The following is a 57671-nucleotide window of genomic DNA, read 5'->3' on the forward strand; positions in this document are numbered from 1 at the left end:
AGTTAAAGTCGGTATCGGCCCTGGTTCAATCTGTACGACTCGTATTGTTACTGGCGTAGGTGTACCACAAGTTACCGCGATTGCTGATGCAGCATCGGTGGCTAATGAACACGGTATTCCAGTCATTGCTGATGGCGGTATTCGTTTCTCTGGCGATATCTGTAAAGCGATTGTGGCTGGCGCATCTTGCGTGATGGTTGGTTCTATGTTCGCTGGTACTGAAGAAGCACCAGGCGAAGTGATTCTTTATCAAGGCCGTTCTTACAAAGCTTACCGTGGTATGGGTTCTTTAGGCGCGATGTCTCAAGGTTCATCTGACCGTTACTTCCAAACTGACAATGCCGCTGACAAACTTGTTCCTGAAGGTATTGAAGGTCGTATCGCTTATAAAGGTCGCCTTAAAGAGATCGTTCACCAGCAAATGGGTGGCCTTCGTTCAAGCATGGGGCTTACAGGCTCTGCAACGATCGAAGATATGCGTACTAAAGCTGAATTTGTACGTATCTCAGGTGCGGGCTTAAACGAATCTCATGTACACGATGTACAGATTACTAAAGAAGCACCGAACTACCGTTTAGGTTAATTCAACGTTGGTAAGAATAATTCTTACGTAAACGTTTGCTTTTTTCCTTGAAGCATAGATGTGAGGCGAGTAAACTCGCCTCCGTTTTCAACACTTAGCTTATAAGATTGCCTAAAATGACGAAAAATATTCATGACCAGCGAATTCTAATCCTAGATTTCGGTTCTCAATATACTCAACTTGTCGCGCGCCGTATTCGTGAAATCGGTGTCTACTGTGAACTTTGGAGCTGGGATGTCGAAGAAGCGGATATCCGCGAGTTCAACCCAGACGGTATTATTCTTTCTGGTGGCCCTGAAAGCGTGACCGAAGCTAACTCACCGCGTGCGCCTCAATATGTGTTCGATTCAGGTGTGCCTGTATTTGGTATTTGCTACGGCATGCAAACCATGGCAGAGCAGCTTGGTGGCAAAGTAGCAGGCTCTGATGAGCGCGAGTTTGGCTATGCAGCAGTACAAGTAACTGGCGAGTCTGCACTGTTTAAAGATCTTGAAAGCACTCAAGATGTTTGGATGAGTCACGGTGACAAAGTTGTTGAAATCCCATCTGACTTTGTTAAAACCGCGCAAACAGATACTTGCCCTTACGCGGCAATGGCAAACGAAGACAAAAAATACTACGGTGTTCAATTCCACCCTGAAGTGACGCACACAAAAAATGGCCTAAAAATGTTGGAGAACTTTGTTCTTAACGTTTGTGGTTGTGAAGGGCTTTGGACTTCAGAATCTATCATTGAAGACGCTGTTGCTCGAATTAAAGAGCAAGTGGGCGATGATGAAGTCATCCTTGGCCTTTCTGGTGGTGTTGATTCATCGGTAGTAGCCATGCTAGCGCACCGCGCGATTGGTGATAAGCTGACCTGTGTATTCGTTGATAATGGTCTACTTCGTTTAAACGAAGCGGATCAAGTGATGGAGATGTTTGGTGACAAGTTCGGACTGAACATTATTCATGTTGAAGCTGAGCAGCGCTTTTTAGCCGCTTTAGAAGGCGAGAGCGATCCAGAAGCCAAGCGTAAGATCATTGGTCACGTATTCGTTGATATCTTCGATGAAGAGTCTAAGAAGCTATCGAATGCGAAATGGTTGGCGCAAGGTACCATCTATCCAGATGTTATCGAATCAGCGGCCTCTAAAACAGGTAAGGCACACGTGATCAAGTCTCACCATAACGTTGGCGGTTTGCCAGACGATATGGAAATGGGGCTAGTAGAACCGTTGCGTGAACTATTTAAAGATGAAGTGCGCAAGATCGGTCTTGAGCTTGGTCTTCCTTACAACATGCTTTATCGTCACCCATTCCCAGGTCCAGGTCTAGGTGTGCGTGTTCTTGGTGAAATTAAGAAAGAATACTGTGACTTGCTACGTCGCGCCGATGCGATCTTTATCGAAGAGCTGCACGCAGCAGACCTTTATAACAAAGTGTCTCAAGCCTTTACCGTATTCCTACCAGTACGTTCTGTTGGCGTAATGGGCGATGGTCGTAAATACGATTGGGTTGTGTCTTTACGTGCTGTAGAAACCATTGATTTTATGACAGCGCATTGGGCTCATCTTCCATACGACTTCTTAGGCAAGGTTTCTAACCGAATTATTAACGAAGTAAGCGGCATTTCACGTGTTGTTTACGATATTTCGGGTAAACCACCTGCAACAATTGAATGGGAATAATCATTCAACTGTAAGAAAAAAGCCAAGCCTAGGTACGGTTTTTTTGCCTAGTGTTTAGAGATTCCTTAGCCATTAGATTGAGAATAAGTTGAAAATAAAAAAGTGAGCAGTGTTTAGCTTATCAGCTAGTGATATTTTGATTATTTGGGAGGGCGTGGATTGTTGTGTAAAAGCAAACCATTAAATGAAGTTACGCGAGTTAATTCACAACAATACTGGCTGAAATGCGAGTGTGCCAAATGATAACTGCAAATTATCAATCTAAGATTGCAGATAAGAGATCTGCTGCTTATCACAGAAATAGATTAAAATTTTCCTATAACTTTTGTCACTAAATTTGAAACAGGGCTCTTTTACATGTCGAACAAACTCGCAAACCCAGCACCGTTAGGTCTAATGGGTTTTGGTATGACTACCATTCTTTTGAATATCCATAATGCTGGATTCTTTCCAATCGATTCAATGATTCTTGCGATGGGCATCTTTTATGGCGGTCTTAGCCAAGTTCTTGTGGGTATGATGTGCTTTAAGCGTGGTGATACTTTCGGTACGACAGCCTTTACTTCTTACGGGCTGTTTTGGTTAACACTGGTTGGTCTGATTGTTATGCCATATATGGGTCTACCAGCAAGTCCTGCGAGCTTTATGGGTTGGTACCTGTTGTTATGGGGTATCTTTACTGGTTTCATGTTCATTGGCTCTTTGTGCTACCCAGTGGCTAAGCAAGTTGTATTTGGTTCGCTAACTATTTTGTTCTTCTTGTTAGCGGCTCGTGATTTCACTGGTAGCGAGCTTATCGGTACTATTGCTGGTTTCGAAGGTATCTTCTGTGGTGCAAGCGCTATCTACTTTGCTATGGCGCAAGTCATCAACAATGAGTATGGCCGCACTGTAATGCCAATTGGTGAGAAAAAACCAGCTGAGTCAGTCGCGTCTGTACAAGATGCACCGACGCAAGAAATAGCAGCATAAATTCGAATTCATTCATTTCGGGAACGATGGATGATAAAAGGGGGTAGCGAATGCTACCCCCTTTTTCTTTTTAGTGTAGCGATAAGTTATCGCTATTCACGCATGTTCAAGACTGGGTTTGAGTCTTCACGTCTTTAGGGGCATCACTTTCTGACGTCGCAGCTTTGCCAGTACGTCGCTGATACTTTCCTTCCCAATAATGTGCCCCTTTAATGCCAAGAGCTACAGGATTGAACGTGTAATCTTTTACGCCCTTTTTCTGCTGAGATTCATAATCTTTGAGTGCCAGCAGCGCGGGTTTGCCCATAAAGAAAATGATCACAATGCCGACAATATTGAGCCAGGCCATTAGACCAACACCAATATCACCCATGGCCCAAGCAAGGTTGGCGGCCTTCACTGTACCGTAGAACACGGAAGCCATGATCACCATTTTCAACACAAACATCAGCCCACTTACTTTAAAGGTACGGCGAATGTAAGCAATGTTGGTTTCGGCAATGTAGTAATACGCCAAAATCGTTGTAAAGGCGAAGAAGAACAGTGCAAATGCAATGAACAACTTACCCACGCCCGGCATGGTGCTTTCAATCGCCAGTTGAGTAAACGCAGGGCCATTAGCGCCAACAGTTGCCGCTAGATTTTGCACCAGGAAGGCTTCTTCACCGCTACCGTGCACATTGTAAGCGTCAGTGATTAGGATCATAAATGCCGTGGCAGAACAGACGAGTAACGTATCAATGTAAATTGAGAACGCTTGTACTAGGCCTTGTTGAGCTGGGTGATCAACGTTAGCTGCTGCCGCAGCGTGTGGACCTGTACCTTGGCCCGCTTCGTTAGAGTAAACACCACGCTTTACACCCCAACCAATCGCGGCACCAAATCCAGCCATTGGTGTGAAGGCATCGCCAATGATCATACTAACAATGCCAGGTACTTCACCAATATTTAGAAGAATGATGACGAAGGCAATGATGATATAGGCCAGCGCCATAAATGGCACAACAATTTGAGTGAAGTTGGCAATACGCTTCACGCCACCAAAGATAATGAAACCAAGGATGATTGAAATGACCGTGCCGGTGAAAATTTTGGCGAAGCTAAAGGTACCGATAGCCGTTTCAATCATGAGGTACGTATGCCAAATGCGGTCTCAACGGCATTACCAATGCTGTTAGACTGAACGCCCGGAAGTAACACACCACACGCAAAAATAGTCGCAATCGCAAAAATCCATGCATACCACTTTTGACCCATCGCTTTTTCAATATAGTAGGCTGGCCCACCACGGAACTGGCCTTCATCTTCCTCTTTATAGATTTGAGCAAGGGTTGATTCAATATAAGCGGTAGCGGCACCAAAGAACGCCACCACCCACATCCAAAATACGGCACCAGGTCCACCAAAACCGATGGCTGCCGCAACACCTGCAATATTACCAGTACCCACTCGCCCAGACAGCGAAACAGCGAGTGCTTGGAATGATGAGATGCCCTTGTCAGAACTTTTTCCTGACAATAATAGTCGCCACATCTCAAAGAAATGGCGGATTTGTACGAAGCGGGTAAGCACTGAATAAAACAGGCCTGCACCAAGACATAAATAAATAAGAGCGGGACTCCAGATAATCCCGTTCAAAAGATCAACAAATGATTGCATAGTTCTTCCCTGTAAAGCTCGGGTGAATATTCTATGAAGTAAAGCCGTTAGCGTTACGATCTGAATATTCTTGTTATGAAATAGACTGTCTCAATCGTCCTTGCTTGTACGAAAAGCATGAGAAAATCTAAGTGCGAGTGTTTAATTTTATAAAGCAAGCGAGGTCATCCTAACGAATTGTGACCGCGTTGTTAACAGGAGATGTAAAATTTATGTTAACCCGTGACGGTCAGCACAAAATTTCACCAGAAGGGAGTAAAGATGCAGTTTGTTTGTATTTCTGTGTAATGGGCGAGATAAAGGTTGGCGTCATAAGAAGCCAACCTTTAGGGTTATACCGCGTCTAAACCTTGTTGCCAGAAGGCAATTTCCATCCGAGTGGCTGTTTTAAATACGTGTATTAATTCTTGTGCTCGCTGGCTATTGATGTCGATTTCTTCGAGCAGAGAATCTAGGCGTTGAATCGCTGTCGTCACCCCTGATTGAAACTCTTCGTTGGCGTACATTTCGATCCAACTGCGGTATGCATTACCCTCTAAGGTCGTCTCTGTATGTTTGATTCGTTCTGCACCAATCACAGCGTACCCAATGGAGCAAGGTGCGAGAGCGGCGTACAGGTCCACCAACTCGCCTGTCATACCTGCATCTAACACGTAGCGCGTGTAAGCCACCGTGCCAAAGTCTTCTTGTTCAGCTTCCATATCAGACTCACTGATCCCCCACTGATTACAATAAGTGACGTGATGAGCAATTTCACTGTTGAGTAGCGCCAGCACACTTGGTACGGCTTCGCGCATTTGGGCCAGAGTTTTCGCTTTATAAATCGCTAAAGCATAAGCTCGAGCGTATTGTTTTAAGAATAGGAAATCTTGTTTTAGGTAGTGTAAGTAAGCGGTTGGGTGAAGCGTACCGCTCGCAAGTTGTTGAACGAAATCATGCTGCGTGTACGCTTGCCATTCTTCTTGGCATGCGTGAATAAGATCTTGGTGATTCATTGAGTGTCCTACCATTATAGAGGTATTAATTGGTCGCATTGCTGTTAGGTACTACACAGAACTCAACGCTTTAATTAACGCGCTGAGTTCTAGCGTGACAGGAAAATTAAAGTACGGGAACAAAAGTCTCGGCTTTAGGTTGTGTGGGGATAATCTTGTGTTGATACATAAATTCTGAAAACGCGTCGTACTTCTTGATATCAATAGCAGATGGACGAAGCGCGAATCGCGGCAGCGTATCGCGCCATGCTCGTTTATTTAGCTCATTGTTTAGCGTGTCTGGCGCATAGGCGACAAACTCATTCCAAGAGTCTTGTGGGTGATTCACAATGTAGGTCGTGGCTTTTTCTATTGCACGGTTAAACTTAGCAAGCGCAGCTTTATCGTAGTTGTTGGCATTGGCGACAAATACCAACTCTTCGTAAGTCGGCACGCCATGTTCCTCAGGAAAGAACGCTTTGGCTTTAAATCCTTCAAGTTCGAGCTGATTGGTTTCAAAGTTGCGCAGTCCACCCCAGATTGCATCGACCTGGCCTGATGCTAGAGATGAGGATAGTGCCCAGCCGACGTTAATGATTTTCACGTCTTTGAAATCAACGCCTTGTGATTGCAACATGGTACCGATGGTCGCTTCTTCATTGCCAGCAATCGCAATGCCGATCTTTTTACCTTTTAGATCTGCAAGGGTGTTAATTTTGCCATTATCAATGACCATCATGGTATTTAACGGTGTCGCGATGAGTGTGGCACTGCGGATTAACGGCAGGCCTGCCGCAACATCAATGGTAAGACTGGTCTGGTAAGAGACGGCAATATCGACTTTATTGGCAGCAACAAGCTTTGCTGGTGTGCTAGGGTCGGCGGGCTCTTGGATATTGACCTTTAGCCCTTGTTCCTTGAAGTAGCCTTTTTCATTCGCGATCACAATCGGTCCGTGATTTGGGTTAACGAACCAGTCGAGCATCAAAGTCAGCTCTTTTTCAGTGGCTTGTGATGGTAAAGCTATCGCCATAGCAAGCAGAGCTGCAGAGCCTTTTTTAAACGTAGATATCATGAATCTTCCTTTTGATTATTATTTGTTGTCCCAAGGGATAAAGCGCTTTAGTAGTGTGTCAGTGATGAAATACAAAGACACCGATAAGGCCGCTAGAATAAAGAGTGCTGCAAACATTTCATCGATGAGCATTCGAGCATTGGTCTGTAGCATGAGGTAACCCAACCCTTCACTGGACCCCACCCATTCACCAGCCACCGCGCCAATTGGAGCGATAACTACCGCGACACGAATACCAGAAGCTAAGACAGGGAGAGAAGCGGGTAGGCGAACTCGCCATAGCTGTTGCCAGCGACTCGCTCCCATGGTTTGTGACAGGTCCAGATAGCCTGTTGGGGTCGAACGCAGTCCGTCGTAACAACATGTTGTGACGGGAAAAAAATAATGAGTGCCGCCATCACCACTTTTGATGCAATGCCATAGCCTAACCAAAGCATTAATATAGGTGCGAGCGCAAAAACAGGGATAGCTTGGCTGGCAATTAGAATCGGTAAAAGCCAGCGCTTGATGGGTTTAAAAAACAGCATTTGCAACGCAAAGAACAATCCCATACTCAGCCCTAGCAATAGACCAAGTAGAATTTCTTTTGCCGTGACCCAAGTATGTTTTAGCAAAATATCGTGTCGACTGATTAGCTTGGAGGCGACATCTTCTGGTGACGGAAGAATAAAGCTCGGCATATTGAATAACACGACAATCGCTTTCCAGATAGCCAAGATCACTAAGGCACTTATGAAGATGCGAGTTAACGAATCAACTGGCGCTGATTTAACGAATGATGACCGATTGCCAGTCGTCTCAGCATTAAATTGAGAAGAGGCGGTCAATTTATTGAGCAGTGTCATCGTCTACCTCCAATAGTTTCAAAATTTGCTGTTGGATAGAGGCAAACTGAGCATCAATGTCTCTAGGTACAGCATTGGGTGGGGGGACGATGGGATGCAATGTTGCAGGCGTGCCGTTCATCACCACAATTTGATGACCAAGCCTTAATGCTTCTTGTGGATCATGGGTGATTAATAGGATCGTTTTCTCAGCGAGAAGGGAGGCCGCTAAGTTTTGTAGCTTGTGCCGGGTAACGGCATCTAGTGCTGAAAAAGGTTCGTCCATTAAAACGACGGGTTTGTCTTGCATCAGTGTCCGAGCGAGCGCGATGCGTTGCTTCTGTCCTCCAGATAACTCGCTGACGGGTTGGTAGGCTTTATTTTTTAGGCCCACCTTATCGAGTAAATTTAGTGCTTGCTCAGTGATGGCATACGTGACTTTTTCGCCACGTAGCTTAGAGGCAAAGCAGACGTTATCGATGACATTGAGCCACGGCATCAATAGATCTTGCTGCGCCATATACGCGATTGACTGCTCTATCTCGATTTCCGGTGACGATGTGAGTTGTCCGCTAAAATGGACGTTGTCTTTTAGTAATCCAGCCACATAGCGAAGCAATGTACTCTTACCACAACCACTTGGACCTAAGATGGCGGTGCAAGTGCCGGATTTAAAATGCACGTTTAGGTTTGAGAAAATCGGTTGCTCGTCTCCGACGTAGGTAAGAGAAGCCTGACTCAATTTAATGTCTATCATGGCGGGCATCGGTATTAATTAAGCGCAAAGAAATGGTGAACAGGACCGTGACCGTGACCAATGGAAAGTTCATCGGCATGGGATATCGCTTGGGTGATGTAGTGTTTGGCGGATTGCACAGCATCAGGAAGGTCTTGACCTTGTGCAAGGAACGACGCAATGGCAGAGCTTAGTGTACAGCCTGTCCCATGCGTGTTCTTTGTGTGGATACGTGTGGTTTCAAAGCGAGATACCTCGGTACGAGTGATGAATAAATCGGTGCTAGTGGCTTCTGACTCTAAGTGTCCGCCTTTGAGCAATATCGTTGCAGTATTAAGGTTTCTAAGTGCTTCAATCATCTCGAGCATGTCGGCCTCGGTTTGCGGTATCTCGCAATTTAGCAAAGCCGCGCCTTCTGGCAGGTTTGGTGTGATGATGGTTGCCAGTGGAAGTAGCTCTGTTTTCAACGCATCAATGGCGCTGGACTCAAGCAGGAGATCACCACTTGTTGCGACCATCACTGGATCCAGCACAACATAAGGCGGTTGATATTGCTTAATTTTATTGGCGACGGATCGAATGATATCGGCGTCTGCGAGCATGCCAATTTTGACTGCCATGACATTAAGATCAGAAAAAACGGCGTCTAGCTGCGCTTCAACAAATGAAGGGGCGATACCCAAGATGCCTGAGACACCTTGTGTGTTTTGCGCGGTCAGCGCGGTAATGACTGAACAGGCGTAGCCACCAGTGGCGGAAATGGATTTAATGTCTGCTTGAATACCTGCACCACCTCCTGAGTCAGAGCCAGCGATAGTCAGAACAATAGGGGTCGTGTTCGAAGGGTTTGCCATTATAGTGCTCCTCGCCAACGTAGGAGCGAGCGCACGGCCACAGTTGCAGATTAACTGCATGGTGAGCAATGTCGATCAGTTCCCTACGTCAGTGTTAACTGAATCAGGTTCAACGGGTCTCACCTATGGTGATCTCAGCAGTAATGCTCCCCGACTAATGAGAAAGGACATTGTTATACAAGCGAGTATTTTTTTCCAGTAATAAAGCCTCACTCTCAAGCATGGATCAACATGTTGGCGTAGTTATTGGAAAAGACTCGATTTAAAAACAGGGTTGTTTTTAATTGGCTATGACTGGTTATTTTTTGTGCAGAGGATAAAGTTGCGGATGAAAAAACGTGCTGCAAGTTGCTTTTTTATGAGCTATCACTCGAGAGTTGCTTAATTTTTAATCATAAAATTATCTCTATTTCCAATACTAACCTCGATGCCGAGAAGGCCAACTTTTGGGCAGATTTTATTTTTTCAGGGAATAGAGAAGACAATAATGAATAGTATCGTATTAGGCGCTTCAGCCTTAGCGCTTGCCGTAAGCAGTGCTTCTTGGGCTGCGCCAGCGACACCTTCTATCGATCTCTGGGGGTCAAATAACCTTCAGTTTTCTAAGATTCAGTTAGCAATGGAGACCACGTCTGGTTACAACCAGATGGTGCAATATAACGAGCTTGCTGAGATTAAGATCACCTTTAATCAGTGGAGTGGCACGACGGGTGATACCTACAATGTGTACTTTGATGGTGTGAATGTTGCCACAGGCCCTATAACAGGCAGTCAAACGACGGCCACTTTCCCTTATGCCCAAGGTGGCCGATATCAAATGGCAATAGAAGCATGTGATGCTAGCGGTTGTAGTAAAAGTGCTGAGATGGAATTAGTGGTGGCAGATACGGACGGATCGCATTTAGCGCCACTTACCATGAACATCGATCCTAATAACCAATCATTTAATACTGACCCGAGTACCGTAGTTGGTACGTACTTTGTTGAGTGGGGAATTTATGGTCGAGGTTATACCGTTGACAATATTCCTGCTGATAATTTAACCCATATCTTATATGGCTTTATTCCGATTTGTGGTCCCAACGAGTCCGTAAAATCGGTAGGGGGAGTAGCTTTAACGCTCTGAAAACCGCTTGTAGTGGTGTGCCTGATTATGAAGTTGTCATTCATGACCCATGGGCGGCTTATCAGAAAAGCTTTGGTCAAGCGGGACACGATTACAACACTCCGATCAAAGGTAACTACGCGATGATGATGGCGCTCAAACAGCGCAATCCAGAGCTAAAAATTATTCCTTCAATTGGTGGCTGGACACTTTCTGATCCCTTCTACAGCTTCGACGATAAAGTGAATCGAGATACGTTTGTCGCGTCGGTAAAACGCTTTTTGAAAACGTGGAAGTTTTATGATGGTGTTGATATCGACTGGGAATACCCCGGTGGTGATGGCGCCGCGGCTGATTTAGGCGATCCACTTAAGGATGGCCCTGCCTATGTGGCACTCATGAGAGAGCTCAGAGCCATGCTGGATGAGCTTGAAGTGGAATATGGACGTGTTTATGAGCTGACGTCGGCCATTGGTGTTGGTCACGATAAAATTGAAGACGTGAATTACGCTGATGCGATTCCGTATATGGATTATATCTTCGCTATGACGTACGACTTTTACGGTGGTTGGAACAATGTTCCTGGTCATCAAGCTGCTCTTTATTGCGGTAACTTTATGACAGCAGGACAATGTGATGGCAGCGGAGTGGATCCCGAAGGTGTGCCCTATAAAGGCCCTGCTTATACCGCTGACAATGGTATTCAGTTGCTGTTAGCACAAGGTGTGCCAGCCAGTAAGCTAGTGCTGGGAGCTGCAATGTATGGTCGTGGTTGGGAAGGGGTGACGCCAGATACGCTTACCGATCCTTCGGACCCGATGACCGGAACAGCAACAGGAAAGCTGACCGGGACTACTGCACAAGGTGTTTGGGAAGCTGGCGTGATTGATTATAAAGGTATTAAGTCTTTCATGTTAGGCGCAAACAATACTGGAATTAATGGCTATGAGTACGGGTATGATGCACAGGCGGAAGCGGCCTATGTTTGGAACCAAACGACGGGAGAGTTGATCACGTTTGATGATGATCGCTCCGTGAAAGCCAAAGGCGCATATGTTCGCAGTCTAGGTCTCGCAGGTTTATTTTCCTGGGAGATAGATGCTGATAATGGCGATATTCTTAATGCTATGCATGAAGGGTTAGCTGGTGGAACACCAAGTAATCGCGCACCTGTTGCGAATGCTTAGGTGTTGATCAACAAGTTGAGGGGCTTGCGTATCGGTTTCGCTTAGTGGTGCAAACTCAACCGACAGCGATGGGAGTATTACCAGTTATGCTTGGGTTCAGACGTCGGGTAGCCCGCTAGTCTTAGCTAGGTGAAAATAGCGCGACACTCAATTTTGATGTTCCTGAAGTCACGCAGGTGACGAGTTATGGGTTTACATTAACGGTAACGGATAACGAAGGCGCTGTTAATTCTGATACCGTGACGGTGACCGTAACGCCTAAAAATTCGCCACCACTAAATACGGCGCCTATCGCTCAAATATCAGGGCCGACTACTGCCGCTGTGAATGATCAGGTTGTATTGGATGCATCGGGTTCAAGTGATGCTGACAACGACCCTTTAACGTATTCTTGGCAAGCTAGGCAGATCTTAACATCACGAGTCAAGATAGCACTCTAAGCTTTACCGCTCCCAGTGTAGCCGTTGATACTAACTATCAATTCACACTTAGTGTGAGTGATGGATCATTGACATCCACAGCCACTCATGTCGTTAAGGTGATAGCGGATAATGGCGGTGGTACTGCTTGTCCAAATACATGGGACTCTGGTGCGGTGTATAACGGTGGCGATCAAGTGGTCTACAACGGACAGAATTACCAAGCGAAATGGTGGACGCAAGGTGACGACCCTGAAAAGTCAGGTGAATGGGGTGTTTGGACATCTCTAGGGCTTTGTCAATAATGATGCGTTGATCATGTTTAGTAAATGATAATGCTATAGGAGACCGATTTGGTCTCCTTTCTTTTTATCAGTAGTGTTTAATTATGAGTAGTATTTAGTTCTTAGTAGCAGCTTAAGAGGTTTAATACTACGTCAAATAGGGGCTGTGATAGGAAGGGGTAGCGCGTTAAATCAAATAGAAAATTGCCTATTGGTCAATAGCATCTAGTATTTTTATAATGAACGAATAGAGATGATAACCAATGAAATTATCAATTATTGCAACTTGCTTCGCCATGCTTGTTTCTAGTTATAGCTATGCTAAAGATACTTTGATTTTTGGTATTGTTCCTCAGCAGTCGGCAAGTAAATTAGCATCACAATGGATTCCTTTGATGAATTACTTATCGGAAGAAACAGGGACGACGATTCAATTTGCTACAAAGCCCTCTATTCCTGAGTTTGAAGATCAACTTGCCAAAGGTGCATATGATATTTCATACATGAACCCGTATCACTATACGGTCTTTAGTAGGGATGACGGCTATGACGCGATAGCAAAAGCCAAAAATAAATTGATCAAAGGTATTGTTGTCGTTCGTAAAGACAGTGGGATTCAATCCATGGATGAGTTGGCTGGAAATAAACTGGCGTTTCCTGCTCCGGCCGCTTTTGCTGCCAGTGTTTTGAGCCGTGGTTATTTTAGTCAAAATGATATCGACATCACACCTGTGTATGTTCGTTCCCATGATTCTGTTTATTTGAATGTCGCGAAAGGGCTATTTCCTGCGGGGGGCGGGGTGAGACGAACATTTAAAGCCATGGATCCTCAGGTGACCGAGCAACTAAGAATTTTGTGGGAGAGTAAAGGTTACACCCCTCACGCCATTGCGGTGAATGCAACGATGCCTAAGGCGTTAAAAGAGAAATTACAGCAGGCGTTAATTAAGCTTGAACAGACGACCCCCGAATTGTTAGATCCACTTAAGATCCAAGGCTTCGTGGCCGCTCAAGATTCTGATTGGGATGATGTTCGAGAGTTGGCCCTGAATGTTGATCTCAGTACAAAGTGATTAATTAGAGATGAAATTTCGAACCAAAATGATTGTTGGAGTCGCTATAATTGAAGCGATTTTCCTCATGGTTTTGGTTTTCTATGCCATGAGCTTTTTGGCCGAATCGAATGCTGAATTGTTCCAGAATAAAATGGCTGGGACTCTGTCGTTACTTAAGCAAAGCTCTATTGATGCGTTACTGACGTACGATATTGCTAGATTAACAAGTATTGCCCGCGATGTATTGGTCGACCCCGATGTGGTTTATGTCAAAATGTACATTGGAAATACGGAAGTGGTCGCTGTTGGAGAGGTGTTGAGTACACACTCACATCAGCCTCAGGATTACTACTTTAGAACGCTCGATATTGATTTTGAAAGTAATTATATTGGCCGTCTTGAGTTAATGTTTGATGGACGACGAATCACAGAGGTTGTAAGAAGCTCTGGTATATATCTGGGCGGAATTGCCGTCATAGAAATTGTGTTTGTTGCCGTTGCCTCGTGGCTTTTTGGTTGGACACTGACAAAAGATCTTCACAAAATTACCCGCGCGAATCGAGAGATTGAGCGCAAGGGGCCTGGTCATAGAGTTGAGCATCATAACCAAGATGAAATAGGACAAGTGATTGATGCCTTTAATAGTATGTCCACTGCAATGCATAAGCAGTATGAAGAGCTACAACGATCTCAAGATCAAGCGTTAGCGGCAAATCAAGCCAAAGATGATTTTTTGGCATTAATCAGCCATGAAATACGCACTCCGCTAAACGGTATTCTTGGTATGTCTAAGTATATGGAGTCCGAGCTTACAGGAGAGTCAAAGAAAAACTGCAAAGTTATCAATGATTCCGGTGAGCACTTGATGTCCATCCTCAATGATATCTTGGACTTTTCAAAAATCGAACAAAATCAATTAGAGCTTAATCCCTCCCCGTTTAACATGCTCGCAACCGTTCGGTTGACACAAAGCTTTTATAAACCACTTTGTACGGAAAAGAATATTCAACTATCGGTCATAAATAACATCCCGAGTAATATAGAGTGGGATGGAGACGAGTCAAGGATCAAGCAAATAGTGTTTAATTTGATGGGGAACGCCATTAAGTTCACCAACAAGGGAGGCGTGACATGCCGGGTTACATGGAGTGAGTCGTTATCTAGGTTAATGATTGAAGTACAAGATACAGGGGCGGGGATTGCTGAAGATAAGGTCGATGTGATCCTAGATCCTTTTGTTCAAGCCGATAATACGATTACTCGAGATTATGGTGGAACTGGGTTAGGGCTTTCTATCGTGAGTAAATTAGTCGAAAAGATGCATGGGACGATAGAGGTAGCCAGTCAGTTGGGGGAGGGCAGTACGTTTACAGTGGTGCTCCCTTTAGCCTTTAAAGTGAATCAGTCGTCAGCCAGTTTACTGACTGGGCAAACCAATAAACTAGAAGATGTCAGTTGGCGTCCTCCGAACGGTAGTCGCGTGCTTCTTGTTGACGATAATAAAGTCAATTTGTTAGTTGGGAAAAAGTGGTGTGAAAAAATCGGCTTTATTGTTGATGTCGCGAACAATCACCATGAGGCAATGAACTGTTTAAGAACTCGTTCTTATTATTGCATGCTCATTGATAATCATATGCCGGAGGTTTCCGGGATTGAATTAATACAGAAAATGGTTATTGAACAAGATAACCTGATTATTTTTGGTTGGACAGCGGATCTTACAGCAGAAACCCACAAAGCGTTTATTCAAGTTGGTGCGAAAGGTGTTGTGGTTAAGCCGCTAAATGTACAAAACTTCACTCAAATTGTGATCAATACCTTAAAGACAATACCGCCACCATTAAAATAGGAGCTGGGGGATGTATGTCGTGTTTTTGGTACTGGAATGAGGCCAATGAGAATGGAAGGTGTATTCGATATGATCTGGCCGTTACCGTAAACTTGAAAAGATAAATAGCAGAGCTCCCTGTATTTAGGGAGCTCCATTTTTGATTATGCAGATTTCTCTGTGATCGCCAAACGGTATTGAACCATATCTTCAATGGTTAAGACGGGCATATTGTGTACCTTGCCAAACTCGACAATTTCAGGTGCCTTTGCCATTGTTCCATCTGGATTGGTGACTTCACACAATACGCCGAATGGTGATAGCCCTGCCATTTGCATCAGATCAATCGTGCCTTCAGTGTGACCGCGACGAGTAAGCACACCGCCTTTGCGAGCTCTTAGTGGGAACACATGTCCTGGTCTGGCAAGGTCTTCTGGTCTTGCTTGTTCAGCGCACGCCGTTTTAATGGTCATGACCCGATCTGCAGCTGAAACGCCAGTTGTTACACCCACTTTGGCTTCAATCGACACCGTGAAAGCGGTTTGGTTAGCGCTGTTATTATTGGTGACCATTGGCGGTAAGTCGAGTTGCTTTGCTTGCTCGTCATTGATGCATAGGCAAACAATGCCACTGCCTTCACGAATCATAAGTGCCATTTGTTGATTAGTTAGATGATCAACGGAACAAATGATATCGCCTTCATTTTCGCGATCTTCATCATCGAGTAGCAATACGCCACGACCTTCGCGTAACGCGGCAAGAGCAATTTCAACACGCTCTAGAGGTGTGCCAAATTCTGATAGTAGTGAGGTTTGGTTCTGATTCATGGTAATACTCCAAGTTTAAAATACCAGAATCAGGGCATTGGTATGGGGACCTTAAAGGATCCAAAAGATATCCGAGAGCGGCTGTCATGGTGGTTAAACGCCATACAGCCGCTCTCTATACCCACATGTGACGCGATGTAGCGCACACTTCTATCCGTATACACGAAAGCGTGTATAGAGAAGTGGTTGTGGGTATATTTATCCTCTCCCATCCGGACTATGACCGTCGGCTCTGGAGTTTAACCAGATCTGCTGACCCTAACTCCTAAGGGGTTAGGCGCTCGCGGGCTTATCAATTGAATGACTTACCGCTGCGGTGGGGAATTTCACCCCGCCCTGAGAATAAAATGAATGTCTTAACGACGACTAAATGGTAGCGATTTTTTACCAGCTTGAAAAGAAGTAAGGCGTTTATTGTTGAACTCAGCATGTTTTGCTTTTTATTTCGTGCGATCGCGACGATTTATTAATCACATGTCAAGCGAGCGTATTGGATGTTTCTCTGAAGTACGATAACCCTCAACTTTTTTGAAGGTTGAAGGTGAATTCTACAGCACTGGTGAGCTAAATTGCCCCGTCTGTCCTACACTGTTTTCCTAGCCATCTAGTCATTGCTGAATGACAAAACACATTAATAGGAAGAGATATATTTTTGGAACCTAGCATTGAATTAGCTATCTAAAAGCTAAGATAAGAGCGGCAGTATTGATGTCTTTTCACAGTATGCTGGCAGACCTGAATGTAAAGAGAATAGAATGGAATTTATGCTAGAAACCGAACGACTGATTTTAAGAGACTTTCAACTTGGTGATATTGAGGCTTGGCTTAACATAACGTCACATCCAAGATACCAAACATTTTACCCCAAAGAAGAGTGTTCGCCTGAATTTAACGCCCATTTACTCGAAATGTTTGTGGAGCAGTCACAGCAAATCCCTCGAACGAGGTTTCAGCTAGTTATTGAAGGAAAAGAAAGTCATCAGGTAATTGGTACTGCAGCCTTTCGCTTAGAAGCCAATAACCGAGCATCGATTGGTTTTGGTCTTGCGGTTGATCGACAAGGGCGAGGTATCGCCGTTGAAGCTATGTCGGCGCTAATCACGTTCGGTATTCAACATTTCCCTATCACCTCTATTTTTGCCGAAACCCGTAAGGGAAATGAAGCGGCTATAGCGGTTTGTCAGCGATTAGGACTAGAGACAGTCAACGCCCACTTGACTCAGGCTGATGAAATGGGTCTAGTACGTTTAGAGCTCACAATCAAAGAGCCAGAGTATTAACTGTCTCACGATTTCTTTTTCAGTAGCGCGATAATGAAAAGTATAAATAGACTTGCGGTTACGAGCCAAACGGACAGCCTATGTGCGCGATAGAGCTGCTCTATTTGTTGTAGATGATCGAACGCAAAATGCGTGAGTAAGCTAAATATCGCGACCCATATACTTGTCGCGATAGCGTTACCGATAAGAAATTCATGTCTAGGCATTTTGGCTATCCCACATGCGAGAGGCATAAATTGTTTCATGCCTTCCACAAAGCGACTAATAATCAAGCATGCAGGGCCATAGCGTTGAACGGTGTTTTGAAGTCGTTGCATTTTAGGGCCAGAGATATAGCCCTTTTTGTCCAGCCAACCTTCAAAGTGATAACCAATTAGATAACCGCAGGTGTTACCGATAAAACAGCTTAGCCAAGATACTGCGATAATCAGCGATAGATTCATCAGGTGCTGTGATGAAAGGATAGACGCCGCAATCATAAGTGATTGACCGGGCATAGGTATCCCCATTCCTTCAAGGAATATGCTAACGATTAAAGCTAGGTAGCCATAATGCTCTAGCAGAGGCTTCATCGTTAACAAAAGATCATTAATATGCTGCAATGGATAACCTCGATGGATTGCTATGGTTATTTGATAGATACTCTGCTTAGTTTAAACAGTCAATAAATGATAGGTGTTTCTAGCGGCAAAGGTGGTGAAAAATAATCCATAATAGTCGTTGTAATGTTATAAGTTCACCAGCCATATTAATGGGTTATCTTAATAGAATGCCTTTAGTTAGGCCGATTTTAGTTAGTCAGATTCTAGTTAGGTAGAAAAACGAAGGACAGGAAATGCAGGATAAGTGTAGGGTTGTATTACCGGGTAATAGAGAGCGTTCTCCCGCTCAAATGTTTGCAGAGATGGCAACGTGGTGCGAGCAGCACGAGGTTGAACATGATAGGTACGGTGAAGGAAAGCTAATTCAAGCATTCGAGCAAAAGATTGCCACTTTATTAGGCTTTGAAGCGGGTTTATTTGTTATCACCGGAACCATGGCTCAGCCGACAGCTCTTCAAATCGCGTGTGAGGAGCGTGAATGTCGTAACGTTGCAATGCATCCCTCTAGTCATATTTATCTACATGAAAATCAAGGCTATCAGCTACAAAATAGATTTAACGTATTCCCAGTAGGAAAGCCCTACCAACCATGGACAGTATCGGCTATTGCTTCCATTCCTGATCGTCTCGGGGCGGTGCTTTACGAGTTGCCAATGAGAGAGATTGGAGGGCAGTTACCTAACTTCAGTGAACTTGAAGAGATCAAGCGTTACTGCCAATCTCAGGATATTCATCTGCATATGGACGGTGCACGGCTATGGGAAGCGGCGGCATTTTATCAGAAATCCTATAATGACATCGCAATAGGGTTTAACTCAGTGTATGTGTCGCTTTACAAGGGGGTTGCTGGGCTTGGAGGCGCAATGTTAGTTGGTGATAAGGCGTTTATTGAAAAAGCAAGGGTTTGGATGCACAGACAGGGGGGAAGTGTCTATCACCGTACTCCTTATATTGTGGCTGCAGCTATGCAGTTTGAGCAAAAAATCAGTGCCTTGCCTAAGCTATTTGAGAGGACTCAGCAGGTATATACAATGCTGGAGCAATATCCACGGCTCACCGCTAATCCAACCCAACCTCAAGCTAACATGCTACACATACACCTTCCTCTTAGTCAGCAGCAAGCCTGTGAGCTACGTGACAAACTAGCAATCGAACTTGGTGTGTGGATTGGCAACCCGCAGCAAGGAATATTACCCAATCAGAGCTTTATAGAGTGGTACGTGGGTGACTAGGTTGCTTGAGATCTCCGATGATGAACTTCACCAATACCTCGCATTGATAGAGCAAGCATGTGTCGAAGTGAGTTGAAAGCCATATAGACCGCTGTCATAGGTAGGGTTGGCCTCATGTCATATACTGAAATACACGCAGTCCGTGTGGCTAATTCGCCGAATAAATTAAAGGCAATGTACTGAATTAGAGCGAGTTATAAAGATGCATGCTATTGTAAAAACTAGATTTAAAATTTCTGAAGAATAACTATGCCTTCTCACTTACCGAAATCTTTTAGCAAACCTTTTCTAAAGGTCTTTTACGTCTTAGAAGCGATACTCTTAGTCGCCATCACACTTGCTACTTTGTTCGCCATGATGGAAGAGTTTATGCACGTCTTTACGGAGAGACGGGTTCAATTGACAGATATACTGTTGATGTTCATCTATCTCGAAGTTCTAGCGATGGTTCAGCAGTTTGTAGTGAATGGAAAAATTCCAGTCCGCTACCCAATTTATATCGCGATGATGGCGATCGCGCGTTACATAACGTTAGGCATGAAGGAGCTAGACGCTGTGCTAATTGTCTGGCTATCTGCTGCTGCCTTTATTTTGGCTGCCGCAACCCTATTGATTCGAGTCGGGCACCATTACTGGCCTTACGTGGACATTAGAACAAAAGAGTCTGATGAGTAGAGTGAACCGTGGCTCAAGAGCTGTAATCGTAAGTGGTTGTTAGTACCATAGGTCAGTACTAACAACAAAATCTTTGTCGATATAAAGACAAAAAGGGCGATAACTCAAAGAGTTATCGCCCTTTCCAAACGTTTGGTGGAGCTGGCGGGAGTTGAACCCGCGTCCAGAAATCATTCATCATTGGTACTACATGCTTAGTCGATCTTTAAATTCACCAAGTACCTGCGAACCGACACGCTAGTAAATGACTATCCTGAATTAAATTTCGAACTTCATCTCTCAGGCGGGAGAATCCGATCTAGCTAGTTTGGGTTTGACTCTTTGTTGTTCCCCGTCTTACAAGCGGAAGCTAGGGCAAAGAGGCTCTCAGCAGGTTATTAAGCTGCTAGTGCGTAGTTTTCGTCGTTTGCGACTATTTTTTTGCGGCTTTTTACGTGGCCAACCGCCCCACGGCATGCACCTCAGACTTCAAAATTCCTGTCGAATCCTAAATCAGCCCCAAGTGTTATTTTTCATAGTACCAGAAAAGCTAAGCGTGTCTAGTAGTTGAAAGTTCAAGTGGTTAAGATTAGCGCAAGTTACTCTTCATAACGCGTGCTTTGTCTCTTGCCCAGTCTTTTTCTTTTAAATCTTCGCGTTTATCGTGCAGTTTTTTACCTTTAGCAACACCGACTTTGAGTTTCGCCCAAGAACGAGACCAATACAAAGAGAGCGCGACTAACGTCATACCTTCGCGATTCACACGACCAATAAGGTTGTCGAGTTCTCGGCGGCGCATAAGTAATTTACGCACACGTGTGGGTTCGGCGACTATATGAGTAGAGGCTTGATTTAGCGGGAGTATAGACATACCACTGATATAGGCTTGGCCATCGCGGATAAAAATGTAGCTTTCGACGATGTTAGCTTTGCCCTGACGAAGTGATTTGACTTCCCAGCCCTGTAGCTCAATACCAGCTTCGATATCATCTTCAATGTGATATTCGTGGCGAGCCTTTTTGTTTTGCGCGATAGTGTTACTACCCGCTTTATTCTTTGAGTTCTTTTTTACCATAGTGGCGCCATTATAAGGTGAGTCTGGAGTTTTAGGAAAGGCTTTTGTTTTCGATAGCTAAATGTATCATGAGTCGTTAGTGCTTTGATATATTTGTTGGGTTGAGTTGTCAACTTGAGCTAACTCGTAGAACTCAGTAGAATCACCATTAGCTTTTTATTGTGAGATGTTTTTTATGCAACATGTGACGCGTTCGGCATTAGTAATGTTCAGTGCTGACCAGATGTTTAACTTGGTGAATGATGTTGCCAGTTATCCTGACTTTCTGCCTGGTTGTTCTGGTTCTCGTGTAATAGAGTCTTCTGGTATGGAAATGGTGGCATCGGTTGATGTGTCGAAAGCAGGCATTAGCAAAACATTCACAACAGCGAATACGCTGGTACAAGGCCGTGAAATACTGATGGAATTGGTTGACGGCCCATTCAAAATGTTGAAAGGGGTCTGGTCTTTTATTCCGCTTGATGAGCAAGCATGTAAAGTTGAGCTCAAGCTTGAGTTTGAGTTTTCGAGTAAGATGATTGAGCTCGCGTTCGGCAAGATTTTCCATGACGTAACCAGCAATATGGTGAACTCATTTACCAAGCGTGCCAAAGAGGTGTACTAGCATGAACGTTGATCAACCGCTCATTCACGTTGAAGTCGTTTATGCCTTACCCGATGAGCAGCGTGTTTTTACGATTGTGGTTAACCATGAGCTCACCGTTGAAGAAATTATCGAGAAATCTGGCGTATTAGACATTTACCCTGATATTGATCTTAAGGTTAATAAGGTCGGGGTGTTTAGCCGTAACGTTAAGCTTGATGCAACGGTAAGAGATAAAGATAGAATAGAGATCTATCGTCCATTGCTGGCTGATCCAAAAGAAATCCGCCGCAAGCGAGCTGAGCAGGCTAAAGCTGCCAAGTCTGCATGATGAACTGGTCAACGAATCGATAATAAAAAAGCTCGCATTGCGAGCTTTTTTATTAATTTAGGCTTTCGAAAAACTGGTCGCTGGCTTCGTAGTCGCCAGAAATGTTCGTCAATGTGCCAGTAGCATCAAAATCGACAACAAGATTACGCTGAACAGCGTCATCATGTCCTTTCGTTGCGTGGTAGATGTAGTACCACGTATTCGGGTAACCATTTTCGATAAGCATCGGTGAGCCAAGAACAAAGCGAACCTGTTCTCTTGTCATGCCAAAGCGTAGCTGATCAACGGCATTTTGTTCGACAAAATTCCCCTGATTAATATCAATACGGTAGACGATTTTTTCTATTACCGAGCAGCCTGTCAGTAATGTTAAGGCGAGTGGTATTGCTGCCAACCACTTTTTTAATTGCATAGCGTCAATTTACAACTTTGATTTTTTAAACTGCAGAGATAATAAACAAGGATGAAGCAGATGTAAAAACATGTCTGCTTCATTATGTAAAAAGAGCGCTGATTTATGAGTTAGATTACAATCCTTGTTGAAATCTATTGGTTTAGGGAACTAACCCTCTAAGCCGCAATCAATAGTTCTTTGGCGTTTGCTAGCGTCGACTCGGTAATTTGGCTACCACCAAGTAGGCGAGCCAGTTCACTAATTCGTTCGTTTTCGTTTAGCGCGTACATACTGGTTTCAGTTTTATTGCCTTTAGTATTTTTTGTGACAAACAGTTGGTGGTGTCCATGACTAAGCAACTTGAGGCAAATGGGTGACACACAGGACTTGTGTTGATTCCCCTAGTTTTCTAAGCATCTGTCCAACAACCGCCGCAGTTGGACCACTAATACCTACATCCACTTCATCAAAAATAAGGCTTGGTGTATCTACTTTCTGCGCCGTAATGACCTGAATGGCTAATGATATTCGTGATAGCTCACCACCAGATGCGACTTTAGCGATAGGCTGCATCGGTTGACCCGGGTTAGTTGAGACTAAGAAGATTGCTGTATCCATTCCTGTTGGTGAGGGGTGCTCTGGCTGAAAGCTCACATCAATAGCAAACTTGGCTTTATCCATGCTGAGCTCGTGCATACTTTGCGAAATCAGCTTGTTTAGTTCTTTAGCGTAACGACCGCGAGATTTGTTGAGTTTCTCGCATATGCGGACATAGTGTTCAAAAAGGGCGCTGACGTCTTGTTCCTTCGCAGATATTGTTTCATCAGAACAGTCGAGCTGCTCAATTTGATTGAGCAAACTTTGATGATGTTGATAAAGCTCCTCAGGTAGCACGTGATGCTTGCGAGCGAGCGACATGATTTTAGAAAAGCGTGATTCTACATACGCCATGCGTTGCGGGTCCACGTCGACTTTATCAAGGTAGTCACGTAGTTCAGCGTTCACCTCTTCAATTTGGATCATTGCTTCTTCAAGCATTGTCGGTAAAGGTGTAAGCGTAGTATCAAGCTCTGACAGCTGAATGAGTTTGCTGCTGGCACTTTGCAGTAGTGCGAGAGCATTGACATCATCACCCTCGTAAATAATATCAATGGCTTGCTGGCATGAAATCGCAAGTTCGCCGCTGTTTGCTAAGCGCTTGTGCTCTTGTTCAAGTTCTGGAAATTCTAGCTCTTCAATCGCGAGTTCGTTGAGTTCCTTAATTTGATACTCAAGCAGCTGCAATTGAGCTTGGTTATTGGCACTGTTTTCTTTTAGTTTTCTCAATGCAATATCGGCGCTTCGCCAAGTTTGATAACTATTACGGACTTGTTTTTGTAGGGTGGTATGACTAAGCATATTGGTCCAGTAATGAAAGTTGATAGTCGCCTTTCATTAGTTGGTGGTGAGCGTGCTGCCCGTGAATGTTGATAAGCGTTTGTCCCAAAGATTTAAGTTGGGATAACGGCACAGGGCTACCATTAATGAAGGCGCGAGAGCGACCTTCTTTGGTAATGCTTCGTCGCAAGATGCATTCGGTACCATCATAGAGATCGTTGTCTTCTAACCAGCGGGTGGCATGGACATTATTATCAATCATGAAGGCGGCGGTGACTTCGGTTTTATCTTCGCCGTTGCGAACCGCACCTGCGTCTGAACGTCCGCCCAAACAGAGGCTCAGTGCATCAATCGCGATGGATTTACCTGCACCAGTTTCTCCGGTAATGGTGGTCATTCCCGTACTGAGTTCTAACTGCAGAGATTTTACGATAGCAAAATTATTAACACTTAGATGAGACAGCATTTTCTTTACCTGTTTATATCAACATTACTGTATATAAGCTCAGTATATACTGTTTCTTTATACAGTAAAGGTACTGTCTGAATTTTTTATGTGATCAATCGCGGGTTGCTGAAAATACGATCAAAAAAGCCAGCAATACATTGCTGGCTCAATCAATGGGTAGTCAAACCTATGATTTAGAAGAGTTTGCTCGACCAACCCAGCTTGTTTCTCAGAACATGATAGTAGCTGTAATCTTTAGGGTGGATCAGTTTCAAAACGTTAGGGCTTTGGAAAATATGTATTTCATCGCCTGGTGACACAGGCAGTGAAATTTGCCCATCACAACTGACCTCTTGAGTGCCCCGGTTATCTGGCGAAACAATGAGTTTGATTCGGCAATTACCGTCGACCACGAGTGGGCGGCTTGAAAGTGTATGAGGGAACATTGGCACCAAAGATATGGCATTCAGTTTTGCTGAAAGGATTGGCCCGCCGCCGGATAATGAATAAGCGGTTGATCCAGTTGGTGTCGCCACGATCAAGCCATCTGATCGCTGACTAAATGCAAACGTGTCGTCGATATAGACTTCAAACTCAATCATATGGGCGACTTGACCTGGGTGAAGTACCGCTTCATTAAGGGCGGCGTTGTGACTTTTGATTTGCCCATGGCGGTGAATTTCAGTTTCAAGCAAGAAACGCTTTTCTTCGATGTACTCCCCTTGCAACACGGCTTCTAACGCTTGCTCGAAGCCTTCAGGGTTGAGATCGGTGAGAAACCCTAAGTTACCACGGTTGACGCCGATGACGGCCACATCAAAGCGTGATAGCACTCTTGCGGCGCCAAGCATATTGCCATCACCACCAACGACGATAGCGAGGTCAGCTTCTCGACCAATACGAACTAGGCTAAAAAAATGCTGTCTGGGAATATCGACAAGAATATCAATCAATCGGTCATCAATAAGGACGTTATAGCCTTTTGATGTAAGCCAATGAAACAATTCTTTATGAGTCTGAATTGCTTTCTGTGCTCGGGGTTTACCTATGATGGCGATCACCTTAAAGGTGTTTTTCATATCACTTCCAAACTTTTAGTGCTTGAATCAAAAATCTTCATCCCCATAATATACCCAAAGTGTTTATATATGCAGTGTTTGGTATGAAATTAATCCAAGTTTCTCACTTGGCTACCATGCATTGACGTGAATCGAGTATTGCGGAGAGACCATGAGCAACGAAGAAAACAAAGTAAATCAAGAAGAACTGCATACGCAAGACGTAGAAATGCAAGATGCAGACGTGGTTGGTTCTGACGCTGATGTTGAGTGGAATGAAGAATCAGAACAAGATATTCAAGAAGCTAAGATTGCTCAACTAGAAGCAGCATTGTTGTCTAGCGAAGCTAAAATTAAAGAGCAGCAAGATTCTGTACTGCGCGCCAAAGCTGAAATGGAAAACATGCGCCGTCGTACTGAGCAAGAAATTGATAAAGCACGTAAATTCGCTTTAAACAAATTCTCGGAAGAGTTATTGCCAGTAATCGATAACCTAGAGCGTGCGATTGCCGCTGCAGATGCTGAAAATGAGGTGGTAAAACCAATCGTTGAAGGAGTCGAGATGACTCATAAAACACTGGTTGATGCGGTCGCTAAGTTTGGCTTAAAGGAAATTAACCCTGAAGGCGAGACGTTTAACCCAGAACTTCACCAAGCGATGTCTATTCAAGAAAGCGCGGATCATGAAGCAAATACTGTGATGTTCGTCATGCAAAAAGGTTATGAGCTTAATGGTCGAGTGATCAGACCTGCCATGGTTATGGTGTCGAAATAACAAGTAGGGACGCAAATCATTAAGACGAGCGTAAAACTCTATTAGTTTATGTATATCAAAGAAATGAAGCCTATTTGGCTTCATTTTTTTTTGTTGTAAATATCAATAACCATGTATCAATTAGGTTTTTGTATTGTTTCATTGAGGTAACAAAATGTAAAATTAATGCTTTATTTTGAACTTCAGATCTGTAAGATGCCCTGAGTTTTCTATTAATAAGAAAGCAAATAACTATAAAAACACAGGGAATCAACACAACATTCTGGAGTCTATGAATGAATAAACCTCTATCCCAAAAGATCTTTATTGGTCTATTTACCGGTCTACTGATCGGTACGGCAATTCAATACTTGTTCGCTGGTGTTAGTCTTTTTGACCAATACTTACTTGGTCTCGCGGAAGGCGTTGGCGGTATGTTTGTATCGTTAATTAAACTTCTAGTGGTACCACTGGTTTATGTGTCAATTGTTTGCGGTATTGTGGAACTAAAAGACATCAAATCCTTTGGCCGTTTAGGCGGTAAAACTTTTGCGCTTTATATTCTAAATACGGTAATAGCAATCACGTTTGCACTAACGGTTGGTATGATTGTTCAGCCTGGTGCGGGAGCAAACCTTGGTGGAACCGTTGCCGCTACGGTTGAGATAACATCAACGACCACGCCTGATATCTTCTCTTTGATTACCAATATCGTACCAAGCAACCCTTTCCAAGCATTTGCTAATGGCGACATGCTACAGATTATCTTTATGGCTATTTTGACAGGTCTAGCCATCCAAGCTCTGGATAAGAAAGGTGGTCCAGCGATTCGTGCCTTTAAGATGGGTAACGATATCATGATGAAGCTGATTGGCTTGGTGATGAGCTTAGCGCCTTATGGTGTATTTGCACTGATGATTCAGCTTGGTGCAACTCTAGATGCCAGTACATTGGCGTCGGTTGCTGGTTATGTTGCGTTAGTTGTCGGTATCCTTATTCTATGGATATTCATTGTTTATCCAATCATGGTTGGTGCAACAACAAAAGTATCGCCTGCCCAGTTTATGCGTGCAACTCGTGAACAAGTCCTGTTCTCGCTATCTACGGCAAGTTCAAACGCGACTATCCCGGTAACAATGCGAACACTGACAGATAAAATTGGTGTTTCTAAGTCGGTGGCGGGTTTTGGTGTGCCGTTAGGCGCGACCATGAACATGGCTGGCGTTTCCATTTACATCGCGATTGCGACTATCTTTATTGCTAACGCATTTGGTCAGCCTATCCAAATGGCAGACCTAGTCACAATGGGCTTCACTATCTTGTTGCTATCCATTGGCGCAGGTGGTGTACCTGGTGGTGGTGTCGTGATGATTGGTGTTCTACTTCATCAACTTGGTTTACCACCAGAAGGCCTTGCGATTGTTGCTGCTGTTGACCGCATCAATGATATGTTTTGTACCAGCTCGAATGTAGTGGGTGATACGGCGGTGAATACTATCGTAGCGCACTCTGAAGGTGAGCTTGACTCGGAAGCAGTCAATGAAGCTGCACCCGTTCAAAGCCAAGCATAAGCGCGTAAATAAGAATAACGCCTTAGATAAATACAACGTCGCGAAAGACGTCGCAGGAAAAGCGAGTTAAAAAACGGAGCCTTTGTGCTCCGTTTTCGTTTAAATATGAAAAAAAGCGATTTTTTTTGTCCTCTTCCCTTGAAAAGCGCGTTGCTGCCCTTATCTATGGTTCATACAGAAAACAAACCTTTTTTGAGTTAGTTTTCCAACTGGCTCTAAGGCCCCGACTCGGGGCAATAGAAAGCGTAATAATAGAATTTATTCGGAGATAGTCTGATGGGTAAGATCATTGGTATTGATTTAGGTACTACTAACTCATGTGTTGCTGTTCTAGATGGCGACAAACCACGTATACTTGAAAACGCGGAAGGTGAACGCACAACCGCATCGGTTATTGCTTATACAGACGGTGAAACTCTTGTAGGTCAACCTGCAAAACGTCAAGCAGTAACTAACCCAGAAAACACGCTATTTGCGATTAAGCGTCTGATCGGTCGTCGTTTTGAAGATGAAGAAGTTCAGCGTGATATCGAAATCATGCCTTACAAAATCGTTAAGGCTGACAACGGTGATGCATGGGTTGAAGCGAAAGGCCAACAAATGGCTGCACCTCAAGTATCTGCTGAAATCCTGAAAAAAATGAAGAAAACAGCAGAAGACTTCCTAGGTGAAGAAGTGACTGGCGCAGTAATCACTGTTCCTGCTTACTTTAACGATGCACAACGTCAAGCAACAAAAGATGCGGGTCGTATCGCAGGTCTTGAAGTTAAACGTATCATCAACGAACCGACTGCAGCTGCTCTTGCTTACGGTCTAGATAAAAAAGGCGGCGATCGCACTATCGCAGTTTATGACCTTGGTGGCGGTACATTTGATATCTCTATCATCGAAATCGATGAAGTTGAAGGCGAGAAAACATTTGAAGTACTAGCAACTAACGGTGACACACACCTTGGTGGTGAAGATTTCGATAACCGTCTAATCAACTACCTAGTTGATGAATTCAAAAAAGAGCAAGGTATTAACCTTAAAACTGACCCTCTAGCAATGCAACGTGTTAAAGAAGCAGCAGAGAAAGCGAAAATTGAACTTTCTTCTACTTCTCAAACTGACGTAAACCTACCGTACGTAACGGCAGATGCAACGGGTCCTAAGCACATGAACGTTAAAGTGACTCGTGCGAAACTAGAATCTCTAGTTGAAGACCTAGTACAACGTTCTCTTGAGCCACTAAAAGTTGCTCTTGCGGATGCTGACCTATCAGTAAGCGACATCAACGACGTTATTCTAGTTGGTGGTCAAACTCGTATGCCTATGGTTCAAGCTAAGGTAACTGAGTTCTTCGGTAAAGAGCCACGTAAAGACGTAAACCCTGATGAAGCAGTAGCAATGGGTGCTGCAGTTCAAGGTGGTGTTCTTGCGGGTGACGTGAAAGATGTACTTCTTCTAGATGTAACGCCTCTTTCTCTAGGTATCGAGACAATGGGCGGCGTAATGACGAAGCTTGTTGAGAAGAACACAACGATTCCAACGAAAGCGAACCAAGTTTTCTCTACAGCAGAAGACAACCAAAACGCGGTAACTATCCACGTTTTACAAGGTGAGCGTAAGCAGGCGACTTACAACAAGTCTCTAGGTCAATTCAACCTAGAAGGTATCCAAGCAGCACCACGTGGTACACCGCAAATCGAAGTAACTTTCGACCTTGATGCGGATGGTATCCTACACGTATCTGCGAAAGATAAGTCAACTGGCAAAGAGCAAAAAATCACGATCCAAGCGTCTGGTGGCCTAAGCGACGAAGATATCGAAGCAATGGTTCAAGAAGCGGAAGCAAACAAAGAAGCGGACAAGAAGTTCGAAGAATTGGCTGCGGCACGTAACCAAGCTGACCAAATGATTCACGGTACTCGTAAGCAAGTGGAAGAAGCAGGCGAAGCCCTTCCAGCTGAAGAGAAAGAGAAGATTGAAGCAGCAATCGTTGAGCTAGAAACAGCTCGTAAAGGCGATGACAAAGAAGCGATTGACACGAAAGTTCAAGCGCTAATGGCTGCGGCACAAAAACTAATGGAAATGGCTCAACAACAAGCACAAGGTGCTGATGCAGAAGCTGGTGAACAGCCTAAGCAAGAAGACGACGTTGTTGATGCTGAGTTCGAAGAAGTAAAAGACGAGAAAAAATAATTCTTGTTGCTAGGAGTTCAGCCTCCCTGTTTGAGATGTGTATTTTGCAACGCAAAGGATGCATCTTTATGCCGAGGCAGATCCTCTTAGTGTAAAGAATTCGATTATTTGGATTCTTGAAAAGTGATTTATGCGGGCGTTTAGGGTAACCTTCACGCCCGCATGTATGTGAATATTGTCATTCTAGATAAGGAAGTCACAATAACCTGCAGGACCCAGGACCCAGGACCCAGGACCCAGGACCCAGGACCCAGGACCCAGGACCCAGGACCCAGGACCCAAATTTTTATCTAGAATGATACAACCCAAAAACAGCGCTGGGCTGTTTGTCGAAGTAATTGGTACCAAGCAATATGTCAAAACGTGATTTTTACGAAGTATTAGGTGTAGGTCGTGATGCGTCTGAGCGCGATATAAAGAAAACCTACAAACGTCTTGCAATGAAGTATCACCCGGATAGAAACCAAGGTGATGAATCGGCTGCGGATAAGTTTAAAGAAGTAAAAGAAGCGTACGAAATCCTAACCGATCCTCAAAAGAAAGCAGCGTACGATCAATATGGTCATGCAGCTTTCGAACAAGGCGGCATGGGTGGCGGCGGATTCGGCGGCGGTGCTGGTGATTTCGGTGACATCTTCGGTGATGTATTTGGTGATATTTTCGGTGGTGGACGCCGCGGTCAATCACGCGCTCAGCGTGGTTCAGATCTGCGTTACAACATGGAGCTTTCTCTAGAAGAAGCGGTACGTGGTGTATCAAAAGAAATTGAAGTTCCTACATTGGTTGAGTGTGAGCCGTGTGAGGGGAGTGGCGCGAAAAAAGGCTCATCGCCTCAAACGTGTGGCACCTGTCATGGTCACGGTCAAGTTCAGATGCGCCAAGGCTTCTTTGCCGTACAACAAACCTGTCCAACGTGTAATGGTCAAGGCAAAATCATCAAAGACCCTTGTAACAGCTGCCATGGTCAAGGTCGTGTTCAAAAGTCTAAAACACTGAATGTGAAAATCCCTGCTGGTGTGGATACGGGTGACCGTATTCGTTTATCTGGTGAAGGCGAAGCGGGTGAGCAAGGCGCACCTGCGGGCGATCTTTATGTACAAGTTCATGTTAAAGAGCACCATATCTTTGAGCGTGAAGGCAACAATTTGTACTGTGAAGTGCCCGTGAGCTTTGCTCAAGCTGCATTAGGTGGTGAAGTGGAAGTTCCAACGTTGGACGGACGCGTTAACCTAAAAGTGCCAGAAGAGACGCAAACAAGTCGCATGTTCCGTATGCGCGGTAAAGGCGTGAAGGGCGTTCGTGGCGGTGGTGTTGGTGACTTAATCGTTAAGTTAGTGATAGAAACGCCAGTGAAACTCAGTGCGCGTCAAAAAGAGTTATTACGCGAATTTGAAGATACTTGTGGTGGCGAAGCTGCAAACAAGCATCAGCCGAAATCAGAAGGTTTCTTCAATGGTGTTAAAAAATTCTTCGATGATCTAACCAGTTAACCTTTACTGTTAGCGCATTATGGAAGCTCGCCTTGTGGCGAGCTTTTTTGTTTCAGTCATACTATGTTATTTTCCCAAGCTTGTGTTCGCGGGGGGGGGGGTCTGGCTAGCGCTATTTCCAACAAGCATTTGGTTTGGTTACGCCTTTGGAATTCAAACTCATTTTCCTATCGCTATCTAAACAGTTATCCTTACTTTGATTACTGAAGGGTTGGGCTATTGCTGTAATGGTGTAGGCAGCGGTCGCGCTACTGGTTACAGTAAATTGGTATCGAGTGGTATCAGACTCACACACCACACATTTTCCTCCAGATAGGATGTGCTCAAAGTTATAACCAGCATTGTAGTGTCGTTCAAGTTCCAGTTGCATTTCTAGCATGTCACCCAGCGCAATCATCCGATACGCTTCGCGCGTTTGCTGTGTATACGTCGGGTATGCGACAGCGCTTACTACCCCAAGTATGACTAAAGCGATAAGAATTTCGATCAGGGTCAAGCCTATTTGAAAGTGGTTACTTACTTTACATCTCATTCTTTTAACTCTGCCCAATGCTCTGATTTTTTTGATATTTATAGTGTTCGTGACTGCTAGGATTTCTGCAATACCTATCCGATTGTTGTGATAGGTTTCATTGGGATTTGGGAAATGGTTCGCGGATTCACTCTACTAGAGCTCATGATTAGCGTGTTCGTTATGATGATACTCATGCTGAGCGTCGCCCCTAGCTTTTCAGGACTGTCGAAGGAAGTGAAGGTAGAGAGAGCGGCGGCAGAAATCTACGGGATGTTAATGCAAACCAAGGCCGAAGCCATTATGCGAAATGAACCTCTTTGGAGTCATTTTAATCATCTCCCTCAAGGTGCCGAGGATGGAAGCTGGAATATTTTGGTGACCAATTCACCCTCCTTATCGGGTACGACCTTCATGGCGCTTAGCGGCCAGCCATATCAAAACGTTCATCTCCACCTTAACCACAATAGTAAACAAATCAAATTTGATAATTTGATTAAGTGTTGTTTTATCAACTGGGACGATCACGATTAGCCCGTATTCACAACAAAATTCAGGTATCAGAATTAAAACCTCGGCGGCGTCGGGTCGCATTGTGGTTTGTCAATTTGGTGATGCTGAATATGGCGTAGGGGACTGTTCAGTATGAGTCTTTCTCGAGAGAGAGGTGGGTCATTAGTCGAGATGCTAGTGGCGTCGACGATCGGCATTGTCGCGATAGGCTCCATTGGGTCGGTGTATCTTATGGTTCAACAGCATACCTCCGAACGTGCTCAGACTATGTTGTTGAGTCAAGCACTGGCGACAACAGCAAGACGGTTACAAAATGATCTTATTCGGGCAGGCTATAGCGAACTGGGAAGTTCTAGCACCCCTTCTGGCGCGGCGAATACGATTTATATAAACAGTGACGGAAGCCAAATCCAGTATGCCTATTGGGATGATCATCGAGGTGATAGTGGAGAGTATGAAAATACCTCATGGCGCTACTCCCAATCGTCGCAGTCTCTGCGAATTTGCCGAAAACGCGCCGTGGCCATATTTGACATCAATTATTTTAGTGGCAGCAATTGTACGTCGCTGTTGGAAGATGATTTGATTGCGGTGACGTCCTTTTCCGTAGAGGCGTTTAATGTCTCTAGTTCCAGTATTAGTAAACAATATATTCATTTATCGATGGCCGCTCAGCTCGCTGGAAATCCAATGATTAGAGCGGATATTGAGCGCCGTTTCTTGATAAGGAATGGCCAATGATAAGCACTAGAACATCATTTTCAGGCATCTCCGCGCAAGGCGGGGTAGTCACACTTCTCACCACATGCTTACTTTTGATCGTTGCTTTAGTTGTGACGCTTGGTGGATACAAAAGCACATTTTATGAAATTAAGCGGACACAAAATGAGGTTGCTTCAAGACAGGCGCATTGGAAAGCGGAAGGAGCGGTTGAATGCGGTGTGGCTCAGTACATGATAGGTAGAACAATACCGCCCTTAGTCACTGCTTGTGATTCTACCTTCAACGTCGTACCGGAAATAATTCTCGATCCAGCGAATAATGAGGTGATGATTATTGCGACGGTCCAGCAGCGTAGAGTGAGCCGACGCTTTATGCGTGCAGGAGGAAACTTGCAATCTGGAGCAATCCAAAGCAGTAGTAGCTTTGTCGTGAATAGTTCAATCAATATATCGACGCCAGACCCAGGATTAGAGCTCGATGACGATTGGGATTGTACGGCGGTAAGATTTGCTGGTTCGTTCAACTCAGCTTCCTCTATTGTCAATAGTGGTGTGATACATGGTATGAGCCCTTATGCTGGGTTTGAGCATAAGAATAAGGATTGTGTTGAAAAGACGGTTGTTAGTGTGCCTTGTTCCTCAGATTCTGAACCAATTTGTTTACGTAGTGATTTTAAGCAAGATGAACAACTTAATGTTTTTAAAGATTTTTTTGGTGTTGACCCACAGTATCATAATTTAGTCAGAGATAATGGTGAGTTTACGGTGGTTGATTTAAGCCTTGGCTTAGAAGGTAGTAACGCTACAAACTGCGGCACAAAAATTATTGAGCAACTTGAAAGTGGAAACTTCGCTATTTGGGTTGAGGGGTCATGCGCGATTAGTGGTGATGAGTTGGATTCTCTTAACAAACTTTTAAACCCTGGAGATTCGAATAGAAAATCTCTGTCTCTTGTTGTTCATGAGGGGTTAATGTCTTTGGGAGGGGCGGCGGAGATACAAGGTGTTGTATTTCATTTCAATTATGATTTTATTCCTACTCAAGAGGCATGGAAAGACTTAAATATCGCCGATGGAGCTGTAGATCATTTCCCCACAAAATATGGTTCTGCAGCATATTATCAAGGCGGTGCTTTTAGTATCAAAGGAGGTGTTTTTTTGACTACCCAAGTAAGGAGCATTTGTCTCTTTTTAGGGATTCACTGTCGTTTCATTACAATAGGGATGTGGTGCAACACACACAAAATACAGTTTCTGTTTTCTCCTGGAAAAAGGGTTCATGGCGTGACTTCTAAACAACAAGGTTTTAGCCTGATTGAAGTCATGATCGCTTTTTGCTTGATAGGTGTTGGCGCATTAGGGTTAGTGAAAATGCAGACCTACATCGAGCAGAAATCTGATTATGCCGCCCAAGGCATTCAGGCGTTGGGGCTTGCCGAAGCACGTTTAGAGTGGTTTAGTACCCGAGGCGCAGATCCCGCATCGTCCACCATGGATGTGGCCGATTTTGTCACGGATCTTGTGGATGGTGAAGATTTGACTCATTCGCCATTTGTTGTTGAATGGACGGTGTCGGCCGTTCCTTTTTCGAGCAGTATCAAAGCTGTCGAAGTCGTCGTCAGTTGGCCCGATCGATTTGGGCAGACACAGACGCTCTCCTTACAAAGTCAATTCTCCAATTACAGTGAATTTGATTGATACTCAGCTAAGGTCAACGGGTCATCAATTAACATGGTTACCGCACTTCTTTTACTTGAACTATCCCCCCTACCGCTCATCACTTTAATGAATAAAGGTGTGTGACGCATTGCCCGTCCGATGTGATGGATTTATACACTATGCTTATATAATCGGGCACTTTGCGTGCTAGTTAGTGGAATGTTTTGGATATGTGTACTTCTATGTTGTTTTTCTGTTACTTGTTCGGGTGTTTTTTGCAAAATAAGTCTACAAAAATGGAAATACTTCCAAATTATCTACTAATTTAATTTTTTTTACATAAAATAGTCGCGAAGAAAAATGACACAGTGAAGCTGCTTTAAAGTTCACGCACCACAACATCACAATGGAGTTACCATGAGTAACCAGACTATCAATCAAGCGCCAACGCCAAAGCCGAGTGGCATGGATCGCTTTTTAAACGCAATTGAGAAGGCAGGAAACAAGATCCCAGATCCTGCTATTCTATTTTTCTGGGCATTAGTTATTGTTTGGGTCGCATCTGCCGTTCTATCGAATGTTAGCTTTGATCTTATTAACCCTCGTACTGGCGGTGCATTAGAGGTCAATAACTTGCTAACGGGTGAGGCGCTTGCCAGCTTCTTAGCAAACATGGTAACCACGTTTACTGGCTTCGCTCCTCTTGGCATCGTATTGGTTGCGATGTTAGGTGTTGGTGTTGCAGACTCTTCTGGCTTTATCCAAACTGGCTTGAAGAAAATGCTTAACTTCACGCCAGCGAAATTGCTAACGCCAATGCTTATTTTGGTTGCGATTGTTTCTCATACGGCAGCTGACGCGGGTTATGTGTTGGTTATCCCGCTTGGTGGTATCATTTTCCACGCAGCAGGTCGTCACCCTCTCGCAGGTATTGCCGCAGCATTTGCTGGTGTATCGGGCGGTTTCTCTGCAAACTTCATCCCATCTGGTATCGACCCACTGTTGGCTGGCTTCACACAAACGGCTGCTCAAGTACTAGACCAAGACTATGTGATTAACCCACTTTCGAATATTTTCTTTACTGGTTTATCTTCTGTTTTGGTTATCGCGATTGGTTGGTGGGTGACTGAGAAAGTCATCGAGCCACGTCTTGCAAACCTTCCTGTCGATGAAGATGCAGAAGAAGCACCAGATCTTGGTTCTTTTACTGCTGTTGAGTCTAAAGCATTCCGTGCGGCTGGTTGGGCAATGATGGCGGGTATCGCCTTACTTGTTTTCGCACTTTTGCCAGAAGATTCAGCACTACGCTCTCCTGAAGGTGAAATTACCGCATTCTCTGCGCCGATCATGCAATCCATCGTACCGTTAATCTTCATCCTGTTTATTATTCCAGGTATTGTTTACGGTCGTGTGGCGGGTACGTTTAAAGATAGCAATGACATCATTAAAGCGATGTCTCACACCATGTCTACCATGGGTGCGTACATTGTGATGTCGTTCTTCTGTGCACAATTCTTGTCAGCGTTTGCTCAGTCAAATATCGGTACTATGCTAGCGCTTTACGGTGCGGAAGGTCTGAAAGCCATGAACCTACCAGGTCAAGCGACCATCGTAGGTATGATTTTGTTGACGGCTTCAGTTAACTTACTTGTCGGTTCTGCATCGGCTAAGTGGGCGTTGATTGGTCCAATCTTGGTTCCAATGCTAATGGCAGTAGGCATCTCTCCTGAACTGTCTCAAGCGGCATACCGTGTTGGCGATTCAGTATCGAACATCATTTCGCCATTGATGGTCTTCTTCCCATTGGTTGTGGTTTACTGTCAACGTTATGTGAAATCAACGGGCATCGGTACATTGGCTTCTCTAATGATGCCATTCTCTATCGCGATGCTAATTGGCTGGACATTATTCTTGCTCGCTTATTGGGCGCTGGGTATCCCACTAGGTATTCAAGCACCGTACACGTACACCATGTAAGTTATCGCTAACTTAATCAGGTACAAAGTACTGAAAAGCCCGCCAGGATTGAACTGGCGGGCTTTTTTTATCTGAGAATGAGCGAATCAATCGGGGGTTACGCTGTTAAGAACTGAGCGTGGAAGCGTAAGTGGTTCTCAATAAAACTCTGTATAAAGAAATAACTGTGATCATAACCTGGTTGCATTCTAAGCGTCATATCACTGCCAGAGGCTTTGGCTGCCGCGACCAGTAATTCTGGCTTAAGCTGCTCTTGTAAAAAGCCGTCGTCTTCGCCTTGATCAACCAGAATCGGTAAGGTGGCTTTATTGTGTTTGAGAAGCTCAACGCTGTCATAGGCCTTCCAATCTTCAATATTATTACCAAGGTAGTGGCTAAATGCTTTTTGTCCCCAAGGACAGTTAATAGGGTTGGTTATTGGGCTAAAAGCTGAAATCGAACGGTACTGTTCGCTATTTTTTAGACCAATAGTGAGTGCACCATGCCCGCCCATGCTGTGGCCAGATATCGACTTGGCTGGTGTGACAGGGAAATGCTGTTCGATTAACGCTTGGTAGTTCGTCAACAATATAGCTATACATGTGGTAATGCTTATCCCAAGGAGCTTGGGTGGCATTGAGATAGAATCCTGCGCCAAGGCCTAAGTCATACGCTCCTTCTGCGTCATCAGCTACCCCTTCGCCTCGCGGGCTAGTATCGGGAGCAACAATCGCAACGCCAAGCTCCGCAGCGACTTTAAACGCCCCTGCTTTTTGCATGAAATTTTCGTCGCTGCAGGTTAAGCCAGACAGCCAATAAATGACAGGCACGGGATTCTCTTTGCTCGCTTGTGGTGGAAGGTAAACGGCAAATTTCATCGCGCAGTTTAGAACGTTAGATTGATGCGTATATTGCTTGTGCCAACCACCAAATACTTTTGCTTGGCTGCTATTTTCGATAGTCATGTTTACTTCCTTACTAAAGGTCAATAAGACGCGGCGACTTAAGGGGCATTATTACCAGTAAGACTAGCCTAAATGGCGCCGTTTGTTTTGATAGGTATAGTATATTTATTTCTAATGAGATGATAATTAGGACTATTTGAAATAAACTATTACGGTACTGTAACAATAGGCGACGTGGGTCGTTGAGAATAGAGTAAAGGGTAGAGCAATGGCAGATTGGGAAGGCGTCAATGAGTTTGTTGCGGTGGTGGAAAGCCAAAGTTTTACGGTGCTGCAAATAGACTTAATACCTCGGTTGCAAATATCAGCCGACGAGTCAACGCACTTGAGCAGCGACTCGGGGTGAAGCTGTTAGTCAGAACAACGAGAAAAGTCTCGGTTACGGAGGCAGGAGAAAGTTATTTTCGCCACTGTAAACCATTGCTTGAAGGACTAATGTCGGCCGAATTGGCGGTGACTCAGCTGCAAGTCGCACCGAAAGGATTGATTAAGGTCACCGCCCCAGTGACATTTGGTGAGCAAGCGTTAGCGCCAATTCTTCATCAATTTTTAAAAGCACACCCCCAGATTGAGTTGGATGTGATGCTTTCTAATCAAAAAATAGACTTAGTGCAAGAAGGGTTCGATTTAGCTATTCGTTTAGGGCAATTAGATGATTCTTCGATGATGGCGAGAAAGTTACTGGATCGGCAGGTTTTTGTTTGCTGTAGTCCAGAGTATCTCTCGACCTATGGCGAGCCTCATACCTTATCTGAGCTAAAAAGGCATCAGTGTTTACGAGGGTCTGTTCGCCACTGGCGTTTTAGCGATGGAGGCAGTGAAAGGGTGATTAATATTAACGGCAGACTACAGTGTAATAGTGGCTATGCGTTGGTGGATGCGGCACTAAAGGGGTTAGGGATCGTGCAGCTTCCAGATTATTATGTGCAGCCTTATCTGGAGTCTGGTGAATTGGTGGAATTGCTGAGTGACTATCGTGGCAATCGAGAGGGTATTTGGGCGCTCTATCCGCAAAATAGAATGCTGACGTCCAAAGTAAGAACGTTGATAGATTATCTTGTAGAGGCCTTTAGTCAATATGGAAAGTAATGACAATTCCGTGCCTTGTGCTGAAGAATATAGCGAGGAAGATCGCCAGTTTATGCGACGTGCGATTGCACTTGCTCATGAAGCTGAGCGTGAGGGTGAGGTTCCCGTTGGAGCGGTGTTAGTGAAAGATGGTGAAATTATCGCTGAAGGCTGGAATCGCTCGATTGGGCTGCATGATGCAACGGCGCATGCTGAAATTCAAGTATTGAGAGCGGCCGGGAAAAGACTTGAGAACTACCGACTACTTGATACCACGCTTTATGTCACCTTGGAACCGTGCCCAATGTGCGCGGGTGCTTTATTGCATAGTCGAGTGAAACGAATTGTCTACGGTGCACCCGATCTTAAAGCGGGAGCGGCTGGGACAGTACTTAATTTATTCGAGAGTCAGGCGTCTTATCATTACGCTGATGTTGAGCATGGTTTGCTCGCCAACGAGTGTCGTGAACAGTTACAGGCGTTTTTTAAGCGTCGAAGAAAAGAGATAAAGGAAGCGAAAAAGGCGCGGCGTTTACAGCAAGATAAAGGGGAAACAAACACCTGAGAGACAGGTGTTTGTCAGTCAGGGTGTTTCAGCGGTCGTTAAGGCGCAATCAATTGCATGAAAGCACGATTTCGCCAAATGATTTTCTTTTTATTGTTCGCTAACTTTCGCTTTCTGCGATTCGCAGACACGGTTTTACTTAAGTTTCTTGATTGTATTCGTCTCTTAGCAAGCATGAAACGATCTCCTATCACTAATAATTCGGTGCTCAACAAGGTATCGGATTAATGGGATACCTTCAAAGGGCGATGTTAAGGGGGATGTAGCACGGCGCAGACAATATCACTAATTCAGCGCGATAGCGCTATGTTAATTGATAATTACAATGGGCAGAGGTGTTCTTGGTTAGCGAGTATTGGTTAGCGTGTATGGTTTAACGTGCATGGTTTAACGTGTATTGTGTAGCTGTCGTGAGTCTTTAACCCTTTCTCATAATGTAGAACAAATTGAGTTGAGTTCAAGAATACGCAAATACGAATTCTTGAACTCATGCTACCTGTGCGGTAAGCGGGCGGTGTATTAGCCTACTCTAACTAAGGGTTCGTGTCTGCAGCGGCCTCTGAGGTTGCTATCGCTTCGCTGACAGCAGGTTGAAGGGTTCCTACAGCGGCAGAGCTGACCGCGACGGGTGTGATGACAGTGAGCCCGTCTGTACTATTGTCTAGTTCCGCTTCAGCGGCGATTTGTTTATCAACATGGCCGATGATGCTTTGATAGTAGCGACGTATATTCTCTACGTAGTTTTGCGCTTCATCGCCACGCGCATAGCCATATCGTGTCTGACTGTAGTATTTCTTTTGGCGCAGCAGGGGTAAGCGGTCTTTCACATCCGCCCAAGCATCTGGGTTACCACCTTGTCGCTTAGTTAAGCGTCTTGCGTCCATCATATGGCCGAACCCGAGGTTATAAGAAGCCAGCGCAAACCAAATCTTCTCATGCTCAGTAATTGAGTCAGGCACTCGACCGACAATATAGCGAAGGTACTGCACCCCGCCTCGTACGGATTGTTCAGGGTCAAGACGATTGGTCACATTGACAATTTTAGCGGTTGGTAGCGTCAACATCATCATGCCACGAACCCCTGTCGGTGATTTAGCGACCGGGTTCCAGTGCGATTCTTGATACGCGAGGGCTGCGATTAAGCGCCAATCGAATTCTTGAGAATACTGTTTAAACAACGGTGACCATTTAGGCAGTTTGCTGTCGAGGGCTCGAATAAAAGCGCGAGTATCAACGTAATCAAAAGTGCCAATATGACCGATGTATTTTTCTTCTAAGTTAGCGAGCTCACCACTTTGTTTTAGACTACCAAAAAACTCGATCAATAATGCGTATAAGCTTTCGTCGTCAGATTTTCTCATGTACCAAGAAATAGGTTGATCCTCGGTCATCTCGAAAGCTAGGGCGAGGTCAGGGTAGATGCGTTGCGAGAGCGATAACTCAACAGAGTCTGCCATAGTGAAGAGCAGTTCACCTTCAGAGACTTGCTTGAGTAGATCGTTGACATCCGCGTTAGCATCAACCTTAAAGCGAAATTCGGCATTGTCTTTGGCGACGTGATTTAAGGTACGCTCGAAATGAGAGTCTTGCACCACAGCAAACACATCTTCGCCATCGGCTTTTTCGATTAATTCAGCTTGATTGGCTAATAGTTGCTCAAGATTTCTTGGTCGCCATTGGCCTTTCTTATACACCACTTGTTGACTCACGTAGTAATAAGCGGGACCAGCACGAAACTGCTCGATACGCTGCGGTGATTGGCTTAACCCGGCAGATATAATATCAATCTCACCTTTTTCTAGCGCAGGAAAGAGGCTTGAAAGGCGGTAGGCGGGTTTCATCTCCAACTTAACACCAAGCTCGTCTGCGAACTGGCGGGCTAATTCATAATCCAATCCGGTTGGGCCGTCTGGACCAATGTAGTAAGAGAGTTGGTTGTTCAGCGTTCCTACACGCAGCACGCCTCGTTCCTGGATGCTTTCCAATTCGCTTTTGGGATCAGAGTCTATTTGGCACCCGAAGAGACCTAACGATAAGGTCAGCAACGTTGTTAGTTTTAGCCAACGAACAGAATAATTATTTCGCATTAATTTAATTATCTCACGAGAACGATGTTGCCTTTATACCAAAGCTAGAACTTCTGGCAAAGCAACATCATAGAAAGTCTCGTTTACTGTCACTTTATCGCCTTTGTTCGTTGTATTTTTGCAATTAAGAAAAAAATGACGAAAACGTTTGCGCAAGTGGTTACGTCACAAAAAAATACACTATAATACGCCGGAATCAAGGGGGCAGAAATTGGCATATGTTCATTTTTTAAATGTAACTTGTTGAATTTATTCCAATATCACCTCAAATCAATTGCATAAGAGACCTAAGCACATGAGAATTTTGCGTGGCTCCCCAGCTCTTTCTGAGTTTCGTGTTAACAAGCTAGTAGAGCTTTGTCGTGAATTAAGCCTACCTGTCACAGGTATTTACGCTGAGTTTGCCCACTTTGCCGACCTGACATCAGACTTAGATGCGTCTGAAGTCGAAAAATTGGAGAAGTTGCTGACTTACGGTCCAACAATCGAAGAACATGAACCAACGGGTACACTATTACTAGTTACGCCTCGTCCGGGTACTATCTCGCCATGGTCGTCTAAATCGACAGATATTGCGCATAACTGTGGTCTGAATAAAGTCACACGTTTAGAGCGTGGTACCGCTTTTTATGTTGAATCATCAAGCGAATTAACTGAGCTTCAATTAGTAGAGCTGAAAGCGATCCTTCATGACCGCATGATGGAAGTCGTGTTCAATGACTTTGATTCTGCAGCGGCGCTTTTCACTGTGGCAGAACCAGCACCTTATGCTGAGGTTGACCTGCTTAGTGGTGGTCGTAAAGCGCTTGAAGAAGCAAACGTTACCCTAGGTCTTGCCCTTGCTGAAGATGAGATTGATTACCTTCTTGAAAGCTTTACAGAAAAGCTAGGTCGCAATCCAACAGACATAGAGCTTATGATGTTTGCACAAGCAAACTCAGAACACTGTCGTCACAAAATTTTTAACGCTGACTGGACTATTGATGGCGTTAAGCAAGAAAAATCATTGTTTAAGATGATTAAGAACACGTTTGAAACGACACCAGAACACGTGTTATCTGCTTATAAAGATAATGCAGCAGTTATGACTGGTTCAACTGTTGGTCGTTTCTTCCCAGATCCAGACACGCGCCAATATAACTATCATCAAGAGAAAACGCACATCTTGATGAAGGTTGAGACGCACAACCACCCAACGGCTATTTCTCCTTGGCCGGGCGCATCAACCGGTTCTGGCGGTGAAATCCGCGATGAAGGCGCAACGGGTATCGGTGGTAAGCCTAAAGCAGGCCTTGTCGCTTTCTCTGTCTCTAACCTTAAGATCCCGAACTTCGTTCAACCTTGGGAAACGGACTTTGGTAAGCCAAGCCGTATCGTTACTGCTCTGGATATTATGCTTGAAGGTCCTCTTGGTGGTGCGGCGTTTAACAACGAATTTGGTCGTCCAAACCTATTAGGTTACTTCCGTACTTACGAAGAGAAAGTTAACTCTCATGCTGGTGAAGAGGTACGTGGTTACCACAAGCCAATTATGTTAGCTGGTGGTTTAGGTAACATTCGTGATGAGCACGTTCAGAAGAAAGAGATCCCTGTAGGTGCAAGCCTAATCGTTCTCGGTGGTCCTGCAATGAACATCGGCCTTGGCGGTGGTGCTGCATCTTCAATGGACTCTGGTTCTTCTTCTGAAGATCTCGATTTTGCTTCTGTACAACGTGAAAACCCAGAGATGGAGCGTCGTTGTCAGGAAGTGATTGACCGTTGTTGGCAGCTTGGTGATGCGAACCCAATCGCCTTCATTCATGATGTGGGCGCGGGTGGTATTTCAAACGCACTTCCTGAGTTAGTGGACGATGGTGAGCGTGGCGGTATCTTTAACCTACGTGACGTACCAAACGATGAGCCGGGCATGAGTCCTCTTGAAATCTGGTGTAACGAATCTCAAGAGCGTTACGTAATGGCAGTTGCTGACAAAGACATGGCAACGTTTGACGCGATTTGTAAGCGTGAACGCGCACCATATGCCGTTGTAGGTAAGGCAACAGAAGAGCGTGAACTTAAACTAGAAGATTCACACTTCGATAACACGCCAATTGATATGCCAATGGACATCTTGCTAGGTAAAACACCTAAGATGCACCGTGACGCGAAAACGTTGAAAGCGAACAACCCGGCGATTGATCGCTCTGGTATCGAGATGAACGAAGCGGTTGACCGTGTTCTTCGTCTACCAACGGTTGCAGAAAAAACATTCCTTATCACCATCGGTGACCGCTCGGTAACAGGCCTAGTTGCTCGTGACCAAATGGTAGGCCCTTGGCAGGTTCCTGTTGCTAACTGCGCAGTAACAGCAGCAAGCTACGACACTTACCACGGTGAGGCTATGTCTCTAGGTGAGCGTACGCCAGTTGCTCTACTCGATTTCGGTGCATCGGCTCGTCTAGCTGTTGGTGAAGCAATCACTAACATCGCAGCGACAAATATCGGCGATATTAAGCACATTAAACTGTCGGCTAACTGGATGTCTCCAGCTGGTCACCCAGGTGAAGATGCCTGGTCTTTATGAAGCGGTAAAAGCGGTAGGTGAAGAGCTTTGTCCTGCACTTGGCTTAACGATTCCAGTTGGTAAAGACTCAATGTCGATGAAGACCAAGTGGGAAGAGAACGGCGAGCAGAAAGAAGTCACTTCTCCGCTATCTCTCGTTATTACAGCGTTTGCTCGTGTTGAAGATGTTCGTAAGACCATTACTCCGCAGCTACGCACTGACAAAGGTAACACGTCACTGGTGCTTATCGACCTAGGCAACGGCAAAAACCGCATGGGTGCGACAGCACTTGCTCAGGTATACAAGCAGCTTGGTGATAAGCCAGCAGATGTAGACAACGCAGCACAGCTAAAAGGTTTCTACGAAGGTGTTCAAGCACTAATCGCGAACGACCAAGTTGTGGCTTACCACGATAAAGGCGATGGTGGTTTATTCGTTACGCTAGCAGAAATGGCGTTCGCAGGTCACTGTGGTGTGAATGCGAATATCGAAGCATTAGGTGACGATACGCTTGCTGCGCTATTTAACGAAGAGTTAGGTGCGGTCATCCAAGTGCGCAACGATGACCTAAACGCTGTACTTGCTACACTGGCAGAAAATGGTCTAGAAGCGTGTTCACACGTCATTGGTTCGGTTGAAGCCTCTGATGAGCTAGTGATTAAGTCTGGTGAATCGGTAGTGATTGAACGTAACCGTACTGAACTACGTACTATCTGGGCTGAAACCACGCATAAGATGCAATCACTTCGTGATAACTCTGCGTGTGCCGATCAAGAGCATGAAGCGAAGAAAGATAACTCAGACCCAGGTCTAAACGTTAGCTTGAGCTACGATGTTAATGAAGATATCGCAGCGCCATATATTGCGACAGGCGCGAAACCTAAGATGGCGATTTTGCGTGAGCAAGGCGTTAACTCTCACGTTGAAATGGCAGCGGCATTTGACCGTGCAGGCTTTGAAGCAACCGATATTCACATGAGCGATATCCTAACGGGTCAAGCGGTTCTAGAAGAGTACAACGGCCTTGTGGCTTGTGGTGGCTTCTCTTACGGTGACGTACTAGGTGCTGGTGAAGGTTGGGCTAAGTCAGTACTGTTTAACGACTCTACACGTGACCAATTTGAAAACTTCTTCAAGCGTGAAGATACCTTCTCTCTAGGTGTGTGTAACGGTTGTCAGATGCTGTCTAACCTACGTGAATTGATTCCGGGTGCAGAGTACTGGCCTCGTTTCGTGCGTAACGAATCTGAGCGCTTTGAAGCTCGTTTCAGCTTAGTAGAAGTTCAGAAGTCTGATTCTGTATTCTTCAACGGCATGGAAGGTTCTCGTATGCCTATCGCGGTTTCTCACGGTGAAGGCCGCGTAGAAGTGCGTGATAACGAGCACCTAAACGCGATTGAAAATTCAGGTACAGTGGCGCTACGTTACGTTGATAACAACGGTAATCCGACGCAGCAATACCCGAATAACCCGAATGGTTCACCAAACGCTATCACCTAGGTCTCACGACAACGGATGGCCGTGTAACCATTATGATGCCTCACCCAGAGCGAGTATTCCGTACGGTTGCTAACTCTTGGGCTCCAGAGACTTGGGGTGAAAACGGTGCTTGGATGCGTATGTTCCAAAACGCGCGCAAGAATATCGGTTAATCGCTAGGTTAATGACATAGTCAATTGGAAAGGTCGTCAGTGTAAGCGCTGGCGACCTTTTTTATTGCCAGTTGTTTTCTTGCTAGCTGTTTTATGGCGATTATTAGTCATTTAGTACGATAAAAAAATCCGTCGTTGTTGCTAAAAATAGTGGAGCGTAATTGAACTAATTGTGTTCTAATACCGCGCTGGCTTAGGGATGGCTGACAAAGTAATGATAATTATGTTGGAACATCCCTTAACAAAACCCTTAGGAATCATCTAAATGTCTGAAAATAAAAAATTTGCTATCCGTCTAACGGAAAAGCGCAATGGTTGGTCTGCAGAAATTACTCGCCAAGTAACCTCTCGTAGAACGGTAGTATCTAAGCGTGAGATGGGTTTTGAAAGCGAAGAATTAGCACAAGCTTGGGCAGAGAAAGAGCTACAAGGCTTTATTGCAAGCCAGGCTGAACGTAATGCTCGTAAATCTGAAGCTCGTAAAGAGAAAGAAGCCAAAGAGCACGCGAAAGAAGCTCTAAAAGCAGTAAAAGCTGCCGCTCGCCAAGATAGCGCTGAGCAAGAAGACGAAGAGTAATCATTTTAGTACTGTTGACGAGTTTTGATTCGTTGATAGGTACCAATAAAAAACCGCTGTATTATCAGCGGTTTTTTTGTGCGCGTTTTTCATGGGTCGTGCATCCACCCTTAAGGCCGTTGTTATCTTCGACTTAAAATACTTGCTCTTCGAGTTTGCTGACCAGTTCTGGTGGAAGCTGAAGTTGTTTTGCCAGTTCTTGTAAGTACGCTTTTTCCATAAAGTTTTGTTCATCCACGACAAGTAAACTCGCAAGATAAATTTCCGCTCCTTGCTCTGGTGAGTGTGAAAGCTGCGCAATATAGCTAGGATCAAGCGGTTTTGCGATTTCAGCTTGAACGAATGCCTGAAGATGAGCGTCGGCATGCATTCGTTGTAGCGCTTGGTCAATTTTACTCATTTCTGCTTCATCAATATGACCATCGGCTTTGGCTGCCCCAATCATGGCTTTGAGAACGATTTCTTCATGATTGGTATTGGCAAATTCATTGATGGTTGCCCCTTGTGAATCTGAGGCATTCTTTTTATCCCAATCGTTGTAAATCTTAAATGCCAGAGCGCCAAGAGCGGCTGCGCTGCCAACGCCTAGTGCTGTTTTGCCCATTTTTTTGGTTTTCTTCGATCCCATGAGCATACCAAGTAAGCCGCCGCCGACGGCCCCTGCACCTAATGCACCCATGGTTTTCTTGTCACTGAGAGCAGAGCTAAGGTTCGATGATGACTGAGAGGCTTTTTGGGTCGCTTTACTCACAACATCTGATTTGAGTGCTTGATTAAGTAGTGATTTCAGATCCATCGTATTCTCCAAAATATATGAGTAGAGTTTAGGTTTTTGAGCGATTCGTGCTTAAGATCTAATGCGATTGGCACGTCATATCTATGATGGTAATAGAGTGAATCTGAACTGAAGATGAAGTTGGTTTGTTTATTGGCATTAAAAAGGCAGCCAATAGGCTGCCTTTTATGACCGAGGTCGTTTCATTTACGATGATCAGTTGCGCTGATCAATTGCGGTATAGCGTTACGCTAATTGCGCTTTAACATGCTCAACGATGTCTGAGATAGCAATTGGTGCTTTCTCGCCATTGCGACGGTTCTTATATTCGAAGTTGCCTTCGTCCATGCTGCGGTCACCAATAACGATGGTGTGTGGAATACCGATAAGCTCGATATCTTTAAACATCACACCAGGACGCTCTTTACGATCATCAAACAGGACTTCGATCCCCATAGCCGTTAATTCAGCGTATAGCTTCTCAGCCGCTTCCTTCACACGCTCTGATTTATGCATGTTCATTGGCACAATCGCCACTTGGAAAGGGGCAAGGGCGTCTGGCCATACGATACCGAATTTATCGTGGTTTTGCTCGATAGCGGAGGCAACAACACGTGATACACCAATGCCGTAACAACCCATCTCTAGTGTTACGCTCTTACCGTCAGGACCAAGAACGTTACAGTTCATTTTCTCTGAGTAGTTAGTGCCCAGTTGGAAAATATGGCCCACTTCGATACCACGCTTAAGTTGGATAGTGCCTTGACCACATGGGCTAAGGTCGCCTTCAACAACGTTACGTAGGTCTTCAACTTGAGCAAGCTCAACGTCACGGCCCCAATTGATGCCGAAGTAATGCTTACCGTCTACGTTTGCGCCAGCGCCGAAGTCGCTCATTACTGCAACAGAGCGGTCAACGATGAATGGTAGCTCTAAGCCAACAGGGCCAAGTGAACCCGGACCAGCACCAACCAGTGCACGAATTGCAGCTTCATCAGCCATTTCTAGTGGAGAAGCAACCTGTGGGAGGTTTTCTGCTTTCACTTCGTTAAGTTCATGATCACCACGGATGATAAGAGCAATGATATCGGCATCTACTTCATCAGAAGCTTTAACGAACAGAGTCTTAACTGTCTTCTCGATGGCTAGACCGTGTTGTTCTACTAGCTCTGCGATTGTTTTTGCGTTTGGTGTATCAACCAGTTCCATCTCTTGCGTTGGCGCAGCCGCTTCAGTTGTAGGGGCGAGTGCTTCGGCTTTTTCGATGTTCGCTGCGTAATCCGATTCAGAAGAGAAGGCGATGAGGTCTTCGCCGCTTTCAGCAAGAACGTGGAACTCTTGAGAGCCGCTGCCGCCGATTGCGCCAGAGTCTGCCAATACTGGACGGTACTCAAGACCCATGCGGTCGAAGGCTTTACAGTAAGCATCGTGCATGGCTTGGTAAGATTGCTCTAGACCGTCTTTGTCGATATCAAAGCTGTACGCATCCATCATAGAGAATTCACGAGCACGCATTACGCCAAAACGAGGACGGCGTTCATCGCGGAATTTAGTCTGGATTTGGTACAGGTTAAGAGGAAGCTGCTTGTAAGAACTAATCTCGTTGCGAACTAGGCTTGTGACGACTTCTTCCGCTGTAGGGCTAAGAACAAACGGACGAGAGTGGCGGTCAGTGAAACGAAGCAGTTCCGGACCCATTTTCTCGCTGCGACCAGTCTCTTCCCAAAGCTCAAACGGTTGAACGACGGGCATCAAGATTTCAACGGCACCGGCATTATCGATCTCTTGGCGAACGATATTTTCTACTTTACGCAGTACACGTAGACCAGTAGGTAGCCAAGTATATAAACCTGAAGCTAGCTTACGGATCATACCTGCACGTAGCATCAGCTGGTGGCTGATAACTTCTGCGTCGTTTGGAGTTTCTTTCAAAGTGGAAAGAAGGTAGTTACTGGTACGCATTCTATGGTATCCGTTTCATCATGATTGTAAGAGATTCAAGCCATCGCTTAAATCGAGTTAAGCCGACTATGATATCAGCGTATTGTCGTTCTACAAAGGTTCAATCGCGGTAACTAATGCCGATTCATCTATTATTTTGAATTTAATATTCCAGTCGTACAGTTTCACTCCATACTCTTTATTGTCCGGTTTGCCTTTTTTATATGCAGGCCTGGGATCTTGAGCGAGAACCTGTGCTATCACCTGACGTCGGTGCTCGCCATCTTGTCGCTGATGAAAGACAGATTCGAGACTGCTCGAAAACTGGACATCAATGAGTTCAGGTTCATCGGACGCATAGCCGCCTTGCGCTTGAGGAATGGCATCTGAGTAAGGGATGTAGGGTTTGATATCAACGATGGGCGTACCATCAACTAAATCAACGCTGCCGATATGTATTAAGGTTTGTGACCCCTGCTGTTCTACGCCTTTTAGTTCAACCGCGGACATGCCGATACCATTGGGTCTAAAAGTAGAACGAGTCGCTAACACTCCCATTCTTTCATTGCCTCCAAGGCGAGGGGGCGAACCGTTGGCTTCCAGCCCGCGTCGATGTTTTGATCGAATAAAAATAGCAACCACAGATGAGAGAATTGCTCGATGCCTTTAATGGCCTCTTGGCAGTTTGCTTGCCCCTGCAGTGTTACGGTCGCTGTCGCAGAAGAGACAAGGCGCGGTTGTCTCGGCACGGCAAATTTTTCTTTATAAGGCGAGCTGATAATGCCAATCGGTTCAATGTGGTAGGTCAAAGGCGTCACTTTAGGTCACAAAATTAAAGATTCATCATTTCAGATGTGCCTGGGGTTTTCAATAGGGGGCGAAAGGCAAGTGTGGCCTATAACATATTGGTGTGTTGATCAAAAAATGCATTTGTCATGAGAATGTTATTTCTTAATTGATATGGATGTCAGTATATGTGGTTGATTGATATTAAACCGCCTGGTTGAATATTGCGCTAATTTTACATTTGGCAACATATTGGGCTTTTAATTGCGCTTTTGGTCACGTACCCTTCGCCTGCTTTTTACAAAGTTGTCAGAAAAGGACGATAGCTTTGTCAAATAAGCCAGGACAATATAATAAAAGGAGGGGACAGATGAGTTCATCTGCCGCAATGAAACACAACAAACCAAAAAAGCCGATATTTACCCGTTTTTTAGACGGCGTTGAATATTTGGGGAATTTATTACCCCACCCAATCACACTTTTCGCTATATTCTGTGTCGCCATTTTAGTCATGTCTGGTATTGCTAGGTTACTTTGACGTTGCGGTTGTCGACCCTCGCCCAGAAGGCGCACCTGGTCGTGCTGCTGATGGAATGATCAAAGTTGTCAGCTTATTCAATGCTGAGGGCTTACAGCTTATCGTTACTAACCTTGTTAAGAACTTTACTGGCTTTGCTCCTTTAGGAACCGTGTTGGTTGCCATGCTTGGTGTTGCGATTGCTGAACACTCTGGCATGTTGTCTGCTGCAATGCGTGGCCTAGTTATGGGCGCGTCTCAACGCATGGTGACTGTAACGGTAGTGTTTGCGGGTATTATCTCTAATACCGCTTCAGAGCTTGGCTATGTGGTTCTAATTCCACTGGCTGCGATGTTATTCCACTCTCTAGGGCGTCACCCTCTAGCTAGGTCTAGCTGCTGCATTTGTCAGGTGTGTCTGGTGGTTATTCTGCAAACCTATTAATTGGTACGGTGGATCCGTTGCTTTCAGGCATTACTGAGACAGCAGCACAAATGATTGACCCAACCTACACCGTTGGCCCAGAGTCAAACTGGTACTTTATGTTTGTGTCTACCTTCTTTATCTCAATTACTGGTGCCTTTGTTACCGAGAAAATTGTTGAGCCGAAGCTGGGTAAATACAATGAAGAAGAAGCGGCGGAAGACTTATCTAATGACCGTATGGGTAAACTGTCTGACGTTGAAAAGAAAGGTCTAAAAATGGCTAGGTATTGCGGTACTGATTGTGAGTGCTGTGATTGCTTCAACGATTGTTCCTGCTAACGGTGTACTTCGTTCTGCAACAGGAGAAGTGGCTGGTTCACCTTTCTTGAAGAGTATCGTTGCGTTTATCTTTGTTTTCTTTGCGATTCCAGGATTTGTCTACGGCAAAGTCACGGGAACCATGAATAACGATCGTGACGTTATCAATGCCATGTCTAAATCGATGTCTTCAATGGGCATGTACATTGTATTGGTGTTCTTTGCAGCTCAGTTTGTCGCGTTCTTTAAGTGGACGAACTTTGGTCAGGTATTCGCGGTAGGCGGTGCTGATTTCTTACAAACCATTGGTTTGACGGGTCCTGCGTTGTTCTTTGCCTTCATCCTGATGTGTGGCTTTATCAACCTTATGATTGGTTCGGCATCTGCTCAGTGGGCGGTAACTGCACCGATCTTCGTTCCAATGTTAATGTTGGTTGGCTACGCGCCTGAGACGATTCAAGCGGCCTATCGTATTGGTGATTCGACGACGAATATCATCACACCAATGATGAGCTACTTCGGCCTTATCTTAGCGGTAGCGACACGCTACATGAAGAACCTTGGTATTGGTACTTTGATCGCCACGATGCTGCCGTACTCTATCTGCTTCTTAGTAGGCTGGAGTGTACTGTTCTATATTTGGGTATTCGTATTTGGCTTACCTGTTGGTCCTGGTGCCGCGACGTACTACACGCCTTAGTTAATGGTAGGTGGTACAGCGTTATCAAAATAAAAATGCTCCCAATTGGGAGCATTTTTTTGTTGAAGGGTGTTATTTTAGTTTTTCTAAATCGGCTTCAATCTCTGCAATTTTACCAGAGACGACTTTTTCTAAGTGACGAAGATCAGATAGGATTTTTTGTTTCACATCGACTTCTGCCACCTCAACGGGCTTAGTGATTTTGTTGAGCTCATCAATGACTAAGGTTAAGTTGCGGTTGATCTCTGTGACTTCTTTATAGCTTTGGCTGCTGCTATTTACCCTGACGTTCTTAACTTGCCTTGGGTATTTGAACTTAACACTCTTAGCAAACAGTTCACCTTTCTGTTTACGAAAATATATTTTTAACACATCCTTGTGCGCTTCTTGTCGAATTGAGTAACGCTCAATCTGTTTAGGTTCATGAATGCCTAAACTCGTGAGGTTTGGATACATAGTTTACCTCTTTCATTGTGTGTTCTAAGTACAAATGTAGCAGTCTATTGGTGTGGTAGATAGTTGATAAGTTGAACGATTAAGAAGAAATGTGGGGAGATCGCTTAATATTCATTCTGAATAAGTAGGGAAAGCTAGGTTCATAATAGAACCTAGCTTTTTAGATTGAATATTTTGCCATTAGGCCGATATTTGTTCTGAAATGGTGTCGTGCAATTTCTGTTTCAATGCTTCTTCTTCCTCTTCAGAAAGGCGTCCTCCACTGGCGCTGGTTAAAATGAATAGATCTTCCGCCCGCTCACCAATGGTCGTGATTTTGGCGGCATGGAGGCTTACATCACACTGTGCGAATGTAGCACCTACCTTCGCAAGTAAGCCAGGTGCATCGAGTGCGACGAGTTCCATTAATGTCCGCTTCTTACTTTTCGTTGGTAGAAAGTCCACTTTGGTTTTTACGTTGAAATGTTTTAAGTTTCGCGGTGCACGGCGCGCTTTTATTTTGGTTGGCTTGCCACTTTCAAGTACTCGTATTAAGTGCTTAATGACAGCTGAGTGACGAGTGGTATCAATTTTTTTACTGTGATGATCGAGTACCATAAACGTATCGAGAACAAAACCGTCTTTACTGGTCATGATTTGTGCGTCGTGGACATTAAAATTGCGTCGATCGAGCTCAGCGACCACTGTCGCAAATAAAGCGGGTTGGTCTTTGCTGTAAACAAAAACTTCGGTACCGCCCCGCGTGGCCTTTTTACTCATCAACACCAGTGGCTTAGATGGGTCTTCGGAGTTTAAAATATGCTCACAATGCCAGGCGATTTGTTTGTGCGTATGTCGTAAGAAGTAATCCGCCTTAAATCGTTGCCACAATACCTCAATTTCACGGGCAGCAAAGCCTTGCTTTCTTAGGAGTGCAGAGGCGAGCTGTTGGTTGTGACGAATACGGTCTCGAACATCGACTGGGTTTTCAAGACCGCGTCTTAATACGCGTTGGGTGGAGTGAAATAACTCAGCGAGGAGCGTTCGTTTCCAACTGTTCCAGAGTTCAGGGTTAGTCGCGCAGATGTCGGCCACAGTTAGGCAAACTAAGTATTCTAAATATTCTTCATCACGTACTTTTTTAGCAAATTCAATGATCACGTCTGGATCGTAAATATCGCGCCTTTGCGCGGTGACAGACATTAAGAGGTGACTTTGCACCAGCCATGAGACGAGCTTAGCTTCGGGCTTTGATAGCCCATGTTCAATACAAAACTCGAACGCTTCAACCGCGCCAATTTCAGAGTGGTCACCACCTCGCCCTTTGCCGATATCATGAAAAATCGCCGCGAGGATCAGCAGCTCTTTCTTTTGCATTCTTGGATAGACTTCACAACATATGGGATGCTTGGAATAACTCTCTTCCAAGCTAAAGGTGTGAATGTGGTTGAGCAATCGGATGCTGTGTTCATCGACGGTATAAACATGAAAAAGGTCGAATTGCATCTGGCCGACAATTTGGCTCCATTGTGGCAGATAGGCTGCTAACACCCCTAATTTATGCATCAACCGGAAAGCCCGGTGGAGGGCGTTGGGATGACGGACAAGATCCATAAACTTGTCTCGCGCTGCGGGAATTTCATGTAGAAACTTATTTAACCGACGACGAGCTGTACGCAGCTGTCTCAGCGTAGCTGGGCTTACGCCTTCGATGCTTGAATCGTTGGCAATGTGGATAAACATATCCAAGATGGTTTCTGGACGCGCTTGGAACAGAGCGGGTTTCCTCGCTTCAATAAGATGTCCCCGACGCTGAAAGTCATTATCGAGGACTTCAGCGGCAACAATTTGTCCTTTGTTGATGATGGCTTGGTCGAATAGTTTTAGTAGCATTTTATTGAGTTCAGCGACACGTCTTAGCGTGCGATAGAACTCCTTCATCATCATTTCTACGGCAATGTTGCCTTCACCGACAAAGCCAAGGCTTTCTGCAACTTGGGCCTGATGACCAAAGGTGAGTCGATTGTCATAGCGTCTGAGTTCGATATGTAGGGCAAAGCGCACGCGCCATAAGAAATTTTGACATTCGACCAACTCGCGATATTCCGCATCAGTGAGAAAGCCAAAACGGCTCATTTCAAATAAAGACGTGGCACCAAAGTGGCGACGAGCTACCCAACTTAGAGTATGGATGTCCCTCAGACCGCCTGGTGTAGATTTGATATCGGGTTCTAAATTGTAAGTGGTATCGTGATACTTAGAGTGACGGGTTTTTTGTTCGTTTATTTTTGCTCGATAGAAGTCTTCTGATGTCCAAAAAGTGTCGGAATCCACGACGTTTTTCAGTTGTGAAAACGTGTCCTCACTGCCGCATAGCAATCGTGCTTCTTGCAGGTTAGTGGCGACCGTAAGGTCAGATTGTCCTATTTCAACGCATTCTGCGACTGTTCGAACGGCATGACCCACTTCTAAGCGAAGATCCCATAACAAGGTGATGAATTCACTGACGGTCGTTTCTAGCGCGGGTGTGAGCTTATTACGCGAGACAAACAGAATATCGATGTCGGAAAGTGGGTGAAGTTCACCCCTGCCGTAACCTCCGACTGCGACCAATGCAAGGTTAGTCTGATTGTTAAGACCACTATGCTGCCAAAGTCGGTTGAGCAGCAAATCGATATAGTCTGAACGACCAAGAATCAAATCGGCAATGGGGTGGTGATTTAAGAACTCGTGCTTTTGATGGTCGGAAAAGGTATCCAGCTGGGCTTTGAGTTCTTCCACGGTCAGTTGTTCATCACTGAGCGTTGTGGGGGTCTGAAAAGTCATAAAAGGCGCAATCCGTGCAAGCAAAAAGAAAATCTAACTACGGTTATACCAAAATGGTGAAGATAAAAAAATATCCTCACATTGTGAGGATATTTTTAAAAGACGAAATAACGGAGCAATTAAGCGTTGTTCATATGGCGAGGAATGGTTTCCTCAGCTCGTAATGTGAGGACTTCACAGCCTGTTTTAGTCACAACAATAGTATGTTCCCATTGCGCAGAGTTTTTACCATCACCGAGTATAAACAGTCCAGTCATCTTCGGCGTCGATGCTACAACCAAATTTACCTGCATTAATCATTGGCTCGATGGTAAACACCATGCCTTCTTTTAGCACGCGGCGGTCGGCATTTTTATAGTGAACAACTTGAGGTTCTTCATGAAACTCAGAACCAATACCGTGGCCACAAAAATCTTTTACGATTGAGAATTTAGCGCGAGGGTTGTTTTTATTATTGGTCTTAATGTACTTCTCGATCTCTGTACCGATAGCGCCAACGGTTGAGCCAGGCTTGACGGTTTTCATGCCTAAATACAGTGCTTCTTGAGCCACCATGCATAGGCGTTTATCTGCTGGAGAAACATCCCCAATTAAGAACATTTTTGATGTGTCGCCGTGATAGCCTTCAGGTCGAGTATCGAGCGAGGCATTATCATCGTTTGGGATGATGACGGTGACATCAACGTTGACGATATCGCCGCTCTTGAGTACCGCTGGTTTTGTCTTGCCAGTGGTCCCCATTTCATCGTTTTCAGCAGGGATGCCATGGCAAACAATATGGTTGATGGAAGTACAGATAGACTTTGGATAACCATGATAATCGAGAGGCGCTGAGTATGCGCCGTTTTTGCGCGTGTAGTCAGCACAAATTCTATCAAGTTCCTCGGTAGTCGCGCCCTCTTTGACGTGGGGCTCGATCATTTCCAAAAGCTCGGCCGCAAGTTTACCTGCGATACGCATTCTTTCGATTTCAGCTTCAGTTTTGATTTTGATAGACATTTGTGTTCTCTACTCTCTAATTTGACGCGTTATTCTAACAACGACGAGATTAAGCGCAACAAGAATAAAACTCGTTTCTAAGATTGTTGCTGTGATAATGGTAGTTCGGTTTGGTCATTTATGTCGTTAGAGCGTGGTTTGAATTTGCTCAATTATTGTGATTTTTCTGGTATTGAGGTGGCAAAATATGGTATAAAGCGCGCCAGAATATAGAGTCAGTTTCTCCCTTGCGGCGAACTGCCTTTGTTTTCTCATTAACTTTAATTTAAATCACACACATTTCGTCACATGTTCCGGGGTGCTTGAGTAATCATTCATACCAAGTCGGATTCATGGGAAATGTGGAGGCCTAACCCCATAGAGGATTTTAAAATGGCAACTGTATCAATGCGCGATATGCTTAAAGCTGGTGTTCACTTCGGTCACCAAACTCGTTACTGGAACCCAAAAATGAAGCCATTCATCTTTGGTGCTCGTAACAAAGTTCATATCATCAACCTAGAAAAAACTGTACCTATGTTCAACGATGCACTAGCTGAGCTAGCTAAAATCGGCGAGAAAAAAGGTAAAGTTCTTTTTGTTGGTACTAAGCGCGCTGCGTCTGAAGCTGTTAAAGAAGCTGCAATCAACAGCAACCAGTACTACGTGAACAACCGTTGGTTGGGCGGCATGCTAACGAACTACAAAACAGTTCGTCAGTCTATCAAGCGTCTAAAAGAATACGAAGCGCAAGCTCAAGACGGTACTTTCGAGAAAATCACTAAGAAAGAAGCTCTAATGCGTACTCGCGAAATGGAGAAGCTAGAGAAGTCTCTTGGTGGTATCAAGAACATGGGCGGTCTTCCTGACGCACTATTCGTAATCGACGCTGATCACGAGCACATCGCTGTTAAAGAAGCAAACAACCTAGGTATCCCAGTTTACGCTGTAGTTGATACTAACTCTAACCCAGACGGCGTTGACTTCATCATTCCTGGTAATGACGATGCAATCCGTGCAGTACAGCTTTACCTAAACGCTGCTGCAGACTCGGTTAAAGAAGGTCGTAACAAAGATGTTGCTGCTGTAGCTGCTGAGAAAGACGGTTTCGTAGAAGAAGCTGAATAATAGCGACTATAAGTCACACTTAGTTTTGGGCAACGTCTAGTTTTCATATAAACTAAGTTATAGTTAGCATCAGGGGCCCAATGAGAGCCCCTGATTTTTACCTTGTGTAGAATCAACTGAGGATTTAAGAATGGCAACTGTTACTGCTGCTCTTGTAAAAGAACTTCGCGAGCGCACAGCCGCTGGCATGATGGAATGTAAAAAAGCGCTTGTTGAAGCAAATGCTGATATCGAATTAGCAATTGAAAACATGCGTAAAAGTGGTGCGGCTAAAGCGGCTAAAAAAGCAGGCAACGTAGCTGCTGAAGGCACAATTATCATTAAAGAAGATGCTGGCGTTGCTGCTCTTGTTGAAGTGAACTGCCAAACTGACTTCGTAGCAAAAGATGCAAGCTTCCTTGCATTCGCTAACGAAGTAGCTGACGCTGCTCTAGCTGAGAAACTAGACGCTGCTGCTCTTCAAGCTAAATTTGAAGATGCACGTATTGCTCTAGTAACTAAAATCGGTGAGAACATCAGCATCCGTCGCGTTGCATTCATCGAAGGCACAAACGTTGGTTCTTACCGCCACGGCGACCGTATCGGTGTTGTTGTAGCTGGTGAAGCTGACGCAGAAACGATCAAGCACGTTGCTATGCACGTTGCAGCATCTAAGCCTGAGTTCGTAAACCCTTCTGACGTACCTGCAGATGTAGTTGCTAAAGAGCAAGCGGTTCAAGTTGAAATCGCAATGAACGAAGGCAAACCACAAGAGATCGCTGAGAAAATGGTTATCGGCCGTATGAAGAAATTCACGGGCGAAATCTCTCTAACAGGTCAAGCTTTCATCATGGAACCTAAGAAAACTGTTGGCGAAATCTTGAAAGAGAAAGGCGCTACAGTAACTAACTTCGTACGTCTAGAAGTTGGTGAAGGTATCGAGAAAGCAGCTGAAATGA

Annotated in this window: 38 protein-coding genes, 1 other RNA gene, 10 pseudogenes and 2 riboswitches (2 of these 51 running past the window's edge); of the genes and pseudogenes, 26 read left to right on the forward strand and 23 right to left on the reverse strand. The window is 44.8% G+C overall.

Features of this window, described 5'->3' with window-relative positions; translation table 11 throughout:
- The 3 genes from guaB to AC0L66_RS04120 all read left to right on the forward strand — a co-directional run.
- A protein-coding gene (gene guaB, locus AC0L66_RS04110) for an IMP dehydrogenase (protein ID WP_473568453.1) crosses the window boundary here: on the forward strand, window positions 1-583 show its 3' portion. The gene continues 881 nt to the left of window position 1, outside the view; the window shows 583 of its 1464 coding nt (coding positions 882-1464); its start codon lies off the left edge, out of view; it ends in the stop codon at window positions 581-583.
- 116 nt (window positions 584-699) lie between these two features.
- Window positions 700-2253, forward strand: coding sequence for a glutamine-hydrolyzing GMP synthase (gene guaA / locus AC0L66_RS04115; protein WP_265676065.1), 1554 nt, complete (start codon window positions 700-702; stop codon window positions 2251-2253).
- Window positions 2254-2571: 318 nt separating this feature from the next.
- A complete protein-coding gene (locus AC0L66_RS04120) occupies window positions 2572-3225 on the forward strand; it encodes an acetate uptake transporter (RefSeq protein ID WP_265676133.1) in 654 nt (217 codons plus the stop codon).
- Between the two features lie 106 nt (window positions 3226-3331).
- Here AC0L66_RS04120 and AC0L66_RS04125 read toward each other — a convergent pair.
- The 6 genes and pseudogenes from AC0L66_RS04125 to thiD form a co-directional block, all read right to left on the reverse strand.
- Window positions 3332-4884 (reverse strand): annotated as a pseudogene (locus tag AC0L66_RS04125) (alanine/glycine:cation symporter family protein).
- Between the two features lie 332 nt (window positions 4885-5216).
- Window positions 5217-5879 carry a thiaminase II gene (gene tenA / locus AC0L66_RS04130; protein WP_473568454.1) on the reverse strand — a complete coding sequence of 221 codons (663 nt, stop codon included), beginning with the start codon at window positions 5877-5879 and terminating at the stop codon, window positions 5217-5219.
- Between the two features lie 106 nt (window positions 5880-5985).
- Complete coding sequence (locus tag AC0L66_RS04135) at window positions 5986-6933, reverse strand: ABC transporter substrate-binding protein (protein WP_473568455.1); 948 nt, start codon at window positions 6931-6933, stop codon at window positions 5986-5988.
- An 18-nt stretch (window positions 6934-6951) separates the two neighbouring features.
- Window positions 6952-7676 (reverse strand): annotated as a pseudogene (locus AC0L66_RS04140) (ABC transporter permease); the annotation flags it as partial.
- Window positions 7677-7761: 85 nt separating this feature from the next.
- Window positions 7762-8514, reverse strand: coding sequence for an ABC transporter ATP-binding protein (locus AC0L66_RS04145; protein WP_473568457.1), 753 nt, complete (start codon window positions 8512-8514; stop codon window positions 7762-7764).
- Between the two features lie 14 nt (window positions 8515-8528).
- Window positions 8529-9347 carry a bifunctional hydroxymethylpyrimidine kinase/phosphomethylpyrimidine kinase gene (gene thiD / locus AC0L66_RS04150; RefSeq protein ID WP_473568458.1) on the reverse strand — a complete coding sequence of 273 codons (819 nt, stop codon included), beginning with the start codon at window positions 9345-9347 and terminating at the stop codon, window positions 8529-8531.
- A 63-nt stretch (window positions 9348-9410) separates the two neighbouring features.
- A riboswitch (TPP riboswitch) is annotated at window positions 9411-9510 on the reverse strand.
- Between the two features lie 324 nt (window positions 9511-9834).
- On the opposite strand from thiD, the pseudogene AC0L66_RS04155 reads away from it, so the two are divergent.
- The 3 genes and pseudogenes from AC0L66_RS04155 (at window position 9835) to AC0L66_RS04165 (ending at window position 15246) form a co-directional block, all read left to right on the forward strand.
- A pseudogene (locus tag AC0L66_RS04155) lies at window positions 9835-12363 on the forward strand (glycosyl hydrolase family 18 protein).
- 242 nt (window positions 12364-12605) lie between these two features.
- On the forward strand, window positions 12606-13415 hold the full coding sequence (locus AC0L66_RS04160; RefSeq protein WP_473568460.1) for a phosphate/phosphite/phosphonate ABC transporter substrate-binding protein: 810 nt from the start codon (window positions 12606-12608) through the stop codon (window positions 13413-13415).
- 10 nt (window positions 13416-13425) lie between these two features.
- Complete coding sequence (locus AC0L66_RS04165) at window positions 13426-15246, forward strand: ATP-binding protein (protein ID WP_265676056.1); 1821 nt, start codon at window positions 13426-13428, stop codon at window positions 15244-15246.
- A gap of 143 nt (window positions 15247-15389) precedes the next feature.
- Here the strand turns inward: AC0L66_RS04165 and ribB are convergent, their stop codons facing one another.
- The gene (gene ribB / locus AC0L66_RS04170; RefSeq protein ID WP_265676055.1) at window positions 15390-16052 is read right to left on the reverse strand and encodes a 3,4-dihydroxy-2-butanone-4-phosphate synthase; all 663 of its coding nucleotides are present in this window, start codon (window positions 16050-16052) and stop codon (window positions 15390-15392) included.
- Window positions 16053-16248: 196 nt separating this feature from the next.
- A riboswitch (FMN riboswitch) is annotated at window positions 16249-16400 on the reverse strand.
- 407 nt (window positions 16401-16807) lie between these two features.
- On the opposite strand from ribB, the gene AC0L66_RS04175 reads away from it, so the two are divergent.
- Window positions 16808-17332: a GNAT family N-acetyltransferase gene (locus AC0L66_RS04175; protein WP_265676054.1), complete on the forward strand. Its 525-nt coding sequence runs from the start codon at window positions 16808-16810 to the stop codon at window positions 17330-17332.
- A 5-nt stretch (window positions 17333-17337) separates the two neighbouring features.
- Here the strand turns inward: AC0L66_RS04175 and AC0L66_RS04180 are convergent, their stop codons facing one another.
- A complete protein-coding gene (locus AC0L66_RS04180; protein WP_473568462.1) occupies window positions 17338-17934 on the reverse strand; it encodes a DedA family protein in 597 nt (198 codons plus the stop codon).
- Between the two features lie 233 nt (window positions 17935-18167).
- Here AC0L66_RS04180 and AC0L66_RS04185 point away from each other — a divergent pair, with 233 nt between their 5' ends.
- Together AC0L66_RS04185 and AC0L66_RS04190 are read left to right on the forward strand one after the other, a co-directional pair.
- Window positions 18168-19166, forward strand: coding sequence for a threonine aldolase family protein (locus AC0L66_RS04185; RefSeq protein ID WP_473568464.1), 999 nt, complete (start codon window positions 18168-18170; stop codon window positions 19164-19166).
- A gap of 249 nt (window positions 19167-19415) precedes the next feature.
- Window positions 19416-19841, forward strand: coding sequence for a phosphate-starvation-inducible PsiE family protein (locus tag AC0L66_RS04190; protein ID WP_473568466.1), 426 nt, complete (start codon window positions 19416-19418; stop codon window positions 19839-19841).
- Window positions 19842-19974: 133 nt separating this feature from the next.
- Here AC0L66_RS04190 and ssrA read toward each other — a convergent pair.
- Both ssrA and smpB read right to left on the reverse strand, forming a co-directional pair.
- Window positions 19975-20341: a transfer-messenger RNA gene (gene ssrA, locus AC0L66_RS04195) on the reverse strand.
- 68 nt (window positions 20342-20409) lie between these two features.
- Window positions 20410-20895 (reverse strand): SsrA-binding protein SmpB, encoded by a 486-nt coding sequence (smpB, locus tag AC0L66_RS04200; RefSeq protein WP_265674491.1) that lies wholly within the window; start codon window positions 20893-20895, stop codon window positions 20410-20412.
- Window positions 20896-21070: 175 nt separating this feature from the next.
- Here smpB and AC0L66_RS04205 point away from each other — a divergent pair, with 175 nt between their 5' ends.
- On the forward strand, window positions 21071-21499 hold the full coding sequence (locus tag AC0L66_RS04205; RefSeq protein WP_265674492.1) for an SRPBCC family protein: 429 nt from the start codon (window positions 21071-21073) through the stop codon (window positions 21497-21499).
- 1 nt (window position 21500) lies between these two features.
- Complete coding sequence (locus tag AC0L66_RS04210) at window positions 21501-21809, forward strand: RnfH family protein (RefSeq protein ID WP_265674493.1); 309 nt, start codon at window positions 21501-21503, stop codon at window positions 21807-21809.
- Between the two features lie 52 nt (window positions 21810-21861).
- Here the strand turns inward: AC0L66_RS04210 and bamE are convergent, their stop codons facing one another.
- The 3 genes and pseudogenes from bamE to nadK all read right to left on the reverse strand — a co-directional run bounded on the left by bamE (window position 21862) and on the right by nadK (window position 25107).
- On the reverse strand, window positions 21862-22221 hold the full coding sequence (gene bamE / locus AC0L66_RS04215) for an outer membrane protein assembly factor BamE (protein ID WP_265674494.1): 360 nt from the start codon (window positions 22219-22221) through the stop codon (window positions 21862-21864).
- 158 nt (window positions 22222-22379) lie between these two features.
- Window positions 22380-24046: pseudogene (gene recN / locus AC0L66_RS04220) on the reverse strand (DNA repair protein RecN).
- Between the two features lie 176 nt (window positions 24047-24222).
- Window positions 24223-25107: an NAD(+) kinase gene (gene nadK, locus AC0L66_RS04225; protein WP_250618310.1), complete on the reverse strand. Its 885-nt coding sequence runs from the start codon at window positions 25105-25107 to the stop codon at window positions 24223-24225.
- A gap of 151 nt (window positions 25108-25258) precedes the next feature.
- Here nadK and grpE point away from each other — a divergent pair, with 151 nt between their 5' ends.
- The 4 genes from grpE to dnaJ all read left to right on the forward strand — a co-directional run bounded on the left by grpE (window position 25259) and on the right by dnaJ (window position 31085).
- Complete coding sequence (grpE, locus tag AC0L66_RS04230) at window positions 25259-25861, forward strand: nucleotide exchange factor GrpE (protein WP_473568469.1); 603 nt, start codon at window positions 25259-25261, stop codon at window positions 25859-25861.
- Window positions 25862-26136: 275 nt separating this feature from the next.
- A complete protein-coding gene (locus AC0L66_RS04235; RefSeq protein WP_473568471.1) occupies window positions 26137-27411 on the forward strand; it encodes a dicarboxylate/amino acid:cation symporter in 1275 nt (424 codons plus the stop codon).
- A gap of 276 nt (window positions 27412-27687) precedes the next feature.
- Window positions 27688-29595, forward strand: coding sequence for a molecular chaperone DnaK (gene dnaK, locus AC0L66_RS04240; RefSeq protein ID WP_265674498.1), 1908 nt, complete (start codon window positions 27688-27690; stop codon window positions 29593-29595).
- 353 nt (window positions 29596-29948) lie between these two features.
- Entirely contained in the window at window positions 29949-31085 is a 1137-nt protein-coding gene (dnaJ, locus tag AC0L66_RS04245; RefSeq protein ID WP_265674499.1) for a molecular chaperone DnaJ, read from the forward strand.
- A gap of 112 nt (window positions 31086-31197) precedes the next feature.
- Here dnaJ and AC0L66_RS04250 read toward each other — a convergent pair whose 3' ends face one another.
- Window positions 31198-31617, reverse strand: coding sequence for a type IV pilin protein (locus AC0L66_RS04250; RefSeq protein WP_428794565.1), 420 nt, complete (start codon window positions 31615-31617; stop codon window positions 31198-31200).
- A 114-nt stretch (window positions 31618-31731) separates the two neighbouring features.
- Between AC0L66_RS04250 and AC0L66_RS04255 the strand changes: the two genes are divergently transcribed.
- The 4 genes from AC0L66_RS04255 to AC0L66_RS04270 all read left to right on the forward strand — a co-directional run bounded on the left by AC0L66_RS04255 (window position 31732) and on the right by AC0L66_RS04270 (window position 36467).
- Window positions 31732-32130 carry a pilus assembly FimT family protein gene (locus tag AC0L66_RS04255; RefSeq protein ID WP_473568473.1) on the forward strand — a complete coding sequence of 133 codons (399 nt, stop codon included), beginning with the start codon at window positions 31732-31734 and terminating at the stop codon, window positions 32128-32130.
- Between the two features lie 111 nt (window positions 32131-32241).
- On the forward strand, window positions 32242-32850 hold the full coding sequence (locus AC0L66_RS04260) for a hypothetical protein (RefSeq protein WP_473568475.1): 609 nt from the start codon (window positions 32242-32244) through the stop codon (window positions 32848-32850).
- Between the two features lie 1265 nt (window positions 32851-34115).
- A complete protein-coding gene (locus AC0L66_RS04265) occupies window positions 34116-34529 on the forward strand; it encodes a type IV pilus modification PilV family protein (protein ID WP_265674504.1) in 414 nt (137 codons plus the stop codon).
- A gap of 378 nt (window positions 34530-34907) precedes the next feature.
- A complete protein-coding gene (locus AC0L66_RS04270; RefSeq protein ID WP_265674505.1) occupies window positions 34908-36467 on the forward strand; it encodes an AbgT family transporter in 1560 nt (519 codons plus the stop codon).
- Between the two features lie 97 nt (window positions 36468-36564).
- Here AC0L66_RS04270 and fghA read toward each other — a convergent pair.
- Window positions 36565-37411 (reverse strand): annotated as a pseudogene (gene fghA / locus AC0L66_RS04275) (S-formylglutathione hydrolase).
- A 208-nt stretch (window positions 37412-37619) separates the two neighbouring features.
- On the opposite strand from fghA, the pseudogene AC0L66_RS04280 reads away from it, so the two are divergent.
- Window positions 37620-38500 (forward strand): annotated as a pseudogene (locus tag AC0L66_RS04280) (LysR family transcriptional regulator).
- A complete protein-coding gene (gene tadA, locus AC0L66_RS04285; RefSeq protein ID WP_265674508.1) occupies window positions 38490-39044 on the forward strand; it encodes a tRNA adenosine(34) deaminase TadA in 555 nt (184 codons plus the stop codon). The pseudogene AC0L66_RS04280 and the gene tadA overlap by 11 nt, the downstream one beginning before the upstream one ends.
- 533 nt (window positions 39045-39577) lie before the next feature.
- Here the strand turns inward: tadA and mltF are convergent.
- On the reverse strand, window positions 39578-41131 hold the full coding sequence (gene mltF / locus AC0L66_RS04290) for a membrane-bound lytic murein transglycosylase MltF (RefSeq protein WP_473568477.1): 1554 nt from the start codon (window positions 41129-41131) through the stop codon (window positions 39578-39580).
- A gap of 295 nt (window positions 41132-41426) precedes the next feature.
- Here mltF and purL point away from each other — a divergent pair.
- Window positions 41427-45326, forward strand: a pseudogene (gene purL, locus AC0L66_RS04295) (phosphoribosylformylglycinamidine synthase).
- A 265-nt stretch (window positions 45327-45591) separates the two neighbouring features.
- Window positions 45592-45903: a DUF3622 domain-containing protein gene (locus tag AC0L66_RS04300; protein ID WP_265674511.1), complete on the forward strand. Its 312-nt coding sequence runs from the start codon at window positions 45592-45594 to the stop codon at window positions 45901-45903.
- Between the two features lie 133 nt (window positions 45904-46036).
- On the opposite strand, the gene AC0L66_RS04305 is transcribed toward AC0L66_RS04300, so the two are convergent.
- The 4 genes and pseudogenes from AC0L66_RS04305 to tsaA form a co-directional block, all read right to left on the reverse strand.
- Window positions 46037-46699 (reverse strand): tellurite resistance TerB family protein, encoded by a 663-nt coding sequence (locus AC0L66_RS04305; protein ID WP_473568479.1) that lies wholly within the window; start codon window positions 46697-46699, stop codon window positions 46037-46039.
- Window positions 46700-46924: 225 nt separating this feature from the next.
- A complete protein-coding gene (locus tag AC0L66_RS04310) occupies window positions 46925-48640 on the reverse strand; it encodes a proline--tRNA ligase (RefSeq protein WP_265674513.1) in 1716 nt (571 codons plus the stop codon).
- A 90-nt stretch (window positions 48641-48730) separates the two neighbouring features.
- The gene (locus tag AC0L66_RS04315) at window positions 48731-49078 is read right to left on the reverse strand and encodes a TrmO family methyltransferase domain-containing protein (protein ID WP_473569183.1); all 348 of its coding nucleotides are present in this window, start codon (window positions 49076-49078) and stop codon (window positions 48731-48733) included.
- Window positions 49064-49437, reverse strand: a pseudogene (tsaA, locus tag AC0L66_RS04320) (tRNA (N6-threonylcarbamoyladenosine(37)-N6)-methyltransferase TrmO); the annotation flags it as partial. The gene AC0L66_RS04315 and the pseudogene tsaA, both read right to left, overlap by 15 nt.
- A gap of 338 nt (window positions 49438-49775) precedes the next feature.
- On the opposite strand from tsaA, the pseudogene AC0L66_RS04325 reads away from it, so the two are divergent.
- A pseudogene (locus AC0L66_RS04325) lies at window positions 49776-51366 on the forward strand (AbgT family transporter).
- Between the two features lie 72 nt (window positions 51367-51438).
- On the opposite strand, the gene AC0L66_RS04330 reads toward AC0L66_RS04325, so the two are convergent.
- The 3 genes and pseudogenes from AC0L66_RS04330 to map all read right to left on the reverse strand — a co-directional run bounded on the left by AC0L66_RS04330 (window position 51439) and on the right by map (window position 55626).
- Window positions 51439-51822: a DUF3461 family protein gene (locus AC0L66_RS04330; protein ID WP_265674516.1), complete on the reverse strand. Its 384-nt coding sequence runs from the start codon at window positions 51820-51822 to the stop codon at window positions 51439-51441.
- 180 nt (window positions 51823-52002) lie between these two features.
- Window positions 52003-54627, reverse strand: a complete 2625-nt coding sequence (glnD, locus tag AC0L66_RS04335) for a bifunctional uridylyltransferase/uridylyl-removing protein GlnD (protein WP_473568481.1) — start codon at window positions 54625-54627, stop codon at window positions 52003-52005.
- A 119-nt stretch (window positions 54628-54746) separates the two neighbouring features.
- A pseudogene (gene map, locus AC0L66_RS04340) lies at window positions 54747-55626 on the reverse strand (type I methionyl aminopeptidase).
- Window positions 55627-55998: 372 nt separating this feature from the next.
- On the opposite strand from map, the gene rpsB reads away from it, so the two are divergent.
- Together rpsB and tsf are read left to right on the forward strand one after the other, a co-directional pair.
- A complete protein-coding gene (rpsB, locus tag AC0L66_RS04345) occupies window positions 55999-56733 on the forward strand; it encodes a 30S ribosomal protein S2 (protein ID WP_250618334.1) in 735 nt (244 codons plus the stop codon).
- 130 nt (window positions 56734-56863) lie between these two features.
- A protein-coding gene (gene tsf, locus AC0L66_RS04350) for a translation elongation factor Ts (protein WP_265674519.1) crosses the window boundary here: on the forward strand, window positions 56864-57671 show its 5' portion. The gene runs 38 nt beyond the window's last position; the window shows 808 of its 846 coding nt (coding positions 1-808); its start codon is at window positions 56864-56866; its stop codon lies beyond the right edge, outside the window.

It is taken from the genome of Vibrio sp. GJ43-1 (assembly GCF_055808835.1).

Excerpts from the sequence above, each read along its gene's own strand:
- guaA (WP_265676065.1), top strand. The coding sequence starts at position 700 with ATGACGAAAAATATTCATGACCAGCGAATTCTAATCCTAGATTTCGGT.
- tenA (WP_473568454.1), bottom strand. The coding sequence starts at position 5,879 with ATGAATCACCAAGATCTTATTCACGCATGCCAAGAAGAATGGCAAGCG.
- AC0L66_RS04135 (WP_473568455.1), bottom strand. The coding sequence starts at position 6,933 with ATGATATCTACGTTTAAAAAAGGCTCTGCAGCTCTGCTTGCTATGGCG.
- AC0L66_RS04145 (WP_473568457.1), bottom strand. The coding sequence starts at position 8,514 with ATGATAGACATTAAATTGAGTCAGGCTTCTCTTACCTACGTCGGAGAC.
- thiD (WP_473568458.1), bottom strand. The coding sequence starts at position 9,347 with ATGGCAAACCCTTCGAACACGACCCCTATTGTTCTGACTATCGCTGGC.
- AC0L66_RS04160 (WP_473568460.1), top strand. The coding sequence starts at position 12,606 with ATGAAATTATCAATTATTGCAACTTGCTTCGCCATGCTTGTTTCTAGT.
- AC0L66_RS04165 (WP_265676056.1), top strand. The coding sequence starts at position 13,426 with ATGAAATTTCGAACCAAAATGATTGTTGGAGTCGCTATAATTGAAGCG.
- ribB (WP_265676055.1), bottom strand. The coding sequence starts at position 16,052 with ATGAATCAGAACCAAACCTCACTACTATCAGAATTTGGCACACCTCTA.
- AC0L66_RS04175 (WP_265676054.1), top strand. The coding sequence starts at position 16,808 with ATGGAATTTATGCTAGAAACCGAACGACTGATTTTAAGAGACTTTCAA.
- AC0L66_RS04185 (WP_473568464.1), top strand. The coding sequence starts at position 18,168 with ATGCAGGATAAGTGTAGGGTTGTATTACCGGGTAATAGAGAGCGTTCT.
- AC0L66_RS04190 (WP_473568466.1), top strand. The coding sequence starts at position 19,416 with ATGCCTTCTCACTTACCGAAATCTTTTAGCAAACCTTTTCTAAAGGTC.
- smpB (WP_265674491.1), bottom strand. The coding sequence starts at position 20,895 with ATGGTAAAAAAGAACTCAAAGAATAAAGCGGGTAGTAACACTATCGCG.
- AC0L66_RS04205 (WP_265674492.1), top strand. The coding sequence starts at position 21,071 with ATGCAACATGTGACGCGTTCGGCATTAGTAATGTTCAGTGCTGACCAG.
- AC0L66_RS04210 (WP_265674493.1), top strand. The coding sequence starts at position 21,501 with ATGAACGTTGATCAACCGCTCATTCACGTTGAAGTCGTTTATGCCTTA.
- bamE (WP_265674494.1), bottom strand. The coding sequence starts at position 22,221 with ATGCAATTAAAAAAGTGGTTGGCAGCAATACCACTCGCCTTAACATTA.
- nadK (WP_250618310.1), bottom strand. The coding sequence starts at position 25,107 with ATGAAAAACACCTTTAAGGTGATCGCCATCATAGGTAAACCCCGAGCA.
- grpE (WP_473568469.1), top strand. The coding sequence starts at position 25,259 with ATGAGCAACGAAGAAAACAAAGTAAATCAAGAAGAACTGCATACGCAA.
- AC0L66_RS04235 (WP_473568471.1), top strand. The coding sequence starts at position 26,137 with ATGAATAAACCTCTATCCCAAAAGATCTTTATTGGTCTATTTACCGGT.
- dnaK (WP_265674498.1), top strand. The coding sequence starts at position 27,688 with ATGGGTAAGATCATTGGTATTGATTTAGGTACTACTAACTCATGTGTT.
- dnaJ (WP_265674499.1), top strand. The coding sequence starts at position 29,949 with ATGTCAAAACGTGATTTTTACGAAGTATTAGGTGTAGGTCGTGATGCG.
- AC0L66_RS04250 (WP_428794565.1), bottom strand. The coding sequence starts at position 31,617 with ATGAGATGTAAAGTAAGTAACCACTTTCAAATAGGCTTGACCCTGATC.
- AC0L66_RS04255 (WP_473568473.1), top strand. The coding sequence starts at position 31,732 with ATGGTTCGCGGATTCACTCTACTAGAGCTCATGATTAGCGTGTTCGTT.
- AC0L66_RS04260 (WP_473568475.1), top strand. The coding sequence starts at position 32,242 with ATGAGTCTTTCTCGAGAGAGAGGTGGGTCATTAGTCGAGATGCTAGTG.
- AC0L66_RS04270 (WP_265674505.1), top strand. The coding sequence starts at position 34,908 with ATGAGTAACCAGACTATCAATCAAGCGCCAACGCCAAAGCCGAGTGGC.
- tadA (WP_265674508.1), top strand. The coding sequence starts at position 38,490 with ATGGAAAGTAATGACAATTCCGTGCCTTGTGCTGAAGAATATAGCGAG.
- mltF (WP_473568477.1), bottom strand. The coding sequence starts at position 41,131 with ATGCGAAATAATTATTCTGTTCGTTGGCTAAAACTAACAACGTTGCTG.
- AC0L66_RS04300 (WP_265674511.1), top strand. The coding sequence starts at position 45,592 with ATGTCTGAAAATAAAAAATTTGCTATCCGTCTAACGGAAAAGCGCAAT.
- AC0L66_RS04305 (WP_473568479.1), bottom strand. The coding sequence starts at position 46,699 with ATGGATCTGAAATCACTACTTAATCAAGCACTCAAATCAGATGTTGTG.
- AC0L66_RS04310 (WP_265674513.1), bottom strand. The coding sequence starts at position 48,640 with ATGCGTACCAGTAACTACCTTCTTTCCACTTTGAAAGAAACTCCAAAC.
- AC0L66_RS04330 (WP_265674516.1), bottom strand. The coding sequence starts at position 51,822 with ATGTATCCAAACCTCACGAGTTTAGGCATTCATGAACCTAAACAGATT.
- glnD (WP_473568481.1), bottom strand. The coding sequence starts at position 54,627 with ATGACTTTTCAGACCCCCACAACGCTCAGTGATGAACAACTGACCGTG.
- rpsB (WP_250618334.1), top strand. The coding sequence starts at position 55,999 with ATGGCAACTGTATCAATGCGCGATATGCTTAAAGCTGGTGTTCACTTC.